Consider the following 57033-nt stretch of genomic DNA (forward strand, 5'->3'; position numbering starts at 1 on the left):
GCCGCGCTTCACGCCGAGCGAGCGCATGACGGCGGCCATCCGGTTGATTTCGGCGTACAGATCGGCATACGTGTAGTGCCGCTCGATGCCGGTTTCGGTCGATACGTAAACGAGCGCGTTCTGCTGCGCGCGTTCGGCCAGATGCCGGTCGACCGCGTTATGGCAGAGGTTCGTGCGACCGCCGACGAACCAGCGCGCGAACGGCGGCTTCGAGCGGTCGAGCACGGTGCCGAATGTCGTGTGCCAGTGAATGCGCCGGGCTTCTTCGCGCCAGAAGGCTTCGGGGTGGTCGATCGAGCGGCGGTGGAAATCGCGGTAGCGGGTCATCGGCGGCGATCCTCGTGCGGCGGGAATGGACGGGGTTGGATGAAACGGAATCGCAAATTGCGCGCCCGGTGCGGCGCTGGTTATGCGCACAAGCATAACCACGGGCGGGAGGGGGGGCAAGCGGGTTCGCCGTAAGGGCGAAGGGCAACAGAAGAAAGTCGTTGTTCGTCATTTTCATCCGTCGCCCATTTGTTGTTTCTGCACCGCCAGGTAAGGTAGAGGCGATCAACGTGACAGGTCGTTTTCCCCCAGGATGGTGAGGCTTGCATGTTCAATCGATACGCTTATGAGCGTGGTAGAGCGGGCGTTCCAGCCTGCGCGACCTGAAGGAGGGGGCTACGCCGTCGCCAGATTGCTACATTCCATTAACGGTCAGGTACTGACATGCGCAAGTCCAGCATCGCCCGTTTTCTCGCTGGCGTAGTTCTGCTTGCCCTTGTCGTTGCGGTTGCTGCGTTTAACGTGATTAACCTGGACGAAGCGTATGGAAGCGGCGAGCCCTATTATTCGCGCACGACGAACATGGACAAGTGGAGCGATCCTTTGCCGGTGCTGGCTGTTGTCGACGGTGTTGCGGTTATCGTCATTGCGGTGGGTTTTTTGCTGTGGAGGCGGATGCGGGGCTAAGGCGAGGGTGGTGTTCTTTGCGGTGTTGGCCTTTCCTTGCTGACTTATCGGTCTATTGGCGTTGCCCCTGTGCGGGGCGGCACCTACTTTCTTTGCTGCTGCAAAGAAAGTAGGCAAAGAAGACAGCTAAAACCGCAAACTCTTAAGCGGGTCCCCTGGCTTGGAAGGGGTAGTGGTGCATCTGGAATCCGTGCCCCCGCACATTCCGCCGTTCGTGACAAAGCCGTCATCCCTCCCACTCCGCACTACGTGCGTCGCGGACGGGTCTGCCAGGGAAACCAACGGCTTTGCCCGCGCAGCGGGGGCCCTCGGCTGTGCCTCGGCGATGCGCCGAAACAACCAGTGGTTTTTGAACGGGGTTTCGGCGCGCGTAGCGCCGCCGGAAGAATGACCGCCTTGTCACTAGCGCGGAATGTGCGGGAGCACGGATTCCAGATGCACCACTACCTCATGCAGACCGAGGAACCCGCTTAGGAGTTGGCGGTTTGAGCTGTCTTCTTTGCCTACTTTCTTTGCAGCAGCAAAGAAAGTAGGTGCCGCCCCGCACAGGGGCAACGCTAATAGACCGATAAGTCAGCAAGGAAAGGCCAACAAGGCCAGAACAACGAAAAAAGCCCCGCCCCGCACAGGGGCAACGCTAATAGACCGACAAGACAACAAGGAAAGGCCAACAAAGCCAGAACAACGAAAAAAGCCCCGCCCCGCACAGGGGGCAACGCTAATAAACCGACAAGCCAGCAAGGAAAGGCCAACACCACACGATAAGGAAAAAGCCCCAACCCCGCGGCACGCGCTCACCCTTTAACCCGCTTCCCCTCAACATCCGGCAACAAAACAGTCAGCACCCCAATCAACGGCAAAAACGAACAAACCTTATAAACAAACGCAAGACTGGTAGCATCAGCGAGTTCCCCAAGCACGGCGGCGCCCACCCCCCCAAGCCCAAAGGCAAATCCAAAGAACAACCCAGCCACCATCCCAACCTTCCCAGGGATCAACTCCTGCGCATAAACAAGAATCGCCGAGAACGCCGAGGCGAGCACCACCCCAATAACAACCGTCAGCACACCAGTCCAGAACAGATTCGCATACGGCAACAGCAGCGTAAAAGGCGCGACGCCAAGAATCGACACCCAGATCACGTACTTGCGCCCGATCCTGTCGCCGATCGGCCCGCCGATCACCGTACCCGCCGCGACCGCCGCGAGGAACACGAACAGATGGATCTGCGCGGCCTGCACCGACAGATGGAACCTGTCGATCAGATAGAACGTGAAATAGCTATTGATGCTGGCGAGATAGAAGTACTTGGAGAACACCAGCAACACCAGCACGCTCATCGCCAGGATGATCTTGTTACGCGGCAGCGTCACATGCGCGCCCTGGCCGCGCGCCTTCCTGACCGACGGATGACGCTTGTACCAGCGGCCGATCTGCGTGAGCACGACGATCGCGACGAGCGCCGCCGCCGAGAACCACGCGATGCTGCGTTGCCCGTGCGGGATCACGATCAGCGCGGCGAGCAGCGGCCCGAGCGACGAACCCGCATTGCCGCCGACCTGGAACAACGACTGCGCGAGCCCGTGACGGCCACCCGAGGCCATCCGCGCGACTCGCGACGACTCCGGATGGAACACCGACGATCCGCAGCCGACCAGCGCCGCAGCGACCAGCAGCACGCCGAAGTTCGGCGCGACCGACATCAGCAGCAGCCCGGTCAGCGTGAAGCCCATGCCGACCGGCAGCGAGTACGGCTTCGGATGTTTGTCGGTATAGCTGCCGACAAGCGGCTGCAGCAGCGACGCGGTGACCTGGTAGGTCAGCGTGATCAGACCGATCTGCCCGAACGACAACGAGAAGTTGTCCTTGAACATCGGGTAGATGGCGAGGATCAGCGACTGGATCATGTCGTTGAGCAGGTGCGAAAAGCTGATCGCACCGAGCACGGAATACACCGTGCGCTGGACCTTGGCGGCCGCCGGCGCAGCGGCGGCCGGGGACGCGCTCGCCCCCGTGGCGGATGCGCCGGCAAGGGCGCTTTTATCGAGGCTCGTTTCCATACGCTAGAAAAAAAGATCGGGAAAACGGTGGAATGAAAGATCGGCACCGAAAACCGGTGCGGGCAGCACGCCTCGTAGGCGCGTTCCGCGAAGCACTGCGGCGTTTCGTCGCGGCAACCGGCGTTTTGAATATTTAGCCGAAGTTTAATGTGGCCGGAGCGAATTGTAAGGACAAGTTTTGTCGCGAATCGGACAGGGGGGCGGATGACTTTTCATTCGGCGGTGAAAGGACGAATCGTCAGCTCTTTGCCTGAAGAAACTTTTTTTGGCGAGTTTTTGGCCACGGTATAAAGCGCTCGCGATTGCGCGGCTCACGAAGCAGCGCGTCGAACATGGAACCGGGAACGGCAAGCGGCGCACGACCCGCCCCGGCCTGCACAAGCGAAATTCAAGATCGCGGGGCGCGCTGCCGTAGACCCGGAGAGATAAGTGGTGATGCCGGAACCGACTGTCCGGCGCGTCGACATGTGGGGACGGGGATGATGAAAGCAGTGGCACGCAGCGCAGCGGCAACGAAGTTCAACGGCCTGTCGGTCAAGGCGACGCTGCGGATCGCGTTTGCGATTCTGCTCGCCGGCACGCTGCTGATCGGCGTGTTTTCGCTGCTGCAGATCGGCCGGCTGAACGCGTCCGCGCAATCGATCTACGACCAGGGTCACGTCGCGAGCCGCGCCGCCGAGGAAGCGCGCGGCCACATGCTGCGCGCGAGCCGCGCGCAAAAGATGCTGCTGACCGCGACCACCGCGAAGGAGCGCGACGAACTCGGGGCCGACATCGAGCGCGGCCTCGCGGGTCTCAACGAGCAGCTGGGCACGCTCCAGCAGTACGTCGATAAGTCGGACGCGAAGGCGGTCGGCGCGCAGAAGGCGTTCACCGCGGCGGTCGCGGCATGGAGCGGTCACCTGCGCGACTTCGTCACGCTCGTGAAAGCGCAGCCGCTCGATCTGTCGCAGATGAACTGGCAGGTCGGCACGCAGGACGTGTCGCTGCTCGTCGAAACCGGCAAGCTCGAAAAGCTCGTCGACGAACTCGTCGCGCAGCGCGGCACCGCCGCGAAGGCGACGATCGACGCGTCCGGTTTCATCTATCACTCGTCGTTCGTGATGATCGCGGCGATGACGCTCTCACTGATCGTGCTCGCGGTCGGCATCGCCGCGTGGGTCGTGCGGCGGCTCACCGCGCAGCTCGGCGGCGAGCCCGCGTACGCGAAGGAGATCGCGCGCCGCATCGCCGCGGGCGATCTGTCGAATCGCATCGCGCTCGGCGGCAAGGACCGTGCGAGCATGCTGTTCGCGCTGTCCGACATGCAAAGCGGACTCGCGACTACGGTTGCCGACATCGCGTCGAGCGCCGATGCGATCGCGACCGCGTCCGCGCAGATTTCGATGGGCAACCTCGATCTGTCGCAGCGTACCGAGCAGCAGGCGCTTGCGCTCGAGCGCACCGCGAGCAGCATGGAGCAACTGACCTCGATGGTGCGTCAGAACGCCGACAACGCAAAGCAGGCGAGCACGCTCGCGAACAACGCGTCGGCGATCGCCGAGCAGGGCGGCGCGGTCGTGAGCCGCGTGGTCGCGACGATGAACGACATCAACGACAGCGCGCGCAGCATCGGCGACATCATCGGCGTGATCGAGGGGATCGCGTTTCAGACCAACATCCTCGCGTTGAACGCGGCCGTCGAGGCGGCGCGCGCGGGCGAGGAGGGGCGCGGCTTTTCGGTCGTCGCGGCGGAAGTGCGCAATCTCGCGCAGCGCAGCGCGGCGGCCGCGAAGGAGATCAAGGGCTTGATCCAGACTTCGGTCGAGCGCGTCGGCAACGGCTCGACGCTCGCCGCTGACGCCGGTCAGACGATGGACGAAGTCGTCAAGGCCGTGAAGCGCGTGACCGACATCATGGGCGAGATTTCGGCGGCGTCGTCCGAGCAGAGCGCCGGTATCGAGGCGATCAGTCTCGCGGTCACGCAGATGGACTCGGGCACGCAGCAGAACGCCGCGCTGGTGGAGGAGGCCACCGCCGCGGCCCGCTCGCTCGACGATCAGGCGCGCGGGCTGAAGGCGATGGTGGGGCAGTTCAGGCTATAAAAGGCGGCGCGGGCGTCAGCTCGCGTTGGCCGCCGAGGAGCCGGAGCCCGTCCCCGGCCGCACCACCACCGTGCAGGTCGTGCCCGCCGCCAGCATCACGTCGGGCGGCACCGAGTCGATCCGCACGCGCACCGGCACGCGCTGCGCGAGGCGCACCCAGTTGAAGGTCGGATTCACGTCCGCGAGCAGCTCGTGGCTTTGCGGATTGTCGCGGTCGTAGATGCCGCGCGAGATGCTCTCCACGTGGCCTTGCAGCGTGCCGCCGCTCATCAGCCGCACTTCGGCCTGATCGCCGACGCGCACGTGCGGCAGCTTGGTTTCCTCGAAGTAGCCATACACCCAGAACGAGTGACTGTCGACGATCGCGAGCTTCGCGGCGCCGGCGCTCGCATAGTCGCCGCGGAACACGGACAGGTTCGTCACGTAGCCGTCGACCGGCGACACGACGCGCGTGCGCTCGAGGTTCAGCTTCGCGGCGTCGAGCGCGGCGAGCGCCTGCTGATAGGCGGCATCGGCGGCGGACGCGGTATGCGTCGCGTTTTCGCGGCTTTCCTTCGACACCACCTGCGAATCCATGTCGGCACGCCGTTGCGCGTCGTCGCGCTTCATCTGCAATTCGGCCTTGCGCGCGGCAACGGCGGCCTGCGCCTGCTCGACCGCGATCTGGTAATGCGACGGATCGATCTGCATCAGCAGGTCGCCCTTCTTCACGAACTGGTTGTCCTTGACCGGCAGATCGACGATCGCGCCCGACACGTCCGGCGCGACGTTGACGATCTCGGCGCGCACGCGGCCGTCGCGGGTCCACGGTTCGTCCATGTAATGGACCCACAGCACGCGGCCAATCACGATCGCGACGATGAAAATGACGGCTGTCGCGATGAAGCCCACAAGATTTCGGATGGTCATGTTTCGACTCTGATCAACGATAAACGGCGAGGCCGAGAAGGCCGCACACGGACACGAGCAAGCTGGCCCGGAACAGGGAGGGGTGCCACACCACGCGATAGAGGCCCGTATAGGCGATCACGCGATCGACGAGCCAGGTCAGCGCGGCGCCCGCGATGAACAGCAGCACAATGGCCGGCACATAGGCATCGAGCACGGCGATATCACGCGGCATGAGGAACTCCTTCTTCTTCTGATGCGTCCGCGCGCGCGCCGATCGCCGAGGCAAGCGGCGACTGCGGATCGAGCAGCGCGGTACGGATGAAATGCAGTTGACTGAGGATGCGCAACAGCTGATGGCGTTCTTCACGCGATGGCGTGAAGCCGGCCATCAGCTGCTGCACTTGCGCGATCGCATCGGCGGTCGCCGCGAGCGCGCGCGCGAAGTGCTGCTGCCGCGGCCGCTCGAACAGCGCCGCGAGCGCATCGCGCAGCGCGCGCAGCGCGACGCGCCACGGTGCCGCTTGGTGGTAGCGCGGCTCGTTGGGCAGCGTCGCGATTTCGCGGCGCAGGTCGATCACCGCGTTGCCGACCTCCAACACCGAAAACAGCCAGCGCAGCGTGTCGCGCTTCGTTTCGGGCTCGTTCTGCGACAGCGCGTTGATCTGGAACATCAGATCGCGTGCGCCGCTTTCGAAGCGCGAGCGCACGCGTGCCAGACCCGCGCGGCCGGCCAGCACCACCTGGCGGCGCAGGTCGACGAGCAGGCGGTTGCGCAGCCACGGCGTCGACGGCGGCAGCAGCACCGCGAACGCGATCGACGACACCAGCATCGACAGCACCAGCGCGAGCGCGTCGTTCATGAACGCGCTCGGGTCGTAGTGAATCACGTTGTCGGGGCCGGCGAGGAAGCAGAAGAAGATGCAGTAGCCGACGCCGTAGCCCGCGAGCGTCGCACGCGTGGTCATCAACACGCCGAGCAGCAGGAACGGCGTGAGCGCGACGCACAGCATCACGAAGCCGTCGATGTGCGGATACACGCCGAACACCGCGATCATGCCCATCAGCGTCGCGAGCACCGTGCCGCCGGCCATCTTGAACGCGGTGCGCTTCGGATCCGGCGACGCCGACGCGAGCGCGCACACGGCCGCTGCGACCAGCGTCAACGTCGAGCCGCTCGGCCACGCGGTGGCGATCCAGAACGCCCCGAGCACCATCATCACGATGGCCGCGCGCAGGCCCGCGACGCCGGCCGCGATCGCGTTGGTTTTCGGCTCGTAGCGCTCGATCCAGCGTTCGCGCGCGTGCTTGTCGACGGCGAGCGACGCGTAGGTCGCCGCGTACGCATGCAGGTCGTCGATGAAGCGGTACAGCAGCTCGGCGCCCGTGTCGAAATCGAGCAACGGCGCGTCGGGGTGCGTTTCGAGCTCGTCGCGCGTCGCGCGCACGCGTTTGGGCAACTCGCTCCTGTAGGTGTCGAGCTGGGCCGCGGCGTGCGCGGCGTCGGCCGCGCTCAGCACCGGCTCGCCCGACTTCGCGAGCAACGGCGCGATCTCCTTGAAGTACGGTTCGAGCGCGGCGATCGCGATCGCCGCGCCGTGCGTGCCGCTGTCGCGCAGACGGTTCATCAGCTGATGCAGCGCGTGAAAGCGCGTCGACGCGGTCATGAACTCGCTGTTCAGACGCGCGAGGCGCCCGCCGCGCATCCGCGAATCGGGGCCTTCGAACACGGCGATGCTGCGCGCGGCCTCGAAGCCGACGATGTCGGCGACGAAGCGCGCATTGGTCGCCTCGATCTGGGCGCGGTCGTTGCGCCCGGCAAGCGACGCCGACACGTACTCGACGAACGCCGAGAAGCGCGCACGCACGGTGCTGCGCATCTGCAGGCCGGCGAACTGCGGAAACACGAGGCCGCTGACCGCGCCCGCGCAGATGATCCCGATCACCACTTCCGCGACCCGCGTGAGCGCGCTCAGGAACGCGCCGTCCGGATGCTGCGAAGCGGGGATGCCGATCAGCGCGGCCGTGTAGCCCGCCAGCACGAAGCCGTACGAACGGAAGTTGCGATTGCGCGCGGCGCCGGCGGTGCAGATGCCGACCCAGATCGCGGTCGTGACGAGGAACAGCTCCGGCTGCTGCGCAAACAGTCCGATCAGCGCGAGCATCACGACGAGACCGACCAGCGTGCCGCAGATCCGATAGAAGCTCTTCGCGAACACTGCGCCGCTTTGCGGCTGCATCACGATGAACACGGTGGTCATCGCGGTGCGCGGCTGCGGCAGATCGAGCTTCATCGCGATGCCGAGCGCGAGGAAGCACGCGGCGAGCGACTTGAACAGATAGATCCATACGAGGCCGTCGGTGCGCGCCCAGTGGGCGGCGGCTTCGTAGAGCGCGGCGAACGAGGCGGGGCGCGCGCTCGACGGGGAGGGCGAGGAGGACATGGCCTTCCTTACTCGGACGCGCGCGTGTTCGGGGCGCGCGAGGCGGTGGTGGCGGTGATGGCTGCGTTGGTCTTGGCGTTGGCATCCGCTGTTGCCGTGTCGCTACTCGCCGCGCCGCTCTTGCTCTCGCCGCTGCCCTTGCCATGCGCCGGCAACGTTTCGTTATCCCGCGGACCGTTGGCCGGATCGTCGAGACCGCCGCCGAGCGCCGTCATCAACGACGCATGCGCGCCGAGCCGCTCGGCCTGCACTTTGGCGACACCTTCCTGCGCGCGCAGCAACTGGTTTTGCGCGACCAGCACGTTCAGATAGTCGGTCAAGCCGCGCCGGTAGCCTTCGCGCGACAGCTCGTAGTTCCTGCGCGCGGCGGCGACCGAGCGGTCGGCGTCGTCGGCCTGGGTGGTCAGCGAACGGATGCGGATCACCTGGTCGGAGATGTCCTTCAGCGCGCCCACGATCGACTGGTTGTAGCGCTCGATGGCCTCGTCGTAGCCCGCCGACGCCGCGCCGAGCTGCGAGCGCAGCCGGCCGCCGTCGAAGATCGGCAGCGTCAGCGCGGGACCCACGCTCCAGCTATGCGACGGACTCTTCAGGAACTGGAACAGCGGCCCCATCGCCGCATAGCCGCCGATCGACGCGAGCAGGTTGATGTCCGGATAGAACCCGGCCTTGGCGACGTCGATGCCGCGCGCCTGCGCGGCGACCGTCCAGCGTGCCGCGACCACGTCCGGCCGGTGGCCGATCAGATCCGCGGGCAGCGCGGCCGGCAGACCAGCGGGCGCGGCGAGCGACAGCGCCGGGCGCTGGATCGCGTCGCCGGCGCCCGGACCCTTGCCCGCGAGCGCGGCCAACTGATTGCGGCCGAGCGCGATCTTCTCCTCGATCGCGTCGATCTGGCGCTCGTACTCGGGCATCGGCGTCTCGGCCTGGCTCACTTCGAGCTGCGTGCCGATGCCGCCCTTCAGGCGCCGGTTCGCGAGGTCGACGATCTGCTGCTGTTGCTGCAGCGTGGCCTTCGCGATGTCGAGCAACGCGTAGTTCAGCGACATCTCGATATAGGTGCGCACGACGTTCGCCTGCAGTTCGAGCTGCGCGGCGCGCGCGTCGGCGGCGCTGGCGTGCGCGAGGTCGAGCGCGCGCTCGGCGGCGTTCTTGTCCTTGCCCCAGAAATCGAGGTGATAGGCGAGGCCGAGCGTGCCGGTGTTGTTCCACGACTGCTCGCCGGCGAGCGGCCCCGGACCGTAGAACACGTTGTCGGCCCACTGCTGGCGCTGGATCGACAGGCTGCCGTTGACTTGCGGCGCGAGCGCCGCGCGCGCGACGCCGGCCATCGACGCCGCCTCACGCACGCGCGCCTGGGCGACCGCGAGACTGGGATTGCCGGCTTGCGCGTCCGCGATCCACCGGTCCAGCTGCGGATCGTCATAGGCGCGCCACCAGTCGGCGGCGGGCCACTGCGCATCGGCGTTGGCGGCGCGGATTGCGTTGCCCGCATCGAGCGACGCAGGATTGATCGTGTGCGTTTGCGGCGCGACGCCTCCGGTACTTGCGCATCCGGCGATTGTTAATAGGATCGTAAGAACCGCGGCCGCGGCGATCCCTTTGGGTACCGGAGACTGCACGGTTTCCTCCAAATTTGACTATAGAAGCTTGTGCGCAATTATATTTTTTGATCGATTGCGGAATAACCGGTAAGGATGCAAGGCATTTTTACCAGACATGAGACAATCGCCATTGCTGATCGTGTAACAATCGCTGCCGATTTCTGAGGATAGGTATGGACACGCTTCAAAACATGCGCGTTTTCGTCCGCGTCGTCGAAGCGGGCAGCTTCACGGGCGCCGCGCAGCATCTGAATACGACGACGGCCTACGCGTCGCGCGCGGTTTCCGATCTGGAAGCGCATCTGCGCACGCGGCTTTTGAACCGGACCACGCGCCGCATCGCGCTGACCGAAGCTGGCGAGCGCTATCTGCAGCGCTGCGAGCAGATTCTCGCGTACGTGGATCAGGCGGAGGCCGAGGCGAGCGACGCGCACGCGCGTCCGTCCGGCAAGCTGAAGGTTCACGCGATGACGAGCTTCGGCCAGCACTACGTGGTGCCGGCCGTAGGCCGTTACCAGCAGCGCTACCCGGACGTGCATATCGAATTGACGCTCGCGCAGCGCATGCCCGATCTGCTCGACGAAGGCTTCGACGTGTCGCTGACGCTCGCGACCGGCCTGCCGGATTCGGGGCTCGTGTCGCAGCGCCTTGGCAGCGCGTTCAGCATTGCGTGCGCGTCGCCGGCGTACCTCGAACGGCGCGGCGTGCCGCAAACGCCTGCGGACCTCGCGCAGCACGCCTGCCTGCAGATGGTGACGCCGGTGAATCCGCCGGACAAATGGACCTTCGACGGCCCGAACGGCGAGGAAGTCGTCTCGCTCGGCGCGGCGACGTTTCAGGTGAACGTGGCCGAGGCGATGGTCGTGGCCGTCGCCCAGGGCATGGGCGTAGCGCTGATTCCGATCTACTCGGCGATCAGCCGTTTGCGCAGCGGCGAACTGGTGTGGCTGATGCCCGGGTACACGTCGCAGCAGATGAATCTGTATGCGCTGTATCCGTCGCGGCAGTATCTCGATGCGAAGATCCGCACGTGGGTCGAATTCCTGCGCGACGAGTTGCCTTCGACGCTGGCGGCGGATCAGGAGGAGTTGCGGCAGTTCGCGCGGACCTGACCGATCTGCTCGTCATGCATTGACGTTCGAGCGGCACGCGGAGTGCGGCACGCGGAGTGGGCACGCGGCGTGACAGCCTGTTACACATGCGCCGCGCCGCAACATTTCTTTACTTCTGCCGCGCAGCCGATTTGTTAACGTGTCGTTCACGCGTCGCCGCTCTGGCCGGACGCGCTGGATTCGCCGCCGTTCGGCGCCTCGCAACCACTGAAGGACGACACATCCATGGATACGCACCTGATGATCGGCTTGGCCGTCATGTTTGGACTGATCGGCGTCGCCGCCTCGCGCGATCTGCTGCGCCGCATGCGCGAACAGCAGCCGCAGCTCGTGCCGGTCGAGGTCGAGTCACAGGATGCGCCGCGGCGCGAGCGGTGAGCGGCGGCGGGTTGATCTGATGCAAGAGGCCCGCTAACCCGCTAGATCTCGACGACCTTGTCCCACGCAAACAGCGGATTTTCCCACTGGCGCGTGCGCCGGTCGAAATAGCCGCGCGGATTGCACACGACGCGCGTGCCGTCCACCACGTAGTCGAACGACGTATGCGTGTGGCCATGTATCCACAACGCGACAGGCGCGCGCACGAGCTCGGGCAGATGGTTGACGAAGCCCGCCGACACGCGGTCTTCGGCAAAACGCCCGGCCAGGCTCCGCCGATGCGGCGCGTGATGCGTGACCACGATCGTTTGGCCGGCGAACGGTTTGGCAAGCTCGCTTTCGAGCCACACGCGCGCATGCTGGTGCAGCGCGAGCGAATCGGCGGGCGTGAAGTCGCGCGCGGCGTCGCTCGGGTCGTGCGGCCAGTTCATCTGGATCAGCCCGCGATAGTCGAGCATGACCCGGCGCGCGGCGACGATCGATTCCTCGATTGCATCCGGCGTCGCGCCGTACAGCGCGAAGTCGGTCCACAACGTCGTGCCGAGCACGCGCCAGCGGCCCTGGCTGTCGACCAGCGCGGCGTTGTTCAGCAGATGCACGTTGTCGACCTGCGCGGCCGCGTCGAGCATCGCGCTCTCCAGCGCGCCGAATTCACCGTCGTAGTACTCGTGATTGCCCGGCACGTAGACGACCGGCACCGCGTCGTCGAACGCCTGCGCTGCCCAGCGCGGGCCGGCCGCATGATTGTGGATGTCGCCCGCCAGCACCACGAGATCCGCCTGCGCATGCGGGATCAGTTCAGGCTCGTCGTTTTCCAGATGCAGATCGGACAGCACGCGAATCTTCACGGACGCGACTCCTGCAAAACGCCTGCGCGCCGGATCGCGCAGGCTTCAGATATTAGCGTAGCACCTTGCCCGGATTCATCAGGTTCAGCGGATCGAGCGCCTGCTTGATCGCGCGCATCATCCGCACCTCGACGTCCTGCTTGTAGCGGGCGGCTTCGTCGATCTTCAACTGGCCGAGTCCGTGTTCCGCGCTGATGCTGCCGCGATGCGCATCGACGCTGTCGTAGACGATCCGGTTGATCGGGCTCTGGTACTGCCGCAGAAACGCCTTCGCATCGACGCCCTCGGGCGCCTGCACGTTGTAGTGCAGATTGCCGTCGCCGAGATGGCCGAACGTGACCATGCGCGCGCCCGGCGCGGCTTGCGCGATTGCCGCATCGGTCGCTTCGATGAAGTGGCCGATGCGTGAAATCGGCACCGCGATGTCGTGCTTGATGTTCAGGCCCTCCTCGGCCTGGGCGAGCGGAATGTGCTCGCGCAGATTCCAGAACGCGCGAGACTGCGCGAGGTTTTCCGCCACCACGGCGTCTTCCACGAGACCTTGTTCGAGCGCGGTTTCCATCAGCCCCTCAAACAGCGTGCGCGCGTGCACTTCGCTTTCGCTGTCCGACAGTTCGAGCAGCACGACCTGCGCATGCGGTTCGGCGAACGGGTAACGCATCTGCTCGAAGTGCCGGCCGACGAGGCGCAGGCAGAAATCCGACATCAGTTCGAAGCCGGTCAGGAGCGGCCCGGCGACGCGTTGCGTGAGCGCGAGAAAATCGAGCGCCGCATGCGGCGACGCGAGCGCGGCGAGCGCGGTGACGCGCGCGGCCGGCTGCGGATGCAGCTTGAGCACCGCCGCGGTGATCAGGCCCAGCGTGCCTTCCGCGCCGATGAACAGGTCGCGCAGATCGTAGCCGGTGTTGTCCTTGCGCAGCCCGCGCAGGCCGTCCCACAGTTCGCCTTGCGGCGTCACCACTTCGAGGCCGAGGCATAGCTCGCGCGAGTTGCCATAGCGCAGCACGCCGGTGCCGCCCGCATTGGTCGACAGATTGCCGCCGATCGTGCAGCTGCCTTCGGCGGCGAGGCTCAGCGCAAACAGACGTCCGGCCGCTTCGGCGTGCTTCTGCACGTCGGCGAGGATCACGCCGGCTTCGACCGTGATCGTGTTGTTGTGCGGATCGATGTCGCGCACGCGATTCAGGCGGCGCAGGCTGATGACCGCCTGCGCGCCGCTCGCGTCGGGTGTCGCGCCGCCCGCGAGGCCGGTGTTGCCGCCCTGCGGCACCAGCGCGACGCGATGTTCGACCGCGAGCCTGACGAGCGCGGCGGCTTGCGCGGACGTGGCCGGGCACAGCACCGCGCAGGCCGCGCCGGTGTAGCGGCGGCGCCAGTCGGTCAGAAAGGGAGCGGTGTCGTGCGGATCGGTCAGTACGTGAGTCGCGCCGATGGCGTCGCGGCAGGCGGCGAGAAAAGCGGTGTGGGTCATGTGGATCGGTTGACGGTGTTGGGGCTTGGGCCTCAGGCGGGCGGGATCGGTTCGCTGGCGGCTTGCTTTGCGGCCTGCTTCGCGGCTCGTTTCGCCGCGCGCTTGAACGGTCCGACATACGCGAGTGCGCAGGTGAAGAAGATCATGGCGAGCGCCGCTTGAAGCCAGCCGAGCCGCGCGCTCAAGCCATGATCGCTCCAGCCACGCACGACGCCTTCGGCGAAATACAGCAGGATCAGCATCGACGCCCATTGCATCGTGTAAAGCCGACGTCGCCACACGCCCGGCAACGCGCAGAGTAGCGGCAACGCTTTCAGCACGAGCAGCGAGCCGCCAGAGCGCAACGGCGCGAGCCACCATTCCCATGCGACGGCAAGCACGATCATCGAGACCAGTGTGAAAGCGGCGACGAGCGCGGCGGCAGCTTTGGGTTGCACGGGCACGACGGTCGTAGATGCCGAGGCGTTGGCCGCGAGGCTTGCGGGCGCCGCGTTCGCGTGGCCCCCGGAATTCGTGGCCGCGAGTTCAGCGCCACCCGCGTCACGACGGGCGTCGTCGCGTTCGGTGGGTTGCGGATCCGGTTCGTTCACGGCTTTACGCTCACGGCCTTTCGGACATCGACGCCGCCGTGCGTCCAACGCGCGCACCAAGCGCAATCGCCAGCGTCCGTTCGTCGGCGGAGATGCCATGGCCGGTCGTGCCCGCGCGCGCGTAATGCGAGGCGCCGTACGGCGTGCCGCCGGTCTGCGTGGTAGACAGCGCGCTCTCCGTGTATGGAATGCCGACGATCAGCATGCCGTGATGGAGCAGCGGCAGCATCATCGACAGCAGCGTGGATTCCTGGCCGCCGTGCAGGCTGCCGGTCGACGTGAACACGCAGGCCGGCTTGCCCGACAGTGCACCGGATAGCCACTGCGGCGTGGTGCCGTCGAGAAAGTATTTGAGCGCGGCCGCCATGTTGCCGAAGCGGGTCGGCGAACCGAGCGCGAGGCCCGCGCATTCTTCGAGGTCGCGCAGCTCGACGTACGGTGGTCCTTCGGTGGGAATGTCCGGCTCGCTCGCCTCGCAAACCGTGGAAACCGCCGGCACGGTGCGCACGCGCGCCTGCATGCCGGGGACGCTGTCGACGCCGTGCGCGATCGCCAGCGCGAGCTCGCGGGTGGCGCCGTGACGGCTGTAATAAAGCACGAGAATGTCTTTCATAGGCCTCATCATTGAACGGGTATTATAGGGGTTCGGTCAGTTGCACAGGCCGCTCATAGCCGTTCGGCCAGCAGCTTCGGCCAAACGCCGCGCGGAGTTCCCGCAGTCCCGGTCTGACGGTTCAGCAAGCAAGGAGGCAGGTTTGTTGGTTAGGATGCGTTTCGATCTCGACACGCTCAAACGGCTCGCGCAATTCGCGGCGCAACGCATCGGCGAGGACCGGATTCCGCAGGTCGCGGGCAGCCTGACGTTCACGACGATGCTCGCGCTCGTGCCGCTCGCCACCGTCGCGTTTGCGCTGTTCACCGCGTTTCCGATCTTCAGCTCGTTCCAGGCGTCGCTGCAGTTTTTTCTTGCCGACCACCTGATGCCCGCGCAACTGAACGATCAGATCTTCAAGTATCTGAACCAGTTCGCATCGAAGGCCAAAGGGCTGACCACGATCGGCATGATCATCCTGTTCGTCACCGCGGTGATGACGATGATGACCGTCGAGTCCGCGTTCAATGTGATCTGGCGCGTGCGCAAGGCGCGGCCCGTCGCGCAGCGCATTCTCGTGTACTGGGCGATCATCACGCTCGGTCCGATCCTGATCGGCGTGAGCCTGTCCATCTCGTCGTATGTGTTCACGCAATCGATGTCGTTTAGCGCCGCGCAGCGCATCACACCGCTGATCGAATGGGCGCTCGCGAGCGCCTCGCTGCCGTTCACGATGCTCGCGTTCACGATCCTTTACGTTTATCTGCCGAACTGCCGTGTCGAATGGCGCGACGCGGTGGTCGGCGGCGTGATCGCCGCGGTCGCGTTCGAGCTCGCCAAGCGCGGCTTCGGCTACTACGTGCGCCGTATTCCGACCTATACGGCGGTGTACGGCGCGTTCGCCGCGGTGCCGCTGTTCCTGTTGTGGATGTACCTGTGCTGGTTCATCACGCTGACCGGCGCGATGATCGCATCGGCGTTGCCGGCGATTCGCATCGGTCAGTTTCACCGCCCTGTGTTCGATGGCAGCAATCTGTTCGATTCGCTCGAATTGCTCGCGCGGCTGTGCGAGGCGCGTGAGGGCGGCAGACGCGGCTACACGATGCCCGAGCTTGCCCGGATGCTTCGCCGCGACAAGGATACGACGCTGATGCTGTTGCAGCGTCTCGAGGAGATCGAGTGGATCGCGCGGCTGGAGGAGGACCATACCGGCCCGCACTTCGTGCTCCTCGCGAACCCGGCGCAGGTGACCGTGCAGCGGCTGTACGACCTGTTCGTGATCGACCGCGCGGAGCTTACGTATCAGCTCGAACTCGACTCCACACGCGTGGACGGCGGCATGCTGCTCGCCGCGCTCGACAACGACCAGCTGAAGGTGACGCTCGCCGCGTTGCTCGCCTCGCGCGCGGCGGCACGGGCGGCACGACCCGGCGATGGCGAGCGCGCGGCGGCTTCGATGCCGCACCAGGCAGCGTGATAGGGCGGCCAGACTTCGAGCCGCCCCGATAAAACTACAACGAAATCTTCCCCACGCAGACGTCCTTGAACATCACCCAGTCGCCCATCAGGCTGTAAAACGGATGACGGAAGGTGGCAGGCCGGTTCTTTTCGAAGAAGAAATGGCCGACCCACGCGAAGCCGTAGCCGCACACCACGGCCGCCGGCAACCATAGCCAGTCGCCGGTGGCGAGCGCCATCGCGAGGCAGCCAATGACGCCGAGCGAGCCGACGAAATGCAGCCGCCGCGACACGAGATTGCGATGCTCGCTCAGGTAGTACGGATAAAACTCCGCGAAGTTCGCGAAGTGATCGGTATGTGCTGTATGAGCCATGACGGCCTCCGGAGGCTGAGAAAGACAGCTTCAATCATTCTCCGGCGATCGCCTGCCTGGCGCAACCTGGCCATTCGGCAGATGGCGCGGCGGGTTCGGCGTGGGTATCGTGGTCGTTCGGTAGTGATTCGGTGGCGATTCGCAACGGCATTCCCGACGGCCGCCCGCGGAGCACCGAGGCGCGCGGCGAGCGGCCATCGCGCGCCCCATCAGCGCGCTTCGTGCGGCGGCCGCGAAGCGAAGCCGTACAGCGCATCGAGCGTCGCGTCGGGTTGCTCGGTCATCAACGCGTGGCCCGCATCGAGCGTGACGGTGTCGACTGGCGTGCCCGCCTGCGCGAGCGCATCGGCAAGTGCTTTCGCCGCGCGCGGCGGCGTCATCGCATCGCGCCGGCCAACGATCAGGCGCGTGGCGCAACGCACCTGCGCCGCACGAGCGTGGCCGTCCGCATAGGTATGGCAGGCGGTGAAGTCGGTGTGGAACAGATGCGGCTCGCCGCTGGCGGACACGTGCTCCATCAGCCGCTGGTTCATGCCGTGCAGCCAGAAACCGGGGCCGGGGCACGAGGGCTTCGCGGCGAGCGTCGAATGCGACCACTGGTTGACCATGCCGATTGCCTCGGGCTCGCGATTGAGCGCGGCGTCGAGCAGCGCGTCGGAGACCGTCATCGGCAGCGCGGTGGCGAGCAGCGCAAGATGCGTTGCGCGCTGCGGATAGCGGCCGGCGAAGTCGAGCGCGATCAGCGAGCCCATGCTGTGACCGGCGACGAACGCACGCGTGACGCCCACGGCGTCGAGCAGCGCAGCGAGCCAGTCGGCCAGCGCGGCGATGCTGGCGAGCGCGGGGCCGGCGCTGCGTCGGTGGCCCGGCAGATCGACCGCGAGCACGCCGAAGCCGTGATGCGCGAAGTAGCGGCTTTGCAGCGCCCACACGCTGTGATCGTGCTCGGCACCGTGGATGAACACGGCGGTTGGCAGGCTCGCGTCGAAGGGTTTGCCGCCGTTGTAGGCGTAGGCCGGTTTGCCTTGAACGGTGACGATCATGCGGACTCCGGGCGGGCGGGGGTGCTCGTGGCGGCGGGCGCGGCAGTGGCGGTCTGTTGCGAGGCGCTGCTCGGCGTTGCGGTACGACCGCCGCTCGCCGGTTGCGCGGTTTTTTGCGCGGCCTTCAGCGCGCGCTTGAGATCGTCGATCAGGTCATCCGGATCTTCGAGCCCGATCGACAGACGGATCGTGCCTTCGGTGATACCGGCCGCGGCGAGCGCGGCGGCATCCATGCGGAAGTGCGTCGTCGATGCCGGGTGAATCACCAGCGAGCGCGCGTCGCCGACGTTCGCGAGGTGCGAGAAGAGCGTGAGCGCTTCGATGAAGGCGCGCCCGGCCGCGCGGTCGCCGCGCAGGTTGAAGCTGAACACGGCGCCCGCGCCGCGCGGTAGCAGCCGCCTGGCGAGCGCGTGGTCGGGATGCGTCGGCAACTCGGGATAGGCGACCGATTCGACCGCCGCATGACCGGCGAGAAACTCGACCACGCGCCGTGTGTTGACGACGTGACGCTCCATGCGCAACGGCAGTGTCTCGATGCCTTGCAGCAGCTGCCACGCGGCCTGCGGATGCAGGCACGCGCCGAAGTCGCGCAAGCCTTCCCGACGCGCGCGCAGCAGGAACGGCGCGACGGTGCTTTCCTCGGCGAATACCATGCCGTGGAAACCGTCGTACGGCTCGGTGAATTCGGGAAAGCGGCCGGAAGCCTCGAAGTCGAACGTGCCGCCGTCGACCAGCACCCCGCCGATCGTCGTGCCGTGGCCGCCGAGAAACTTGGTCGCCGAGTGGTAGACGAGGTCGGCGCCGTGCTCGAAGGGGCGCAGCAGGTAGGGCGTCGTGAAGGTCGAGTCGACCAGCAACGGCAGGCGGTGCGCGTGCGCGATCTGTGCGAGTGCGGCGATGTCGAGCACGTCGAGGCCCGGATTGCCGAGCGTTTCGCCGAATAGCAGGCGCGTGTTGGGGCGCAGCGCGGCGCGCCACGCGTCGAGGTCGCCGGGCTTGACGAAGGTCGTCTCGATACCGAAGCGTCGCAGCGTGTAATGCAGCAGATTGTGCGAGCCGCCGTACAGCGCGCTCGACGCGACGATGTGCGAACCCGCGCCCATCAGCGTCGCGATCGCCAGATGCAGCGCGGCCTGGCCGCTCGCGGTGCCGATCGCGCCGGCGCCGTTTTCGAGCGCGGCGACGCGCTCCTCGAACACGGCGACGGTCGGATTCGAGATGCGCGAGTAGACGTGGCCGGCGCGCTCCATGTTGAACAGCGCGGCGGCATGATCCGAGTCGCGGAACGAAAACGACGTGGTCTGGTAGATCGGCGTCGCGCGCGCGCCGGTGGCAGGGTCGGGGGCTGCGCCGGCGTGCAGCGCAAGCGTATCGAAACGGTTGGCGGACATCGTGGGCGGCGGGCCGCGAGCGGCCTCGCGAAAGATCGGGGTGGGCGGCCATCCTACCATTGGCGCGCGCCGCTTCAAGCGCGGTTTTCCCGCGGGTTCCTGCGGCTCGTGCCGGGAGCGGGGCATGCTCGCAATCTGGAAGTCAGACGAATTCGAGTCTCCGAAGCCCGCCGCGCCTTGGCTGGCGGGCCGCTTTCCTTTTATGGGCCTTTCCGATAGGATCGAAAAAACATTTCATGCACTGCAAGATTGGCGGTATCAGGAGATAGATCATGCGAGTCAGCGACATTCTTAAAGTCAAGGGCAATACCCTTTTTACGGTCACGCCGGATACCACGCTGCATGACGCCGTCAATACCATGGCCGAGCACGACATCGGCTCGCTCGTCGTGATGGAGTACGGCGACCTCGTCGGCATGCTGACGTTTCGCGAAATCATTCTGACCTTGAGCGAGAACGGCGGCAGCGTCGGCACCTCGACGATCCGCAAGGTGATGGACGACCATCCGCTCACCTGCACGCCCGAAACCGACGTCAACGAAGTGCGCCGCATGATGCTCGAGCATCACGTGCGCTATCTGCCCGTCATGGAAAGCCGCACGCTGATGGGCGTCATCTCGTTTTACGACGTCGCGAAGGCGGTGGTCGAGGAGCAGGGGTTCGAGAACCGCATGCTGAAGGCCTATATCCGCGACTGGCCGGAAGAGCAGGAAGGACAGGACCAGCAGCCGGCGCGTTGATGCGCGTGGCTCGAAGGTCGCGCTCCGGCCGTCGCCGCGAGCGCGAATCCGCCGACAGGGCGCGCGCGCAAGCGGGCGCTTTTTTTGTGTCTGGAGCTGGTGCGGACGGATTGCGGGAGCCGCGTGCGCGAGTCGCGGCGATCCGCTTGCCGGCCGTGCCGCCCGCGTCATCGCCATTTTTCCGCGCCGTTCTCCTGACTTCATGAACGATCGTCCGTTGCCCGCTGCCCGCCGCGCCGCTCGCGCGCACGAAGCGCACGAATCCCAGTTCCGCCTGCTCGGCCAGCGCCGCTTCGCGCCGTTCTTCTGGACACAGTTTCTCGGCGCGATGAACGACAACGTGTTCAAGATCGGCTTCACGTCGCTCGTCACGTATCAGGCGGCGCGGTTTTCGGGCGTCGACCCGAAAACCGCGGCGTTCCTGATCTCCGCGATTTTCATTCTGCCTTTCGTGCTGTTTTCGGCCACTTCCGGCCAGATCGCGGACAAGTACGACAAAGCGTTGCTCACGCGCCTCGTCAAGACTTTCGAGATCGCGGTGATGCTGGTCGGCGGCGCGGGGTTCTGGCTGCATGGCGCGGCGTTGCTGTACCTGTGCACGTTCCTGATGGGCGTGCATTCGACGGTATTCGGGCCGGTCAAGTACTCGTATCTGCCGCAGCATCTGTCGCAGGCGGAGCTGGTCGGCGGCAATGGCATGGTCGAGATGGGCACCTTCGTCGCGATCCTGATCGGCACGATCGTCGGCGGCGCGGGCGCGGGGTTCGCCGAGCATGGCGCGGCGGTGCTCGCTTGCGCGTGTATCGCGATCGCGCTGATCGGGCGCGCCGTGTCGGGCTTCGTGCCGGCTACGCCCGCGCCGCAGCCCGGGTTGCGCATCAACTGGAACCCGGTCAGCGAAACGTGGCGCAATCTGAAGCTCGCGCACGAAAACCGCACGGTGTTTCTTGGTCTGCTCGGCATTTCGTGGCTGTGGTTCGTCGGCGCGACGTTCCTCGCGTCGTTCTTCAACTTCGCGAAGGACGTGCTGTCCGCCGATCCCGACGTCGTGACCGTGCTGCTCGCCACGTTTTCGATCGGCATCGGCATCGGCTCGCTGTTGTGCGAACGGCTCTCGAAGCGGCGGATCGAAGTCGGCCTCGTGCCGCTCGGCTCGATCGGCATGAGCGTGTTCGCGATCGATCTTTTTTTCGCGAGCCACGCGCTGCCGCCGGCGGGGCATCTGCTCAGCGTTGGCGAATTTCTCGCGCGGCTAGCGCATTGGCGCGTGCTCGCCGATCTGTTCCTGCTCGCGATGTTCGGCGGCTTTTACAGCGTGCCGCTGTATGCGCTGATCCAGAGTCGTAGTCAGCCGAGCCATCGCGCGCGCATCATCGCCGCGAACAACATCCTCAACTCGCTGTTCATGATCGTGTCGGCGCTGATGGCGATGGGCCTGACCGCCGCGGGCTTCAGTATTCCGGCGATCTTCCTCGTCACCGCGCTTCTGAATGTGGTCGTCGCGGGCTACATCTATTCGGTCGTGCCCGAGTTCCTGCTGCGCTTCATCGCGTGGCTGCTCGTGCATACGTTCTACCGGATCCGGCTCGTGCACGCGGAGCGGATTCCGGAGCAGGGCGCGGCGGTGCTCGTGTGCAACCACGTCAGTTTCGTCGATGCGATCGTCATCATGGCCGAAAGCCCGCGGCCGATCCGCTTCGTGATGGACCACCGGATCTTCCGCTCGCCGTTCGTCGGCTGGCTGTTCCGGCACGCGAAGGCGATTCCGATCGCGTCCGCGCATCAGGACGCGGCGCTGCTCGCGCGTGCGTACGACCTGTGCGCGCAGGCGCTCGCGGACGGCGAACTCGTCTGTATCTTTCCCGAAGGGAAGCTGACGCGTACCGGCGAGCTGAATCCGTTTCGCCACGGCGTCGCCGAGATCGTCAGGCGGACGCCGGCGCCCGTCATTCCGATGGCGCTGCGCGGGCTGTGGGGCAGCGTGTTTTCGCGCGCGGTGGACGCAACCTGGCCGCGGCCGATCAGCAAAGGTGTGATGAGCCGGCTCAGCCTCGCCGTCGGCGAGCCGATCGACCCGGCGCTCGCGACGCCGGAGGCGCTGCAGCGGATCGTGACCGAGCTGCGCGGCGCCCGCAAGTAGCCGTGGGCCGGTGCGCGGACGCCGAGATGGCGGGCTCGCCCACCATCACCCGCTTTCGGCCGAGTGCGCCCTGGCCGATCGGCCATCGCCGTCGCCAGGCCCGGCTTAGAGACGAGCGGGCTGGCATAATAGCGTTCTCCCCGTATTTCTTTGGACGACGCTCATGTCCGGCAACACGCTCGGTACGCTTTTCACTGTCACGACCTTCGGCGAATCGCACGGCCCCGCTATCGGCTGCGTGATCGACGGCTGCCCGCCGGGCATGGCGCTCAACGAAGCCGACATCCAGTTCGAACTCGATCGCCGCAAGCCGGGCACGTCGCGCCACGTGACGCAGCGCCAGGAAGAAGACAAGGTCGAGATCCTCTCGGGCGTGTTCGAAGGTCAAACCACCGGCGCGCCAATTGCGCTGCTGATCCGCAATACCGACCAGCGCAGCAAGGACTACGGCAACATCGCGGAAACGTTCCGCCCCGGCCACGCCGACTACACGTACTGGCAAAAGTACGGCATTCGCGATTACCGCGGTGGCGGCCGCTCGTCGGCACGGCTGACGGCGCCGGCGGTCGCGGCGGGCGCGGTCGCGAAGAAGTGGCTGCGCAAGAAGTTCGGCACCGAAATTCGCGGCTATATGGCCGCGCTCGGCGAGATCGACGTGCCGTTCGTCGATTGGGCGCAGGTGCGCGAAAACCCGTTTTTCGTGCCGAATGCAGAGATCGTTCCGCAGCTCGAGGCGTATATGGACGCGCTGCGCAAGGACGGTGATTCAATCGGCGCGCGCATCAACGTGGTTGCCTCCGGTGTGCCGGTCGGCCTCGGCGAGCCGCTGTTCGACCGCCTCGACGCCGACATCGCGCACGCGATGATGGGCATCAACGCGGTGAAGGGCGTCGAGATCGGCGCGGGCTTCGCGAGCGTCGCGCAACGCGGCTCGGTGCATGGCGACGAGCTGACGCCGGAAGGTTTCGTCGGCAATCACGCGGGCGGCGTGCTCGGCGGTATTTCGACGGGGCAGGACATCACGGTGTCGATCGCGATCAAGCCGACGTCGAGCATTCGCACGCCGCGCCGTTCGATCGACAAGGCGGGGAACCCCGCGATCGTCGAGACCTTCGGGCGGCACGACCCCTGCGTCGGCATTCGTGCGACGCCGATCGCCGAGTCGATGCTTGCGCTCGTGCTGATCGATCACGCGCTGCGCCATCGCGCGCAATGCGGCGATGTGGCCGTGAGCACGCCGAAGATCGCGGCGAGCGCGCCGTAACCCTGACGCGGTCCCGCGATTGGCGGCGAACGAGCCGCCATAAAAAAGAATAGGGAAGGGGGACCAACGAAACGCGCAAGAATGCGCGCAGACGAAAGCGCGAGCGCGCTATCGGAATTTGCCTGCGCGACGCTGCCGGTTATCGCGCAGCGCCGCAAAGGCAGACGGCACATCCATCACATATTCGGATAGTTCGGACCGCCACCGCCTTCCGGCGTGACCCACACGATATTCTGCGTCGGGTCCTTGATATCGCAGGTCTTGCAGTGCACGCAGTTCTGCGCATTGATGACGAGCCGCTCGCTGCCATCGTCGTTCTTCACGAACTCGTACACTGCGGCCGGGCAATAACGCGCCTCCGGTCCCGCGTAGGTCTGCCAGTTCACGTTGACCGGCACGGTCGGATCCTTCAGCGTCAGGTGCGCCGGCTGATTTTCCTCGTGATTCGTGTTCGAGATGAACACCGAGGAGAGCCGGTCGAACGTCAGCTTGCCGTCCGGCTTCGGATACGTGATCGGCTTGCACTGCGAAGCCGGCTTCAGCATCTCGTGATCGGAATGCTGATGATGCAGCGTCCACGGCACGTTGCCGCCGAGCAGCTTCTGCTCGAGACCGACCATCAGCGTGCCGAGGTAGAGACCCTTGCTCATCCACTGCTTGAAATTACGCGCGCGATACAGCTCGGTGTAGAGCCACGACGTCTTGAACGCTTCCGGGTAGGCGCTCAGTTCGTCCGACTGACGGCCGGCCTGCACGGCGTCGAACGCGGCATCGGCGGCGAGCATGCCGGTCTTGATCGCGGCGTGCGAACCCTTGATGCGCGACGCGTTGAGAAACCCCGCGTCGTCGCCGACCAGCGCACCGCCCGGGAACACCAGCTTCGGCAACGACATCAGGCCGCCCGCGGTGATCGCGCGCGCGCCGTAGGACACGCGCTTGCCGCCTTCGAGAATCGCGCGGATCGCCGGATGCGTCTTGTAGCGCTGGAATTCCTCGAACGGCGACAGATACGGATTCGAATAGCCGAGGCCGACCACGAAGCCGACCACGACCTGGTTGTTGTCCATGTGGTAGAGGAACGAGCCGCCGTACGTGTCGTTTTCGAGCGGCCAGCCGGCCGTGTGCATCACCAGACCCGGCTTGTGCCTGGCGGGATCGATCTCCCACAGCTCCTTGATACCGATGCCGTACACCTGTGGATCGACGCCATCGCGCAGCTTGAACTTCTCGTTCAGCTGGCGGCCGAGGTGGCCGCGCGCGCCTTCGCAGAACAGCGTGTACTTCGCGTGCAGCTCCATGCCGAGCTGGAAGTTTTCGGTCGGTTCGCCGTCCTTGCCGATGCCGAGGTTGCCGGTCGCGACGCCCTTGACCGAGCCGTCGTCGTTGTACAGCACTTCGGCCGCCGGAAAGCCCGGGAATATCTCGACGCCGAGCGCCTCGGCCTGCTGACCCAGCCAGCGCGTCACGTTCGCGAGGCTGATCACGTAGTTGCCGTGGTTCTTGAAATTGTCCGGCAGCGCCCAGGTCGGCACGCTCTTCGCGCCCGTCGCCGACAGGAACAGGAAGCGGTCTTCGGTCACGTCGACCGTCAGCGGCGCGCCTTTTTCCTTCCAGTCCGGGATCAGCTCGGTCAGCGCGCGCGGGTCCATCACCGCGCCCGACAGAATATGGGCCCCGATCTCTGAGCCTTTTTCGAGTACGCACACGCCAATGTCAGCGCCTCGTTCGGCGGCGCGCTGCTTCAGGCGAATGGCCGCCGACAGGCCCGCAGGGCCGCCGCCGACGATGACGACGTCATACTCCATCGACTCGCGCGGGCCGTACTGCTCAATGAGACTTGCGGGGGTCATTGATGCTCCTCTTACCGTTAGAATGCTTTTTTCGGGTTCGTATTGTGGGCGATCGATTCCCGCGCCGCAACCCGAAATCCGCAGATTAGCACGACCGTACTATTTCATGATACGGTATAGACCCTTAGTCGGGTCCTACCGAACCCGTCAACCGCAGTTGTCACCACAACCGAACAAGGAAAGACAATGGGCCGTTCGATCAATCTGGAAGGCAAGGTCGCGCTGATTACGGGCGCCTCGAGCGGGCTGGGCAAGCGCTTCGCGCAGGTGCTGTCGCAGGCGGGCGCGAAGGTCGTGCTGGCGAGCCGACGTACCGAGCGGCTCAAGGAGCTGCGCGCGGAAATCGAGGCGTCCGGCGGCGCCGCGCACGTCGTATCGCTCGACGTGACCGACTATCAGAGCATCAAGTCGGCGGTCGCGCATGCGGAGACCGAGGCCGGCACCATCGATATCCTCGTCAACAACTCGGGCGTGTCGACCACGCAGAAGCTGTCCGAGGTCACGCCGGCGGACTTCGAATACGTGTTCGACACGAATACGCGCGGCGCGTTTTTCGTGGCGCAGGAAGTCGCCAAGCGCATGATCATGCGCGGCAACAACGCGCAGAAGCCGTCGTACCGGATCATCAACATCGCGTCGATGGCGGGCTTGCGCGTGCTGCCGCAAATCGGCCTGTATTCGATGAGCAAGGCCGCGGTCGTCCACATGACGAAGGCGATGGCGCTCGAGTGGGGCAAGCATGGCATCAATGTGAACGCGATCTGCCCCGGGTATATCGACACCGAGATCAACCATCACCACTGGTCGACCGATCAGGGCCAGAAACTCGTGGCGATGCTGCCGCGTCATCGGGTCGGCAAGCCGGAGGATCTCGATGGGCTGCTCCTGCTGCTCGCGGCGGATGAATCGCAGTTCATCAACGGCTCGGTGATCGTCGCCGACGACGGCTTCGGACTCGCGTGAGCGGGTCGTCCAAAGTTTCAAAAGTCAGGCAGAAAAAGGAAGAACGGAAGTACAGAATGAGCGATTTTCACGCAGTTTTCGAAATGACGATGCCGATCCGCTGGGGCGACATGGACGCCTTCGGTCACGTCAACAACACGGTTTATTTCCGCTACATGGAGCAGGTGCGGATTTCCTGGTTCGAGCACATGGACTTTGTCGGCCAGCGCGCGCACGGGCAGGGGCCGGTGATCGTCAATGCGTCGATGGAGTTTCTGAAGCAACTGCACTATCCGGGCGACGTGATCGGCCGGATGTCGGTGGCGACACCGGGGCGCAGCAGCTTCGATACGGCTTTCGAGCTCCTGCGCGCCGATGAGCCGGATACGCTCTATGCGCGAGGCGCCGCGCGATGCGTGTGGATCGACTACGCGGCGGGCAAGTCGGTGCCGGTGCCTGACGTACTGCGCCCGGCCATCGAGAGCGCGGCGCTCGTCAAGGCGGCCTGAGCGCGCGGCTTGACAGCGCTGTCGCGCGCTTCAAACGCCCTCTCTCAATCCCCGAGCAGCCGCTGCAACAGCTCGGTCGCATTGCCCGTATCGTATTTGCGCATGAGCCGCGCGCGGTAGACGTCGACCGTGCGCGGGCTGATGTCGAGCACGCGGCCGATCTGCTTGCTGGTCTTGCCCGTCACCAGTTGCGCGGCGATTTCGCGCTCGCGTGGCGTCAGCTCCACCGCGACCCGCCGGGTTGCGCTCAAATCCTCGAAGGTCCAGACACCCGCCGCGTGCGGGTCGGTGCGCTGCTGCGCGCGGCCCGTCACGTGACACCAGAACAGCTCGCCGTTCGCGCGCTTCATGATCCGGTCGTCCGCGTAGCTGCCTTGCGCGGTCATGATCGGCGGAATGCGCGCGCCGATCCGCTCGAACTCGTCCGCCGATGGATACAACACCTGGAACGACTGACCGATCAGCGCGTCGCGCGCGTAGCCGAATATCGACGCTAGCTCGTCGTTGCAGTCTTCGATGGTCCGCTCGCGGGACAGCACGAGTCCGATCGGCGCGAGGTGAAACGCAGTGCGGTAATCCAGGGCGGGCATGGGCGGGAGGCAAGTACTTATGTATTTTTGCGTATTGTGCCGCATGGCGGGCCCAGCGTACTCTTTCGGGCAGATGACAACGCGGCTCAAGCCGCGGATGACTAGAATGACGTAGCGGTATCGTGAGGCGACGTGAAGTTCGCCCGTTGCGATATCAGCCGCAATGATCCGGCGGCCTGCGTACACGTTTCGGGTTTCCATAGAGGAAGGGACATACAGATGAACAAGGTCTATCCAGGCGCCGCCGAGGCGCTGAAGGACATCGTCAAGGACGGGCAGACGTTCGCCGTCGGCGGCTTCGGGTTGTGCGGCATTCCTGAGGCGCTGATCGCAGCGCTGCGCGATTCGAAGGTGCAGGGCATCACGTGCATCAGCAACAACGCGGGCGTCGACGGTTTCGGCCTCGGCCTGCTGCTCGAGACGCGTCAGATCAAGAAGATGATCTCGTCGTACGTCGGCGAAAACAAGGAGTTCGAACGCCAGTACCTGGCCGGCGAACTCGAGCTCGAATTCACGCCGCAAGGCACGCTCGCCGAGAAGCTGCGCGCGGGCGGCTCGGGCATCCCGGCGTTTTTCACGAACACCGGCTACGGCACGCAGATCGCCGAGGGCAAGGAAACCCGCCAGTTCGGCGAGAACCACTACGTGCTCGAACATTCGCTGACCGCCGATGTCGCGCTCGTCAAGGCATGGAAGGCCGACAAGGCCGGCAACCTGATCTATCGCCGCACCGCGCGCAACTTCAATCCGATGTGCGCGATGGCGGGCCGCATCACCGTCGCGGAAGTCGAAGAGATCGTCGAAGTGGGCGAACTCGATCCGGACGCGATCCATACGCCTGGCATCTTCGTGCAGCGCATCGTGCTGAATGCGCATCCGGAAAAACGCATCGAACAACGCGTCGTCCGCGCGAAAGGAGACTGATCATGGCATGGACTCGTGACGAAATGGCCGCGCGCGCGGCGAAGGAACTGCAGGACGGCTTTTACGTGAACCTCGGCATCGGCTTGCCGACGCTGGTCGCGAACCACGTGCCGGCGGGCGTCGAAGTGTGGCTGCAGTCGGAGAACGGTCTGCTCGGTATCGGCCCGTCGCCGACCGAAGACGAAGTCGACGCCGACCTGATCAACGCCGGCAAGCAAACGGTGACGACGCTGCCCGGTTCGTCGATTTTCTCTTCGGCGGATTCGTTCGCGATGATTCGCGGCGGCCACATCAATCTCGCGATTCTCGGTGCGATGCAGATCAGCAGGAAGGGCGATCTCGCGAACTGGATGATCCCGGGCAAGATGATCAAGGGCATGGGCGGCGCGATGGACCTGGTCGCCGGCGTCAAGCGCGTGGTCGTGCTGATGGAGCACGTCGCGAAGGGCGATCAGCACAAGATCCTCGAAGAATGCACGCTGCCGCTGACGGGCGTGGGTGTGGTCGACGAGATCATCACCGATCTCGGCGTGATCGAAGTGACCGAAAACGGCTTGAAAGTGACCGAACTCGCGCCGGGTGTGAGCGTCGACGAAATCAAGGCGAAAACCGGCGCGCCGCTCGATGTGAGCGCGGTGAGCTGACGCGGGTTGAAACGTCGCTGCGCCCGTCGGCGCGACCGCGCGGCGGCAACGGTGTGTTCCGGACGGGCGAGACGTGAGTCTCGCCCGTTCTGTTTTTGGCGCGCGGCGGCGGATGCGCCGGACGGTTGGATCGACCTTCCTAAGCCTTCTGGCCGATGCTTGCCGCGCGACGAAGCGGTTTACAATCGTTCGCAGCCCAATCCGCAGCGTCTTTGCAAGGACACCAGATGACCGCAACGACTTCCGCTTCCACCACCGGGCGGCCCGCGCCGCGTCAACGTTACGTGCGGTGCGCGAGCGCTGCCGGCCTGCATCGCGTCGCCTATACCGAGTGGGGCGACCCGGACAATCCGCGCGTGTTGCTGTGCGTGCACGGACTCACGCGATCGGGGCGCGATTTCGACCGCCTCGCCGCCAACTTCGCGGACACCTATCGCGTGGTGTGCCCGGACGTGGTTGGCCGGGGCTTGTCGTCGTGGCTCGCGAACCCCAACTTATACGCGGTGCCGCAGTACGTCGCCGACATGGTCACACTGATCGCGCGGCTCGACGTCGACACCGTCGACTGGTTCGGCACCTCGATGGGCGGCCTGATCGGCATGGGGCTCGCCGGCCTGCCGGACACGCCGATCCGCAAGCTGCTGCTGAACGACGTCGGGCCGCATCTGGAGCCGGTCGCGGTCACGCGCATCGGCGATTACCTTGGCAAGCCCGCACGCTTCGAAACGCTGCAGCAGGGCGTTGACTATGCCGCGCAGCTCGCGCAGAGCTTCGGACCGCTGACTCCGGACGAATGGCGCGAAATCAATACGCCGTTGCTGCGCGAAGAGGACGGCGCATGGGTGCTGCGCTATGACCCGCGCATCGCGCAGCCGTTCGCGGCGGTCACCGAGGAAGCGGCGAAGCTCGGCGAGGCGGCGCTGTGGCATTCGCTCGCGTCGTTCCAGGGGCCGGTGCTGGTGGTGCGCGGCGAGCAGTCGGATTTGCTGTCGCGTGAAACGGTCGCGAAGATGGTGTCGACCGCGCGTGCCGCATCGAGCGTGGAGATCGCCGGCGTCGGGCATGCGCCGGCGTTCCTGGCGGCGGACCAGATCGCGCTCGCGAGGGAGTTCTTCATCGGTTAGGCCGCGAACGCGTCATAATATTGAATTCCGCATGACGATTTCATCGGCAGTGTCGTGTGGGACGTAGTTCGATTAACCCCTCAGCTCAGGACTTTTCATGGCAGTCATTCGTTATCACGTCGGCAAGCGTCTCTCGGAAATGGCCGTGCACAACGGCACCGTGTACCTCGCGGGTCAGATCGCCGAAGACGACGATCAGGATATCGCCGGCCAGACGCGCGAAGTGCTCGGCCACATCGACCGTCTGCTCGCCGAAGCGAACAGCGACAAGTCGCTGTTGCTGTCGGTGCAGATCTATATCTCGGACATGGCGCATTTCGCCGGCATGAACGCCGTGTGGGACGAGTGGGTCGCGCAGGGCGACACGCCGCCGCGCGCGACCGTCGAGGCAAAGCTCGCGAATCCGAAGTGCCTCGTCGAAATCGTCGTGATCGCGGCGCAGCGCAACTGAGTCGCGGCCGTCCGGCAGCACCGTGGTTGATTTTCCGTTGAATCGTCTGGCCCGGCGGGCCGTCGCACCATGAACACCGATACCGTTCCGAGCGCGCCTCATCCCCATCGTTCCTTCGACGAAGCGATGGCGTTCGTGCGCGAACATGCGGGCGAGGTGCGGCTGTCGTCGGGCGAATTTCTCGCGGATCACGCGGCGGGCACCGCGTCGATCATGCGCAAGCTCAACGTCGATCCGCCGGCGGTGCTGGCCGCTGCGCTGTTTGCGCTGACACCGCATCTGCGCGATCCGGAGCGCGTGATCGCCGACGACTTCGGCGAAGAAGTCGCCCAACTGGTCGGCGACGTACGCAAGCTGCTGCGGCTCGGCACGGTCAGTTTGCGCGCGGCGCAAAACGCGATGCCCGAGGCCGGGCGTGACGCGCAGGCTGCGCGCCGCGTGCAGGTCGAGGCGCTGCGCAAAATGCTGCTCGCGTTCGCGCAGGACATTCGCGTCGTGCTGATCCGCCTCGCGTCGCGGCTGCAAACGCTGCGTTACTACGCGGCCGCGAAGCTCACGCCGTCGCCCGACGTCGCACGCGAAACGCTCGATATCTACGCGCCGCTCGCGAACCGCCTCGGTATCTGGCAATTGAAGTGGGAGCTCGAGGACCTCGCGTTCCGTTTCGAGGAGCCGGACACCTACAAGCGCATCGCGAAACTGCTCGACGAGAAGCGCGTCGAGCGCGAGAGCTATGTCGCGCAGGCGATCGAACGCCTGCAGCAGGAGCTGGCCGCCGCGCATATCCGCGCGGAAGTGAGCGGTCGGCCGAAGCATATCTACAGCATCTGGCGCAAGATGCGCGGCAAGGAGCTGGACTTCGCCGAGTTGTACGACGTGCGCGCGTTTCGCGTGATCGTACCGGACATCAAGGACTGCTACACCGTGCTCGGCATCGTGCACAACCTGTGGCAGCCGGTGCCGAAGGAGTTCGACGATTACATCTCCCGGCCGAAGCCGAACGGCTACAAGTCGCTGCACACCGTCGTGATCGGCGACGACGGCCGCGCGTTCGAAGTGCAGATCCGCACGCAGGAAATGCATCGCTTCGCCGAATACGGCGTGGCCGCGCACTGGCGCTACAAGGAAGCGGGTGCGCGCGGCTATGGCGGCACGTTCACCGCGAGCGAGAAATACGACGAGAAGATCGCCTGGCTGAGACAGCTGCTCGCGTGGAAGGACGAAGTCTCCGAGGGCGAGCATGGCGAAGCGGGCTCGGCACAGCCGTGGGAGCAGTTGCGCCAGGCCACGCTCGACGACGATCACATCTACGTGCTGACGCCGCAGGCGCGCGTGATTCCGTTGCCGCACGGCGCGACGCCGATCGACTTCGCATTTCACCTGCACAGCGAGCTTGGGCATCGTTGCCGCGGCGCGCGCGTCGACGGTGCGATGGTGCCGCTCAACACGCCGCTGCAGAACGGCCAGACGGTCGAGATCGTGGCGGTGAAGGAGGGCGGTCCGTCGCGCGACTGGCTTAATCCGCAACTTGGCTATCTGCAAAGCCCGCGCGCGCGGCAGAAGGTGCGCGCATGGTTCAACGCGGTGGAGTTACAGGAGCACATCGCGAACGGTCGCGCGATGGTTGAAAAAACCCTGCAGCGCGAAGGCAAGACCTCGGTCAATCTCGATCAACTGGCCGCGCGGCTCGGTTTCAAGACCACCGACGACCTGTTCTCCGTGGTCGGCAAGGAGGAGTTCAGTCTGAGGCTCGTCGAGCAGGCGTTGCAGGATGCGCCGCCGCCCGAGCCCGAGGTCGATGCGCCGGAGAAGTTCGAGAAACGCAGCAGCGGCGCGAGCGTCGCGCGCGGCGCATCCACGGGGGTGCTGGTGGTCGGCGTCGATGCGTTGCTCACCCAGCTCGCGCGCTGCTGCCGGCCGGCGCCGCCCGACGACATCTGCGGATTCGTTACGCGAGGCAAGGGCATGTCGGTTCATCGCAGCGACTGCGCGACGTTCCGCCGGATGGCGGAGCGCGCGCCGGAGCGCGTGCTTCAGACGGCGTGGTCGGCGGACGTGATGAGCGGCCGCGGCCATTCCGTCTACCCGGTCGACCTCAGCATCGAGGCGACGGACCGGCAAGGTCTGCTGCGCGATATCTCCGAAGTATTCGCGCGGGAAAAGATGAACGTGATCGGCGTAAAGACGCAATCGCGCCGCAATGCCGCGTTCATGCAATTTACCGTCGAGGTGTCGAGCTCCGCGCAGATTCAGCGCGCGTGCACGCTGCTGGGCGAGATCACGGGTGTCGTGCGCGCGACGCGCAAGAACTGAGGCGCGGGCGGTTGGAAAAAGCCCCGCTAGTGGCGCGACGGATTAAAGTCGCCGCATAAAAGTACTTGCCAGGCTGCGCTATACCCCATATAATCTCGTTTCTTCAGGCTCGTAGCTCAGCTGGTTAGAGCACCACCTTGACATGGTGGGGGTCGTTGGTTCGAGTCCAATCGAGCCTACCAACGAAAATGAAATTCCGGCCTCGCTGGGGTTTCGCAAACTGCAGTAAGCGCTTTGAGCGCAAAAAGGCGAATACGGTTATGACACCGCGAACGTTGACCGAAACCACTTCGGAACGACGCTAGTCGAGGACCACTTTCGCCAGTGAAGTTTGCATAAAATGTGAATGCGGCCCCTCGAAAGCGGGGCCGCATTTTTTTTATCTTTTTGACCCTGGTTGTATGTGCCGCCGCCGGTCGGCACCACGGAGAACGCAATGGTTTCGATACGTTTGCCTGACGGTTCTGTTCGACAGTACGAGCATCCGGTGACCGTCGCCGAAGTGGCCGCCTCGATCGGCCCCGGTCTCGCGAAAGCCGCGCTCGGCGGCAAGATCGACGGGGAGCTGGTCGATACGTCCATGCTGATCGATCACGACGTGGCGCTCGCCATCGTCACGGAGAAGGACGCAGACGGTCTCGATATCATCCGCCACTCGACGGCGCACCTGCTCGCGTACGCGGTGAAGGATCTGTACCCGGAAGCGCAGGTCACGATCGGCCCGGTCATCGACAACGGTTTCTATTACGACTTCTCCTATAACCGTCCTTTCACGCCGGAAGATCTCGAAAAGATCGAAAAGCGCATGCAGGAACTCTCGAAGAGGGACGAGCCGGTGTCGCGTCGCGTGGTGTCCCGCGACGAAGCGGTCGAGTACTTCAAGAGCATCGGTGAAAAGTACAAGGCCGAGATCATCGAATCGATCCCCGCTAGCGACGAAATAAAACTGTACTCGCATGGCGGCTTCACGGACCTGTGCCGCGGCCCCCACGTGCCGTCCACCGGCAAGCTGAAGGTCTTCAAGCTGATGAAAGTCGCGGGCGCGTACTGGCGTGGCGACTCGAAGAACGAGCAACTGCAGCGCATTTACGGCACGGCCTGGACGAAGAAGGAAGACCAGGAAGCGTATCTCCACATGCTCGAAGAAGCCGAGAAGCGCGACCATCGCAAGCTTGGTAAGCAGCTCGACCTGTTCCACATGCAGGACGAGTCGCCGGGCATGGTGTTCTGGCATCCGCGCGGCTGGACGCTGTGGCAGCAAGTCGAGCAGTACATGCGCCGTCGCGTGAACGACGCCGGCTACCTGGAAATCAAGACGCCAATGATCATGGACCGCTCGCTGTGGGAAGCGTCGGGCCACTGGCAGAACTATCGTGAAAACATGTTCACGACGGAATCGGAAAAGCGCGACTACGCGATCAAGCCGATGAACTGCCCCGGTCACGTGCAGGTGTTCAATCACGGTTTGCGCTCGTATCGCGATCTGCCGCTGCGTTACGCGGAGTTCGGTTCGTGTCATCGCAACGAATCGTCGGGCGCGCTGCATGGACTGATGCGTGTGCGCGGCTTCGTGCAGGACGACGCGCATATTTTCTGTACCGAAGATCAGTTCATCAGCGAATCGATCGCGTTCAACACGCTGGCAATGAGCGTCTACCGCGACTTCGGCTTTGATAACGTCGAGATCAAGCTGTCACTGCGCCCGGATGCGCGCGCCGGCACCGACGAAACTTGGGATCGCGCGGAACAGGGACTGCGCGAGGCGCTGACGGCCTGCGGCGTCACGTGGGAAGAGTTGCCCGGCGAGGGTGCATTCTACGGCCCGAAGGTCGAGTATCACATCAAGGACGCGCTCGGCCGCTCGTGGCAGTGCGGTACGCTGCAGCTCGACATGGTGTTGCCGGAGCGGCTGGGTGCCGAATACGTTGCCGAAGACAACAGTCGCCGTCGCCCGATCATGCTGCACCGGGCGATCGTCGGATCGATGGAGCGTTTCCTCGGGATTCTGATCGAGCACCATGCTGGTGCGATGCCCGCTTGGCTCGCGCCGATACAGGTCGTTGTGGTGAATATTGCGGAAAGTCAGGCCGAATACGCGCGGGCGCTAGCCCAATCGTTGCAAAAACAAGGGGTTAGAGTCGAGGCCGATTTGCGCAACGAGAAGATTAGCTATAAAATACGCGAGCACACGCTGGAAAAGGTCCCCTACCTGTTGGTGGTCGGCGACAAGGAGCGTGAAGCGCAAACGGTAGCCGTGCGTGCCCGTGGTGGTGTCGATATGGGTGTAATGCCTGTTGACGCCTTCATTGAGCGTCTGCGCCAGGACGTGCAGTCGTTCAACTGAGCCACTTGGTACCCGGCTCGTTTTTTTTAATTTTTAGAGGAAACGTAACATCGCTACTGATAAGTCTGCGCACCGCATCAACGGTGAAATTACAGCACCCGAGGTGCGACTGGTCGGCGTCGAGAACGAACCGCTCGGCATCGTGAAACTCGCTGATGCGTTCCGCATGTCGGAACAGCAGGACGTAGATCTGGTCGAAATCGCTCCGCAAGCGGTTCCGCCGGTTTGCCGCTTGATGGACTACGGCAAGTTCAAGTACCAGGAAGCGAAGAAGCAACACGAGGCCAAGCTCAAGCAGAAGGTCATCCAGGTCAAGGAAGTCAAATTCCGCCCAGGTACCGACGACGGTGATTACAACGTCAAGCTGCGCAACCTCGTCCGCTTCCTCGAAGACGGCGACAAGACGAAAATCACGTTGCGTTTCCGGGGCCGCGAAATGGCTCACCAGGAAATCGGCATGCGCATGCTCGAACGCCTGCGCACCGACCTCGACGAAGTCGGTCAGGTCGAGCAGATGCCGAAAATGGAAGGGCGCCAGATGATCATGGTGCTCGCTCCGAAGAAAAAGAAGTAAGCGCGAAGCAGTTGGCCGGAGCGACGGCGTGCCATGTGGCGCGCGCTCCGGCGGCGCAAGGTTGTTTGATGCTGTGCTGGGTGTCCGGCTTGGTGTCGGAAGGTTTCGGAATGTCGCGCATGCAAGTGCGCAGTGGTTCCCGAAAAGCGGCCGCTGGCGGTATCGGCGGTCTGCATACCAAGTGGAATGGGTTTCGAAGGGCGGGAAATGGCCATCTGGCCGACCGCACACCCATGTCCATCTAATAATGGAGTTGTCATGCCGAAGATGAAGACCAAGAAGAGCGCTGCAAAGCGCTTCGTGGTGCGTCCGGGCGGTACCGTCAAGCGCGGTCAGGCCTTCAAGCGTCACATTCTTACCAAGAAGACCACCAAGAACAAACGCCATCTGCGCGGCTCCACGGCAGTTCATGATTCCGATCTGAACTCCGTTCGCGCAATGCTGCCGTTCGCTTAACCCTTAACCGACACTCATAGGAGCGAAACATGCCTCGAGTAAAACGTGGGGTTACCGCACGGGCCCGTCACAAGAAGATCATCAAGCTGGCCAAGGGTTACCGCGGCCGTCGCAATAACGTCTATCGCATCGCCAAGCAGGCGGTCATGCGCGCAGGCCAATACGCCTACCGCGACCGCCGCAACAAGAAGCGTGTGTTCCGCGCACTATGGATCACGCGTATCAACGCGGCGGTGCGTCAGCACGACATGACGTACAGCGTGTTCATCAACGGCCTGAAGAAGGCGTCGATCGAACTGGACCGTAAGGTGCTGGCCGACATGGCTGTGTTCGACAAGGCTGCTTTTGCTGCGATCGTTCAGCAGGTGAAAGCCGCCGTTGCAGCCTGATTGCGCTTCTGGCAATTAAAACTGCGTGGTTCGTTGCAGCGAACATCCGGTAGTCTCGGTGACGCTGCAACAAAAACGGGGCTCCTCACCGAGCCCCGTTTTTGTTGGTAGAACCAGTTTTGTTTCGATAGAACACTGACGTTGAAATGATGGGATCAATGGATCTGGACCAGATTGTCGCCGACGCGCAAAAAGCCTTCGCAGAAGCCCCCGACGTCACCACCCTCGAGAACGAGAAAGCGCGCTTTCTCGGTAAGGCGGGTGCGCTGACCGAGCTGTTGAAGGGCCTTGGCAAACTCGATCCCGAAACGCGCAAGACCGAAGGCGCACGGATCAACCTCGTCAAGCAACAGGTCGATGCCGCGCTGACGGCACGTCGTCAGGCGCTCGCCGACGCACTTCTGAACCAGCGTCTCGCTGCTGAAGCGATCGACGTCACGCTGCCGGGCCGCGGCGCCAATGCAGGTAGCCTGCACCCGGTGATGCGCACCTGGGAGCGCGTCGAACAGATTTTCCGTACGATCGGATTCGACGTGGCCGACGGCCCCGAGATCGAAACCGACTGGTACAACTTCACCTCGCTGAACAGCCCGGAAAACCATCCGGCGCGTTCGATGCAGGACACCTTCTACGTCGACGGCAAGGATGCCGACGGCCGCCCGCTGCTGCTGCGCACGCATACGAGCCCGATGCAGGTGCGCTACGCGCGCACCAACACGCCGCCGATCAAGGTGATCGTGCCGGGCCGCACGTATCGCGTGGATAGCGACGCGACGCATTCGCCGATGTTCAACCAGGTCGAAGGCCTGTGGATTGACGAGAACATCAGCTTCGCGGACCTGAAGGGCGTCTATACCGACTTCCTGAAGAAATTCTTCGAGCGCGACGACATTCTCGTGCGCTTCCGTCCGTCGTATTTCCCGTTTACCGAACCGTCGGCCGAGATCGACATGCAGTTCGAAACGGGCAAGAACGCGGGCAAGTGGCTCGAAATTTCGGGCTCCGGCCAGGTGCATCCGACTGTGATCCGCAACATGGGTCTCGACCCGGAGCGCTACATCGGCTTCGCTTTCGGCAGTGGCCTCGAGCGTCTCACGATGCTGCGTTACGGCGTGCAGGACCTGCGCCTGTTTTTCGAAAACGACCTGCGATTCCTGCGTCAATTCGCGTGACCCGGCACGAGCGAGCGCGACGAAGCATAAATCGCGGCAGCGCACCTGGTGCGCGCCGCGAGCGTCCCCGGCAGAGCTCGCTGAACCGGCGCAAGACCACCGGGCTTTACGAAGCATCTGCCGGACGTGGACCTAACCTGATCACAACGTACACAGAACCATGCAATTTCCGGAATCCTGGCTCAGAACTTTTGTCGATCCGCAACTGACCACCGACGAGCTGTCGCACGCGTTGACGATGGCGGGTCTCGAAGTCGAAGACCTGCGGACGGCCGCGCCGCCGACCTCGAAGATCGTCGTCGGCCAGGTGCTGGAAGTCGTCAAGCACCCGGATGCGGACAAGCTCAACGTGTGTCAGGTCGACGCTGGCACCGGCGCGACGCTCAACATCGTGTGCGGCGCGCCGAATGTTGCGCCCGGCATCAAGGTGCCGGTCGCGCTGGTCGGCGCGCAACTGCCGCCGGCCGAAGAGGGCGGCGCACCGTTCGCGATCAAGCTGTCGAAGCTGCGCGGCGTGGAAAGCCAGGGCATGCTGTGCTCGGCGCGCGAGCTGAAGCTCTCCGAAGATCACAGCGGTCTGATGATCCTGCCGGAAGACACGCCGATCGGCCAGGACATCCGCGACACGCTCAATCTCGACGACACCGTTTTTGAAATCAAGCTGACGCCGAACAAGGCCGACTGTCTGTCGGTATTCGGCGTCGCGCGAGAAACGTCGGCGATTACCGGAGCGCCGCTGCGTCCGCTCGAAATCAAGCCGGCTCCGGTCGCGCTCAACGAAACGCTGTCCGTGAAAATCTCCGCGCCCGATCTGTGCGGCCGTTTCTCGGGCCGCGTGATCCGCGGCGTCAATGCGCGCGCGAAGTCGCCGCAATGGATGATCGAGCGTCTCGAGCGCTCCGGCCAGCGCAGCATTTCCGCGCTCGTCGACATCTCGAACTATGTGATGCTCGAGCTGGGGCGTCCGTCGCACGTGTTCGATCTCGACAAGATCCACGGCGGCATGGACGTACGCTGGGGCCGCAAGGGCGAAACGCTGAAGCTGCTGAACGGGAACACGGTCGAGCTCGACGAAACGGTCGGTGTGATCGCCGACGAGCAGCATATCGAAAGCCTCGCGGGCATCATGGGCGGCGACAGCACCGCGGTCACGCTCGACACCACCCACATCTATCTCGAGGCCGCGTTCTGGTGGCCCGACAGCATTCGTGGTCGCTCGCGCAAGTACAACTTTTCGACCGATGCAGGCCATCGCTTCGAGCGCGGCGTCGACTACGCGACGACCGTCGATCATATCGAGCGCATCACGCAGCTGATCCTCGACATCTGCGGCGGCGAAGCGGGTCCGGTCGACGATCAGATCGTCAACGTGCCGAAGCGCGCGCCCGTGAAGATGCGCGTTTCGCGCGCGAACCGCATCATCGGCGTCGCGATCGGTGTCGATGAAATCGCGCAGATCTTCACGCGCCTCGGCCTCTCGTTCGAGCGTGACGGCGATACGTTCTCGGTGATGCCGCCGTCGTACCGCTTCGATATCGAAATCGAAGAGGACCTGATCGAAGAGGTCGCGCGTATCCACGGCTTCGAAAAGATTCCGGCGCGCCCGCCGGTCGCGACCAGCGAAATGCGCGCGACCAACGAGACGCAACGCTCCATCCACGCGATCCGTCATGCGCTCGCCGCGCGCGACTACGCGGAAACGGTGAACTTCAGCTTCGTCGACGCCGAGTGGGAGCGGGACTTCGCAGGCAACAGCAACCCCGTGCGTCTGATCAACCCGATCGCGAGCCAGCTGTCGGTGATGCGCACGACGTTGTTCGGCAGCCTGATTCATGTGTTGCGCACGAATCTGAACCGTCGCGCGGCGGACCGCGTGCGCGTGTTTGAAGCAGGTCGCGTATTCCTGCACGATCCGTCGATCAAGGCCGGCGAGCTGACCGTCGAAGGTTTCGCGCAGCCGAAGATGATCGGCGCGCTCGCCTATGGGCCCGCGCTCGACGAGCAGTGGGGCGCACCGACGCGTGCCGTCGACTTCTTCGACGTGAAGGGCGACCTCGAAGCGCTGGTCGCACCGGCGCTCGCGCGGTTCGTACAGGCCGAGCATCCGGCGCTGCATCCGGGACGCAGCGCGCGGATCGAATTGAATGGTCGCGCAGTGGGCTGGATTGGCGAATTGCATCCGCGCTGGATGCAAAAATATGATTTGCCGCATGCGCCGATTCTGTTTGAAATCGAAGCGGAAGCATTAATGCAACGGGTATTGCCGATTCCGTCGGAAGTTTCAAAATTCCCGCCGGTACGACGTGATATCGCGGTGGTCGTCGATCAGAAAATCGAGGTTCAGGCGCTGCTCGACGAGCTTCAGAAGGCCCAGTCCGAACCGGGCTGCAAGGCTGTCCAGAAGGTTGCACTTTTCGACGAATTTCGTCCAAAATCAAACACTTCCGGTGGTCTGGCCGCGCACGAGAAAAGCCTTGCGTTCCGGGTGACCTTGCAAGATACTGGCGGAACCCTTCAGGATGAAACGGTCGATCTGGCTATTCAAACTCTGGTGGAACGTCTAGCTCGAGTATATGGCGCACGGTTGCGCGGATAACCCGCATTTAACAATTGCACGGCTGTTTCCGCATCCATTGTTTTACGCTTGGCGCGCCATTTGATAGATATGAATGAAATGAACTCGAGTGATTTCGAAGCCCTTCTTACGGCGCAACGCAGCGCCATGATTCGAGATATTCCGACATCATCCGCCGTCGTTTCCAATGAAACGCCGACACTCACCAAGGCGGAACTTGCCGAGTTGCTGTTCGACAATGTCGGGCTCAACAAGCGGGAAGCGAAGGACATGGTCGAGGCGTTCTTCGAGGTGATCCGCGATGCGCTCGAGAGCGGCGACAGCGTGAAGCTGTCGGGCTTCGGCAACTTCCAGTTGCGCGACAAGCCGCAGCGTCCCGGCAGAAATCCGAAGACGGGCGAGGCGATTCCGATTGCGGCACGTCGCGTGGTGACGTTTCATGCAAGTCAAAAACTGAAGGCGCTCGTCGAAAACGGCGCCGAAGCGAGCTTCTCGCGCGCTGATTGACTGGCGCGCTTTCGGGCAACCCATCACGGCTAACTGACGATGACAGCGACGATCGAAAAAGTCGTCTTGCCTCCGATTCCGGCGAAGCGGTACTTCACGATTGGTGAGGTCAGCGAACTTTGTGGGGTAAAGCCTCACGTGCTGCGTTACTGGGAGCAGGAGTTCACCCAGTTGAGGCCGGTCAAGCGGCGCGGCAATCGTCGGTATTATCAGCATCACGAGGTGCTGCTGATCCGGCGGATTCGAGAGTTGCTGTACGAGCAGGGTTTTACGATCAACGGGGCGCGCAACCGGCTCGATTCGCATGGCGGCGGTGGGCCGGATGCGGTGCTCGAAGAGGGTGAGGCTACCGCCGGAGTCGCGGGTCAGGTGCAGGCATCGGCGGCAACGGTTGCGGTCGATGTCGAGAAGTTACGCCAGGAACTGCAGAACGTAATCGATCTGCTGGGCCACTAGTTCATGGACTTGTTCGCTTTGTTCGTGTCGAGCGGTTCTAATCGAATGAAGTGTCTGTTATAATTTTCTTCTGTTCGGGGCGTAGCGCAGCCTGGTAGCGTACCTGCATGGGGTGCAGGTGGTCGGAGGTTCAAATCCTCTCGCCCCGACCAAAAAGATCAAAAGGACTTACGGTGAAAGCCGTAAGTCCTTTTTTCTTGTCCGTCGCGCGGGGCAGCGTTTCCCGCTGTCAACGCTTCGCCCAAGCTCATCTGCATCCCGAAGCCTCGATTGCTTTGCTTATGCGCTCGGTTTCGGCTGTCTTGCACATCGCGACCGCCGTGGGCAGCATCGACCCGCCGCCCCATTCTCGAGAAGCCGATTTTTTGCAGTTGGCGTCACGGCGCGTTTTCCACGCGGTGAGCCTCTTCTCGATCGCCGCTTTGCAACTCGCCGACACCGCGGCCTTGCCCTTGACGACCTGCTCCAGCTTCTGCTCCGCGACGATCTGATCGCGCCACCCGCACAGATTCATGCTCATCTGATTCGCGTCGCAATGCGACAGGGCCGCGTCGACCTCACTGGCGGGCAGTCCACTGCGGGTTGCGCCCTCGAGCATCCGCAATGCAGTCCATCCGGCATCGGTCAACTTTTTTGATTCGTTTGGCAGGCTCAGCTCCTCAAGAATAGGCGAGTGCAATCTGGCAGACTTGTCACCGGCACGCGTTCGCATTCGCAAGCGCACACGAATCACCGCCCTTGAGCCCCCAACGCCACAAACCGCTCCAGATGATGATCCTCATCCCCAAGCTGATGATCGATCATCACGAGCCGCTTCGCGTAATGCGCGAGCGGCAGTTCCCACGTCATACCGATCCCGCCGTGCAACTGGATGCATTCCTCCGCGACTCGCGTGCCGATCCGGCCGATGCTGTACTTCGCCGCCGACACCGCGCGCTCGCGCGCGTTTCGTTCGCCGTCGAGCGCCGCCGCCGCGTTGATCACCGCCGAGCGCGCCTGCTCGATTTCGAGCAGCAAATCGGCCATGCGATGCTGCAACGCCTGGAAGCTGCCGATCGGCACGCCGAACTGCTTGCGCGTGCGCAGATAGTCGAGCGTGTAGTCTTTCGCGACGTCCATTGCGCCGACCGCTTCCGCGCACAGCGCGAGCACGCCGCAACTCACCGCATATTCGAGCGTCGCAAAGCCGTGATCCACTGAGCCGAGCACGGTGTCGTCGCGGAGCGTGACGTCGTCGAACGTCACTTCGGCCGCGCGTCCTCCGTCGATCTTGCGGTAGCCGCGCACGCTCACACCCGTCGCGTCCCTCGGCACCAGAAATAGCGTGATGCCGGCTTCGGCTTCGGCTTCGGCTTCGGCATCGTCCTCGCCGCTCGTGCGTGCCGAGACGAGGAACACCTGAGCATGCTCGCCATGCTGAACGACGGCCTTTGCGCCATGCAACGTCCACACGCCGCTGTTGCCATTTACGCTGCGGCGCGCGCGCGTCGTCGCGACCCGGGCAAGCTCGTAATGACTGTCCGGTTCACCATGCGCGAGCGCAACGATCCGCGAGCCGTCGATCAACGAACCCAGCGCCGCATTCTGCACGTCGCCGCCGCTGCGAGCGATCGCCCGGCCGACGACCAGCGTATCGAGAAACGGTTCGACGACGAGCCCGCGGCCGATACTCTCGAACACCACGGAAATATCGAACCCGCCGCCGCCAAAACCGCCGCTCGCTTCGTCGAACAGTGCGCCGATCACGCCAAGCTCCGCGAAGCGTGCCCATAATTCGGTGCTGAAGCCTTGCGTCGAGCGTGCGATTTCATCGCGCGTCGCGAAGCCGTACTGCTCGCTGATAAACCGATTCAGCGTATCCGCCAGCATGCGGCGCTCTTCGGTGTGCTGGAAATTCATGACGTGCGCCTCTTACAGTCCGAGGATCATTTTGGAAATGATGTTCTTCTGGATTTCGTTCGAGCCGCCGAAGATCGACAGCTTGCGATTATTGAAGTACTGCGACGCGGCACTCGCGGCTTCGTCGGGGCCGACCGGCACGCCGTCGAAGCCTTCGTGCAGCGCTTCCTCGACGAATGGCTGCGCATAAGCGCCCATCGCACGCCGCGTCAGCGACGAGATCTCCTGACGGATCTCCGTGCCGCGAATCTTCAGCATCGAACTCTCGGCACCGGGCACGCCGCCGCCCGCCACGGCCGCGATCACCCGAAGATTGGTCGTCTTCATGTTCTCGAGATCGATCTCGACGCGCGCCATGCGTGCCGCGAACGCCGGATCCTCGGCGAGCGGCCGGCCGTTGCGCAGCTGTGTCGCGGCGATCTTGCGCAGACGGTTGAAGGCGGCGACGGAAAAGCCGACGCCGGCGATATTGGTGCGCTCGTACGTAAGCAGATATTTCGCGTAGGTCCAGCCCTTGTTTTCTTCGCCGACGAGATTTCCGACCGGCACGCGCACGTCGGTGAAGAACACTTCATTGACCTCGTGCTCGCCGTCGAGCGTGATGATCGGCCGGACTTCGACGCCCGGCGTGTTCATGTCGATCAGCAGAAAGCTGATGCCTTCCTGTTTGCGCACGTCGGTCGCGGTGCGCACGAGGCAGAAGATCATGTTCGCGTAATGACCGAGTGTGGTCCACGTCTTCTGGCCATTGACGAGGTAGTGCTCGCCCTGCGCGTCCTTGCCGCGCACTGCCGTCGTCTTGACCGAAGCGAGATCGGAGCCCGCGCCCGGCTCCGAATAGCCCTGGCACCACCAGTCGGAACCATCGAGAATGCGCGGCAGCCAGTGACGCTTCTGCGCCTCGCTGCCGTACTTGATCAGCACCGGCCCGAGCATGTTGACGCCGAACGGCACGACGCGTGGCGCGCCGGCGAGTGCGCATTCGTTTTCGAAGATGAATTTCTGCACTGCGCTCCAACCCGGGCCGCCGTACTCTTTCGGCCAGTGATTCGCGAGCCAGCCTTGCGCGTTCAGAATCGCGTGCCACTCGGCCATGTCGCCGCGCGTCAGACGTCGCCCGCCGTGCACCTTGCCGGCGAGACGTCGCGGGAGCTTGTCGCGCAGAAACGCCTGCACGCCGGCGCGAAACGCTTCTTCCTCGGAGGTGAAGTTCAGATCCATCGCAGTCGTTCCGTCAGTGTTCGTGGTGGTTCAGGCCGTCGTGTTCAGGCTCGCGAAATCCGCGCCGCGCTCGACCAGATCGACGAGCAGCGGCGACGGCCGCCAGAACAGCGGGTCTTCCTTCGCGAACTCGCGGATGTCGGCGAGAATCGTCGGCAGGCCGACGCTATCCGCGTATTTCATCGGACCGCCGCGGTAGCGCGGAAAGCCGTAGCCGTACAGCAGGGTCACGTCGACGTCGAGCGGGCGCAGCGCGATACCTTCGTGGACGACGTTCGCGCCTTCGTTGATCATCGCGGCCAGATAGCGGCGCATGATCTGCTCGTCGGTGAAGCTGCGCGGCGTGATGCCCGCGCGCGCACGCTCGGCGTCGATGATCGCCTCGACTTCGGGATCGGGCATGCCGCCGCGCGATCCTTCGGGGTACAGATAGAATCCGCGGCCGGTCTTCTGGCCGAACCAGCCGCGCTCGCACAGGCGGTCGGCGATCTGCACGTAGCGCGCGTTCGGGTCGCGCGTGGCCGCGCGGCGTTTGCGCGCCGCCCAGCCGATGTCGCCGCCCGCGAGATCGACCACCTGAAACGGGCCCATCGGCAAGCCGAACGCCCGCACCGCCGCGTCGATCTGATACGGCGATGCACCGTCTTCCATCAGCGCGTCCGCGGCGGCGCGGTACACGGCAAGCAGGCGATTGCCGATGAAGCCGTCGCACACGCCGGCGCGCACCGGCGTCTTGCGCAGCTTCTTCGCGAACTCGAACGCGGTCGCGACGACGTCGGCGCTGACCTGCTTCGGCACCACGACTTCGAGCAGCTTCATGATGTTGGCGGGCGAGAAGAAGTGCAGGCCGATTACGTCGGCGGGGCGCGAGATGCTGGCTGCGATCGCGTCGATGTCCAGATACGACGTGTTGGTCGCGAGCACCGCACCGGACTTGCAGACGCGATCGAGCTCGGCGAATACGGCCTTTTTGACGTCGAGATCTTCGAACACGGCTTCGATCACGAGGTCGGCGTGAGCAAGCGCATCGTACGACGTGCTGCCGCTCCAGCGCGCCATGGTCGCGGCTTTCTTCTCAGCCGTGAGGCGGCCCCGGGCGACCAGCCCGTCGTAGACCTTGTCGATGTGCGCGCGGCCACGCGCGAGCGCCGCTTCGTCGCGTTCGATCAGCGTGACGGGCAGCCCCGCGTCGAGCACTGCGACCGCGATGCCGGCGCCCATCGTGCCGCCGCCGATCACGCCGATCGCCTCCAGCGCGCGCGGTTTCGCGTCGCGCGTTTCGGGCGCCTTCAGCACTTCGCGCTCGGCGAAGAATGCGTGAACCAGGCCGGCGCGCTGCGGGCTGTCGAGGCATTGCAGGAACAGCTTGCGTTCGAGCTTCAAGCCCTCCTCGAAGGGCTGTTCGATCGCGGCTTCGACGGCATCGACGATTTTCAGCGGCGAGAACAGGCCGCGCGCTTTCTTCGCGGTTTCGTCACGCGCTTTCGCGACGGCGGCGCGGCTCGCGGCGCGATCGATCAATGCGGCGGCGTCGCGCGTGCGGCGTACCGGCGCGTGCGCGGCGAGCAGCTCGTGCGCGTAGGCGAGCCCTTCGGCGAGGATGTCGCCGCTGTCGCCGAGACGGTCGACGAGGCCGAGCGCGAGCGCCTCCTTCGCGCTCGCGTGACGGCCGCTCAGCATCAGGTCGAGCGCCGCCGGTGCGCCGATCAGACGCGGCGTGCGTTGCGTGCCGCCCGCGCCAGGCAGCAGACCCAGCTGCACTTCGGGCAGGCCGAGCTTCGCGCCGTCGACGGCGATCCGGTAATGCGCGGCGAGCGCCACTTCGAGCCCGCCGCCGAGCGCCGCGCCATGCAGCGCGGCAATCACGGGTTTCGTGCATGCCTCGATGCGGTTGCACACGTCCGGCAGCGAAGGCGGCACCGGCGGCTTGCCGAACTCGCGAATATCGGCACCGGCGATGAAGTTGCGCCCCGCGCCGACGATCAGCACGGCTTCGACCGCGCGGTCGGCGTCGGCGGTTTCGATCGCGGCCAGCAGGCCGCGCCGCACGTGGGCGGATAGCGCGTTGACCGGCGCGTGGTCGATCGTGACGAGCAGGATCTTGCCGTGCAATTCGCGCGTGACGACGTCGGCTGAGGAGGAAAGGGTCATCGTAGGTGTCTCCATTCGAGGATGGCGAGGCGCGCCGGATCGTCCCATTCTGGAGTGGTCAACGTTCATTGACAATCACACCGTTGATTGACAGACTGTCAAAATTATTTTGACAAAGACTGGGCGATGGACATCAACTCGCTGACCCTGCTCGTCGACATCCTCGACGCCGGCAATCTGAGCGAAGCGGCACGCCGGCTCAAGATGAGCCGCGCGAACGTCAGCTATCACCTGAATCAGCTCGAGCGTTCGGTCGGCCTGCAATTGGTGCGCCGCACCACGCGTCGCGTCGAGGCGACCGAGATCGGTCTGCGGCTCTACGAGCACGGCCGCACGATCCGCAACGCGCTGCTGGCCGCGCGCGAGTCGGTGACGACACTGGGCCAGAGCCTGCAGGGGCGCGTGCGGCTCAGCGTGCCGAGCGGCTATGGCCAGCTTGTGATGTCCGACTGGCTGATCGCGTTCAAGCGGCTGTATCCGGGTATCGTGCTCGATGTGATGTTCGAGAACCGTGTCGAGGATCTGATGCGCGACGAGATCGACATCGCGGTGCGCGTGATGTCGGAGCCGCCGCAAAACCTCGTCGCGCGGGACATGGGGCCAGTCCGGTACGTGGCCTGCGCATCCCCCGAATTCGCGCGGACACACGGCCTGCCCGCGACGCTCGACGACCTGCGCACCGCGCCGCTGATTACCGCGGCCGTGATCGGCAAGCAGTTGCGGCTCGCCGCGTATCTGCGCGACGAGCGTCATGAAGTCCTGCTCGAACCGACGATTATTTCGGAAAACTTTCTATTTTTGCGCCAGGCGGTGCTGGCCGGTCTCGGTGTCGGACTCGTGCCCGACTACGTGGTGCAGGACGATCTGAAGCTCGGCGCCGTGCTGACCGCGCTCGATGCCTGGCGGCTCAGCATCTTCGGCACGCACATGTACATGCTGTACATGCCGGATCGGCATCACACGCGCGCGGCGGCGACGTTCATCGACTTCGTGCTGGAGCAGGCGCAGGTCTCGGGCAGGGGCGGCGCGAACTGAAGCTGCGAACTCAGGCGCCGAGTCTGCGCGCGATGGCCGTCGTGACCATCGGCACGCCGACGCGCAGCAGCTTGCGCACGCCTTCGTCGCTACCGACTTTGCCCACCGCGTTGTCGATCATCGCCTGCATCACGCTCGCCGGATAAAACTCGCGAAACAGCGTGTTGGCGCCGGTTTGCTCGAACACGTGGTGCAGGAGCGACCCAACGGGGGGGCCGATGCGCTTGAACAGGCCCATCTTGACCACCCGGTTGTTCCACAGATGCAGCGTGTACGCATTGGAACAGAGCGCCGCGCACTCGTCGAAATAGCGCGGCAGGAACACCTTGTAGTAATCGTTGAAGTGCACCGGATAGAACAGGCTTTCGGGAAGACCGGCCTTCACGCCGTAGATGGCGGTCAGCAGACGCGGGCCGGTGTCGCCCCACTTCAGTGCCCGGCCTTTCATCGCCTCGACCCGTTCGATCGCCTCGTGCAAGCGCGGCTGATCCGGATCGAGCCTCAGAATCGCATTACAGATGCTCGACTGGGTTTCCCGGCCGATCAGATCGCCCTTGGCGTTGAGATCGAAATCGCGTAGCAGCAGCATGTCGGTATCGACCCAGATCTCATCGGTCTTCGTGAACATCACGAAGCGGAAATAGTCGGTGAAATGCTGCATCGACGGCACGCCGTGAATCGGGAAGTCGTTCAGCGAGTCGCGCGGCAGTATCGTGGTCGCGTCCTTCGCGATCACGCCGGGCGGCAGAGTGTCGATCGGCTCGTAGCTATAGAGCGCGACCTCGCTGCCGTACAGCGTGAACGAATTCAGACAGGCGATCTCGTAGGGAGAAAGTTCCGGGCCATGCCAGAACGATGCAAACCTTGCCTTGCGCATATGTCATCCGGTAGCGATCGTGCGGCGCAACATGCGCGCCGAACCTGTGTAACGATCCTAGACGGGCACGGCACAGGTCAGATGTAAAGGGCTTGAATCGCACAGGAGTTGTCGCAAAACGTTGAGTTCAGCGCCACGAGTCGGCGATTATGAGCGGGACTATGTCGTATCTGGCGAATTCAGTTGCGCACGGCAACGCATCAACCGAGTGCGCAAGGTCGTGGGCTAAACTGCGGAACACCGGCCATGCGCGCAGAGGCAGCAAGCGACGGACCATGCATCACGCCATGCAGCGACAACGACGATATCCAGGAGACCCGATGAACCTCGACGGCGAGACTTACGATTCGCTCACGGCCAGATTCGCGTGGCGTATTCCACCGCGCTACAACATCGGCGTCGACACATGCGACAAGTGGGCCGATGGCTCGGGGCGTCTCGCGCTGATCTACGAAGACGCCGACGGCCGCGCGACCCGTTATACGTTCGACGAACTGAAAGCCCTGTCCGACCGCTTCGCCAATGCGCTGCTCGCGGCGGGCGCGCGGCGCGGCGAGCGCATCGGCATCTTTCTGTCGCAATCGATCGAAACGGCCATCGCGCATCTCGCGGCCTACAAGGCCGGCATGGTCGCGGTGCCGCTGTTCGCGCTGTTCGGCGTGGACGCGATCGAGCATCGGCTCGGCGACAGCGGCGCGCTCGCGCTGATCACCGATCACGCCGGCGTGCAAAAGATCGCCGAAATTCGCGGCGCGCTGCCCGGGTTGCGACACGTGTTCAGTGTCGATATCGAGCAGGATGACGAAGCATCGGACGCGCCCGTGCGGTCGTTCTGGCAGGCGTTGAATGGCGCTTGCGCCGAGTTCACGCCGGCCGACACCGCCGCGGACGATCCGGCGATCATCATCTATACGTCGGGCACGACCGGAAAACCGAAGGGCGCGTTGCACGGGCATCGCGTATTGCTCGGGCACCTGCCCGGCGTGGAGATGTCGCAGCAGGGCTTTCCCGCGCGCGCGACGCTGATGTGGACGCCCGCGGACTGGGCGTGGATCGGCGGTCTGTTCGACGTGCTGCTGCCATCGTGGCATCACGGTGTCGCGGTGCTGGCGCGCCGTTTTGCGAAATTCGACGGCCACGCCGCGTTCGATCTGCTCGCGCGTCACGCGGTCTCCCATGCGTTTCTACCGCCGACCACGCTGAAGATGATGCGCGGCGTCGAGCGGCCCGCCCATCTGCGTCTCGCGTTGCAATCGGTCGCGAGCGGCGGCGAATCGCTGGGCGAGGAACTGATCGGCTGGGGGCGCGACGCACTCGGCGTGACGATCAACGAGTTCTACGGGCAGACCGAGTGCAACGTCGTGGTGTCGTCGTGCGCGGCGCTGTTCGAGCCGCGCTTCGGCGCGATCGGGCGCGCGGTGCCGGGGCACCATGTCGCGATCGTCGATGCCGCCGGCAACGAGCTGCCGCCCGGCGCGATCGGCGATATCGCGGTGGCCGCGCCCGATCCGGTGATGTTTCTCGGCTACTGGCGGAACGTTGCGGCCACCAACGACAAATTCCGCGGCAGGTTTCTGCTGACCGGCGATCTCGGCACGCGCGACGCGGACGGCTTCATTCGCTTCGTCGGCCGTGGCGACGACGTGATCACGAGCGCCGGTTACCGGATTGGGCCGGCGTCGATCGAGGATTCGCTGCTGCGTCATCCGGCCGTCGCGATGGCGGCCGTGGTCGGCGCCCCCGATCGTGAGCGCACCGAAATCGTGATGGCGTTCGTCGTGCTGAAAGCGGGTTTCGTCGGCGACGATGCACTCGTGCGCGAGATCCAGCAGCACGTGAAGACGCGTCTGGCCGCGCACGAATATCCGCGCGAGATTCGCTTCGTCGAAAGCCTGCCGATGACGGCCACCGGCAAGGTGATCCGCAAGACGCTGCGCGAGGCGGTGACGCACGGTCCGGACGCGATCTCACCGGCGAAAAACTGAGTCTGCTACGATGACCAACCCACGATGGGAATCACAGCGGAGAGATTGGATGCGCCCCGAGAGTGCAATGCGTTTCGACCAGGAGTTCGCGCCGCGCATTGCCGAGGCGATCGCCGCGTGTATCGCAAAGACCGTGCACACCGACGTGTTGCCGCATGGCGAACAGGGTCAGCCCACCCGCGTGCGGATTCACGCCACGCCGCTCGATGAGCTCGGTCATTACCCGCATCCGTTGAATCTGTATCTGACCTGGGACAGCGACGAAATAGAAAGGCTGATGGGCGAGCAGGGCGCGACGCGTTTCGCCAGATATCTGGCCGCGCTGCCGCGCAAGCTCAATGCGTGGACCCAGGCGCGCGAACTCGATTTCTCCACGCACACGCAGGGTGAGCCGGTTACGTTGATCGGCGGGCTCGATTTCGAATCGTAGACGCTCGCGCGCGATTGCGGGTTTGCGTTCGAGAGCTGGATAAAGAACGGCCGCTGTGCTCGAAGAGCCAGCGGCCGTTGCTTTTGCAGCGTTGGGTTACAGCGACGCTCAGCCGCCCAGCGCCGGATCGCTCATGCTGTTGTTTGCCGTCTCGACATGACCGGCGATGCGGCGCGCGAACGTCGGGTCCGTATCGACGGTGATCGCGAGATCGTACCAGCCGTATGCGTTGCGCAGATCGAGGTACAGATTGTCGGTGTCGCCGCCGCGTACCGAACGCTTGATCACATGGCTCGCGTCGTACGCGTTGACGATCGTGAACTGGCAACGCGCGCTGCCGACGTTCTCGAGCCGCAGTTGCAGATTGCCGTTCGCGACATCGTAGCCTTCGGCGACGGCCGGCCGTGCGGTGTCCGAACCATTCCACCAGTTCCGTGCGACCACCTTGCCCGCGAAGCGGCGCAGGAAGCCGTTCGGCCCGTGCACGCTGAAGTCGTAGCTGCCGTCGGCGTTGAGCAGCAGCGCGTCCTGCAGATGCTTGCCCGCTTCGACGGTATAGCTGCGCGGCGCGTCGGCGCTATTGGCCGCGTACACGAGGAACACCACGCCCGCGCGGCCCGTGTTGACGAAGCGCATCGTCAGCTTGCCGTTCGAGCCTTCGTCGACGCGCACGAACAGTTCGTACGGCAACGCGCGCGCCGGGCGCACGCCCGCTTCCTGCTTCGGCACCGTCTGCACCGTCGGCGGTTGCGGCACGTAGTCCGGGTGACGGTTCTGGTCGGCCGGCACGTAGCCGCTCGTGCCCGGCAGCGAGGGCACCGACGCGTTCGGATTCGCGAAGTTGAACGCGGAGGTCAGATCGCCGCACACCGCGCGACGCCACGGCGTGATGTTCGATTCGCCGAGATTGTGCTGCTGGCCGAAGCGCTTTTCGATGAAGCGGATCACCGACGTATGGTCGAACACTTCCGAGCACACGTAGCCGCCTTTGGACCACGGCGAAACCACCAGCATCGGCACGCGCGGTCCGAGCCCGTACGGCCCGGCGACGTTCTTCGCATCGCCGGCATAGATTTCGTGCGTGATGTCGACGGTCGACAAACCGTTCGCGCTCGACGCGGCCGCGAACGGTGCGGCGATGTGATCGAAGAAGCCGTCGTTTTCGTCGTAGTTGATCAGCAGCACGGTCTTGCTCCACACGTCCGGGTTCGACGTGAGGATCTGCAGCACCTGATCGATGTACCACGCGCCGTAGTTGGTCGGCCAGTTCGGATGCTCGCTGTACGCTTCGGGCGCGACGATCCACGACACCTGCGGCAGCGTGCCGTTCTGCACGTCGCGCTTGAGAATGTCGAAGTAGCCGTCGCCGTTGGCCGCGTTGGTGCCGGTCCGCGCGTTGTCGTACAGCGGGTTGCCCGGCTGCGCGTTGCGGTACTGATTGAAATACAGCAGCGAGTTGTCACCGTAGTTGCCGATGTACGCGTTCTGCGTCCAGCCCCACGAGCCGTTCGCGTCGAGCCCGGTGCCGATGTCCTGATAGATCTTCCACGAGATGCCCGCGTTCTGCAGCACTTCGGGGTAGGTCGACCAGCCGTAGCCGAGTTCCGAATTGTCGATTACCGGACCGCCGCCGCTGCTGTCGTTGCCGACCCAGCCGCTCCACATGTAGTAGCGATTCGGATCGGTCGGGCCCATCAGCGAGCAGTGGTAGGCGTCGCAGATCGTGAATGCGTCGGCGAGCTGATAGTGGAACGGGATGTCGTCGCGCGTCAGGTAGGCCATCGTGGTCGCGCCTTTCGACGGTACCCACTGATCGTTGCGGCCGCCGTTCCATGCGGCGTGCGTGGAGCCCCAGTCGTGCGCGAGATCCTGCAGGAATTGCAGGCCGAGGTTCGGCGCGCCCGGACGGAACGGCAGTACGTAGCTGGCACCGCTGGCATCGGCGGTTTGCGGCTGATACCACACCGGCTGGCCGTTCGCGAGGTTGATCGCGCGCGTGTCGCCGAAGCCGCGCACGCCTTTGAGCGTGCCGAAGTAGTGGTCGAACGAACGGTTCTCCTGCATCAGCACGACGATGTGCTCGACGTCGCGGAGCGTGCCGGTCCGGTTGTTGGCCGGAATCGCGAGCGCATTGCGGATGCCCGGCGGCAGCATGCTCAACGCGGTGAAGGAACCGGCGGCTTGCGCGGCCGAGCGCAGAAAATCACGACGATTGTTTGAGGTCATGGGTGGGGCGGTGGTGGCTTTGATCTTCGGTGGAGGAAAAAGGCACGGGGACGACAAATTGCGGTACTGAAACGGCGATGCTGCGTCGGACGCGCGAAGGCGGGCTAGCCGCCGCGCGCGGCGCGATTCTCAATCGACGGTATGGATGACGGGGCTGGCCAGCGGCGGCGAGGTGGCGGACAGCGCCGTGCCGGCTTCGGATGCGGGTGCCGCCGGTGTCTGGATCGTCAGCGTCGGCGGCGCGGAGTCGGCCGGCGGCGGGGCGATCGATGGGTCGCCGGGGTTAGCGGCGGAATGGTCGGTTGAACTGATCGTATTCGTGCCGGCGGGCGGGGCGTCGTCGCTGCACGCTCCCGCTAGCGCGCACAGCGCGATCACCGCGATGGCGCCCGTCAAACGTTTGCGACGCGGCGCACGAATCGGCTTCGACACGAAGGGCATGGCACTGTCTCCGGGCGGGGAAGGGATGCCTCGCAATCGATGTGCCGAGGTCAGCGATGCAGCAGCATAATCGCCGATCCGTGTAATTTTTATGAAGTATCGGTAACAGACGGGCGCCGCTTATCGTTGTGCGCGCACGAACGCCGCGATGGCGTCGTTGAGTGCGGCGGGCGCGTCGCGATGCGGCGAGTGTCCGCATGCGTCGAGCTTCACGAGTTGGGCGTGCGGCACGCGCGCGGCGATCGTGTCGATCTGCGCCATCGTGCCGTAGTTGTCGTCGTGGCCCTGGATCGCGAGTAGTGGTCGACGGATCGGCGCGAGCGCCTCGACGATCGACCACCGCCTGAACGCAGGGTCTAGCCAGATATCGTTCCAGCCGTAGAACGCGGAATTGACGTCCGCGTGATAGCGGGCGAGCTTCGCGCGAAGATCGGTGGTTTCGTACAGCTGCTTCGTTTGGGCGATGCTTTGCACCGAGATGTCTTCGACGAATACGTGCGGCGCGATCACGACCGCGCCCGCGAGCGCATCGGGGTATAGCGCCGCATACAGCAGCGCGATCGAGCCGCCGTCGCTATGGCCGATCACCCACATGCGTTGGCGTCGGCGCAGGTCGATATCGAGCGCGTCGAGCAGGGTGGGGAGGATGTCGCGCGCCTGTGCGGTCATGAAATCGACCGGCCATTTGTCGTCAGGCGCACGCGCTGTCGAGAGTCCGTAGCCTGGCCGCGAATAGACGAGCCCGCGCATGCCGAGTCGCGCGCACAACGTCTGCGGCCAGTCGCGCCACATTGCGATCGAGCCGAGACCTTCGTGCAGGAATACCGCCATCGGAGAATCGTCCTGCTGAGCATTCGCCTGCTCGTTGACCCAGCGGTACTCGATGCGCAGCGGTCCATGCGACGCGCTCGGCGGCAGTTCGGCAAAGCGGCTGGCGGCACTCGTGGAGGAAGTGGCAGGGGCGGTACCTCGGTTCTGCATCAATGAATCACCTATGACTGTTCGCGTAGCTTGAAGCGTTGAATCTTGCCGGTGGCGGTCTTCGGCAGATCGTCGGTGAACACGATATCGCGCGGGTACTTGTGCGGCGCGAGCCGTTCCTTGACGAAGGTCTTCAGTTCCTCAGCGAGCAGGTCGGACGGCATGAAGTCGCGCTTGAGCACGACGAACGCGCGCGTCTTCACGAGCCCGCCATGATCGACGCCGACCACCGCCGCTTCGAGCACCGCCGGATGCGCGACGAGCACCATCTCGACCTCGACCGGCGACACATATTGGCCGCTCACTTTCAGCATGTCGTCGCTGCGGCCCGCGTAGACATAGCAGCCGTTCGCGAGACGCCGATATTTGTCGCCGCTTCTGATCCATTCGCCGAGAAACGTCGCGCGCGTTTTCTCGCGATTGCTCCAGTACATCAGCGCCGCGCTCGGCCCCTTGATGAACAGATCGCCGACTTCGCCATCGGGCACCGGCCGCCCGGCTTCGTCGCGCAACTCGACTTCGTAGCCCGGCACGGGGCGCCCGGTCGTGCCGTATTCGACTTCGCCCGCGCGATTCGACAGGAAGATGTGCAGCATTTCCGTCGAGCCGATGCCATCGAGAATCTCGGCGCCGAAGTGCGCGGTGAAGCGTTCGCCGACGTCGCGTGGCAACGCCTCGCCGGCCGACGCGCACACGCGGATCGCGACGTCGGCGCGCGCGGGCAGGTTGGGCGACACCAGCATGTTCGCGTACAAGGTCGGCACGCCGTAGAACACGGTCGGGCGATGCCGGACGAGGCGCGCGAAAATCGCCTCGGCGGTCGGGCGCTCGGCCATCAGGATCGCGGTCGCGCCGACCGACAGCGGAAACGTCAGCGCGTTGCCGAGCCCATATGCAAAGAACAGTTTCGCCGCCGAAAACACCACGTCGCTCTCGACGATGCCGAGCACCGGCTTCGCATACAGCTCGGCGGTCCAGTACAGATTCGCGTGCGTATGGACGGTGCCTTTCGGCTTGCCGGTCGAGCCCGACGAATAGAGCCAGAACGCGATGTCGTCCGCGTTGCTTGCACAGCCTTTGCCGGCGGGTAGCGCGGTGTCGACCAGCGTTTCGAAGCGGGGCGCCGCGAGCGGCGCTTCGGTGCAGGCGTGAGGCTGCGAGACGATCGGTTGGCAGCCGTCGTCGTCGATGCTGCTCAGCGCCTCCGTCACGTTAGGTAGCAACGGTTCCGATACGATCACCGCTCGCGCGTGGCTGTGCGTCAGCATGTGCGTATAGTCGGCGGCGCTCAGCAAGGTGTTCGCGACGACCGGCACGATGCCGGCGTAAAGCGCCCCGAGAAATGCGACCGGCAGCGATACGGTGTCGAGCATCACGAGCAGCACGCGTTCCTCGGGATGCACGCCGAGCGCACGCAGTGCGCTGGCGCAGCGCCGCGCGCGCTGTTCGAGTTCGCCGTAGGTCATCGCGCCGTAGTCGTCGATATAGGCGACTTTGCTCGCGCGCGCTTCGTTCAACTGGAACAGATGCCTCGCGAAGTTGAACAGCGGGGGCGGCGGCGCAACCGGCTCGCGTGCGCTCGTTTCCAGCAGGGCTTCCATATGTCTCCTCCATCCGTGGACACGGTCCGGCTCTTGTGTGATCGTGATCTGCTCGCGGCTCACGCGCGCGTGAATTCGATCGCCCCTTGCGGCAGCAGATACAGCACCAGCGCCCGGCCGTTCGCGACGCTCGGACGATGCGCCGAGCCGGGGCCGTACACGCACCAGCCGGCCGGATGGCCGTCGAACGTCGCGCCGTCGGTGAGGGGCATGATCAGATCGATCTCGCCGTGCGGATGGACGTGGTGCGGACCGGCAATGTCCTGCATATCGACGACGTCGACGGAAAAGCCGTGCGTGTCGGGCAGCGCCTTGAAGATGCGGCCGTAGCGGATGCCGCCGGCCTCGCGGTTGCACAGCCAGCCTTCGGCGGCGCCGCTGCGGCATGCGTTCGCGAGTTCGTGAAAGGTGGGGCTGTCGGCGGGCCAGGTGTCGTTCAGCCAGTCCGCGAGCGCGGCGTCGAGCGGCTGCCCGGCGAGTTGCCCAGTGACGCCTGCGATCAGGCGCTGGAATTCCTGTGGGGACATGCGAGCCTCCAGAAGCGCGCTCACGCAGGCCGGCCGCCGGGTCGCCGGCCGCCGGATCGCCGGCCGCCGGAACTTGGGTGCATGCGTATTGCGGCGCCGTCTCCGTGACGCGGCCGGAATGCCAAGGCGGCGCGCGACTGTGTTTGTGATTGGATCAGCTTTTGGCGAAAATTAAACCGTTCACCTGGTGCTTGTCAAGCACTATAGTACATGTATCGTAGTCACGAGGTCGCAAAACATGAATCAAAAGTACCCTCCCGCACCGTTGGACGAAACCGACGACGACGCGGCCCGCGCCGAACGCACCGAGCGCGCGGGTGAACGCACGGCCGAACGTGGCGGCGAGCGCGAAGAACGCGATCCGTTCCTGACCGCGATGGGCGAGCGTGTGCGTTTGCTGCGCG

General features: G+C 64.6%; 52 protein-coding genes and 2 tRNA genes (2 of these 54 running past the window's edge). 29 read left to right on the top strand and 25 right to left on the bottom strand.

What is annotated here, in order from left to right; all coding sequences use genetic code 11:
• Nucleotides 1–327, bottom strand: partial view of a propionate--CoA ligase gene (locus F6X37_RS07760; protein WP_187610879.1) — the start only. It extends 1578 nt beyond the left edge of the window; 327 of the gene's 1905 nt are visible here — the first part of the coding sequence; the start codon lies at nt 325–327; its stop codon lies beyond the left edge, outside the window.
• Between the two features lie 384 nt (nt 328–711).
• Here F6X37_RS07760 and F6X37_RS07765 point away from each other — a divergent pair, with 384 nt between their 5' ends.
• A complete protein-coding gene (locus F6X37_RS07765; protein ID WP_184063607.1) occupies nt 712–954 on the top strand; it encodes a hypothetical protein in 243 nt (80 codons plus the stop codon).
• A 794-nt stretch (nt 955–1748) separates the two neighbouring features.
• Here the strand turns inward: F6X37_RS07765 and F6X37_RS07770 are convergent.
• Nucleotides 1749–3014, bottom strand: coding sequence for an MFS transporter (locus tag F6X37_RS07770; protein ID WP_187610880.1), 1266 nt, complete (start codon nt 3012–3014; stop codon nt 1749–1751).
• Between the two features lie 482 nt (nt 3015–3496).
• On the opposite strand from F6X37_RS07770, the gene F6X37_RS07775 reads away from it, so the two are divergent.
• Nucleotides 3497–5098 carry a methyl-accepting chemotaxis protein gene (locus F6X37_RS07775; RefSeq protein ID WP_187610948.1) on the top strand — a complete coding sequence of 534 codons (1602 nt, stop codon included), beginning with the start codon at nt 3497–3499 and terminating at the stop codon, nt 5096–5098.
• Nucleotides 5099–5113: 15 nt separating this feature from the next.
• Here F6X37_RS07775 and F6X37_RS07780 read toward each other — a convergent pair whose 3' ends face one another.
• From F6X37_RS07780 to F6X37_RS07795, 4 genes are read right to left on the bottom strand one after another with little or no spacing between them, the layout of a single operon-like run.
• Nucleotides 5114–6007, bottom strand: coding sequence for an HlyD family secretion protein (locus tag F6X37_RS07780; RefSeq protein WP_187610881.1), 894 nt, complete (start codon nt 6005–6007; stop codon nt 5114–5116).
• A gap of 13 nt (nt 6008–6020) precedes the next feature.
• The gene (locus tag F6X37_RS07785) at nt 6021–6221 is read right to left on the bottom strand and encodes a DUF1656 domain-containing protein (protein ID WP_018421177.1); all 201 of its coding nucleotides are present in this window, start codon (nt 6219–6221) and stop codon (nt 6021–6023) included.
• Entirely contained in the window at nt 6211–8430 is a 2220-nt protein-coding gene (locus tag F6X37_RS07790; protein WP_187610882.1) for an FUSC family protein, read from the bottom strand. Before F6X37_RS07790 ends, F6X37_RS07785 begins: the two co-directional genes overlap by 11 nt.
• 8 nt (nt 8431–8438) lie before the next feature.
• Entirely contained in the window at nt 8439–10052 is a 1614-nt protein-coding gene (locus tag F6X37_RS07795; RefSeq protein ID WP_187610883.1) for an efflux transporter outer membrane subunit, read from the bottom strand.
• A 155-nt stretch (nt 10053–10207) separates the two neighbouring features.
• On the opposite strand from F6X37_RS07795, the gene F6X37_RS07800 reads away from it, so the two are divergent.
• Both F6X37_RS07800 and F6X37_RS07805 read left to right on the top strand, forming a co-directional pair.
• Entirely contained in the window at nt 10208–11146 is a 939-nt protein-coding gene (locus F6X37_RS07800; protein WP_187610884.1) for a LysR family transcriptional regulator, read from the top strand.
• Nucleotides 11147–11371: 225 nt separating this feature from the next.
• Entirely contained in the window at nt 11372–11524 is a 153-nt protein-coding gene (locus F6X37_RS07805; RefSeq protein WP_167544144.1) for a hypothetical protein, read from the top strand.
• 41 nt (nt 11525–11565) lie between these two features.
• Here F6X37_RS07805 and F6X37_RS07810 read toward each other — a convergent pair whose 3' ends face one another.
• From F6X37_RS07810 to wrbA, 4 genes are read right to left on the bottom strand one after another with little or no spacing between them, the layout of a single operon-like run.
• Nucleotides 11566–12372, bottom strand: a complete 807-nt coding sequence (locus tag F6X37_RS07810) for a metallophosphoesterase (protein ID WP_187610885.1) — start codon at nt 12370–12372, stop codon at nt 11566–11568.
• A gap of 52 nt (nt 12373–12424) precedes the next feature.
• Nucleotides 12425–13843: an FAD-binding oxidoreductase gene (locus tag F6X37_RS07815; protein WP_187610886.1), complete on the bottom strand. Its 1419-nt coding sequence runs from the start codon at nt 13841–13843 to the stop codon at nt 12425–12427.
• Nucleotides 13844–13875: 32 nt separating this feature from the next.
• Nucleotides 13876–14433: a DUF2069 domain-containing protein gene (locus F6X37_RS36730; protein WP_187610887.1), complete on the bottom strand. Its 558-nt coding sequence runs from the start codon at nt 14431–14433 to the stop codon at nt 13876–13878.
• Between the two features lie 10 nt (nt 14434–14443).
• Nucleotides 14444–15046 (bottom strand): NAD(P)H:quinone oxidoreductase, encoded by a 603-nt coding sequence (gene wrbA, locus F6X37_RS07825; protein WP_090801006.1) that lies wholly within the window; start codon nt 15044–15046, stop codon nt 14444–14446.
• Between the two features lie 142 nt (nt 15047–15188).
• Between wrbA and F6X37_RS07830 the strand changes: the two genes are divergently transcribed.
• Nucleotides 15189–16502, top strand: coding sequence for a YihY family inner membrane protein (locus F6X37_RS07830; RefSeq protein ID WP_262419834.1), 1314 nt, complete (start codon nt 15189–15191; stop codon nt 16500–16502).
• Between the two features lie 34 nt (nt 16503–16536).
• Here the strand turns inward: F6X37_RS07830 and F6X37_RS07835 are convergent, their stop codons facing one another.
• The 3 genes from F6X37_RS07835 to F6X37_RS07845 form a co-directional block, all read right to left on the bottom strand.
• Nucleotides 16537–16857, bottom strand: coding sequence for an Mpo1-like protein (locus F6X37_RS07835; RefSeq protein WP_187610888.1), 321 nt, complete (start codon nt 16855–16857; stop codon nt 16537–16539).
• A 209-nt stretch (nt 16858–17066) separates the two neighbouring features.
• Nucleotides 17067–17900: an alpha/beta fold hydrolase gene (locus F6X37_RS07840; RefSeq protein WP_187610889.1), complete on the bottom strand. Its 834-nt coding sequence runs from the start codon at nt 17898–17900 to the stop codon at nt 17067–17069.
• Nucleotides 17897–19291 (bottom strand): O-acetylhomoserine aminocarboxypropyltransferase, encoded by a 1395-nt coding sequence (locus F6X37_RS07845; protein WP_187610890.1) that lies wholly within the window; start codon nt 19289–19291, stop codon nt 17897–17899. The genes F6X37_RS07840 and F6X37_RS07845 overlap by 4 nt, the downstream gene beginning before the upstream one ends.
• Before the next feature lie 272 nt (nt 19292–19563).
• On the opposite strand from F6X37_RS07845, the gene F6X37_RS07850 reads away from it, so the two are divergent.
• The 3 genes from F6X37_RS07850 to aroC all read left to right on the top strand — a co-directional run bounded on the left by F6X37_RS07850 (nt 19564) and on the right by aroC (nt 23435).
• The gene (locus tag F6X37_RS07850; RefSeq protein ID WP_018421164.1) at nt 19564–20031 is read left to right on the top strand and encodes a CBS domain-containing protein; all 468 of its coding nucleotides are present in this window, start codon (nt 19564–19566) and stop codon (nt 20029–20031) included.
• Nucleotides 20032–20233: 202 nt separating this feature from the next.
• Complete coding sequence (locus F6X37_RS07855) at nt 20234–22171, top strand: MFS transporter (RefSeq protein ID WP_187610891.1); 1938 nt, start codon at nt 20234–20236, stop codon at nt 22169–22171.
• A 163-nt stretch (nt 22172–22334) separates the two neighbouring features.
• Nucleotides 22335–23435, top strand: a complete 1101-nt coding sequence (gene aroC, locus F6X37_RS07860) for a chorismate synthase (protein WP_187610892.1) — start codon at nt 22335–22337, stop codon at nt 23433–23435.
• Between the two features lie 176 nt (nt 23436–23611).
• Here aroC and F6X37_RS07865 read toward each other — a convergent pair whose 3' ends face one another.
• Nucleotides 23612–25285, bottom strand: coding sequence for an electron transfer flavoprotein-ubiquinone oxidoreductase (locus F6X37_RS07865; RefSeq protein ID WP_184063676.1), 1674 nt, complete (start codon nt 25283–25285; stop codon nt 23612–23614).
• 186 nt (nt 25286–25471) lie between these two features.
• Between F6X37_RS07865 and F6X37_RS07870 the strand changes: the two genes are divergently transcribed.
• Together F6X37_RS07870 and F6X37_RS07875 are read left to right on the top strand one after the other, a co-directional pair.
• Nucleotides 25472–26248 carry an SDR family oxidoreductase gene (locus F6X37_RS07870; protein WP_018421159.1) on the top strand — a complete coding sequence of 259 codons (777 nt, stop codon included), beginning with the start codon at nt 25472–25474 and terminating at the stop codon, nt 26246–26248.
• A gap of 56 nt (nt 26249–26304) precedes the next feature.
• On the top strand, nt 26305–26736 hold the full coding sequence (locus F6X37_RS07875; protein ID WP_187610893.1) for an acyl-CoA thioesterase: 432 nt from the start codon (nt 26305–26307) through the stop codon (nt 26734–26736).
• 44 nt (nt 26737–26780) lie between these two features.
• Here F6X37_RS07875 and F6X37_RS07880 read toward each other — a convergent pair whose 3' ends face one another.
• Nucleotides 26781–27326: a LuxR C-terminal-related transcriptional regulator gene (locus F6X37_RS07880; RefSeq protein ID WP_018421157.1), complete on the bottom strand. Its 546-nt coding sequence runs from the start codon at nt 27324–27326 to the stop codon at nt 26781–26783.
• Nucleotides 27327–27545: 219 nt separating this feature from the next.
• Between F6X37_RS07880 and F6X37_RS07885 the strand changes: the two genes are divergently transcribed.
• The 15 genes from F6X37_RS07885 (at nt 27546) to F6X37_RS07955 (ending at nt 41407) form a co-directional block, all read left to right on the top strand.
• Nucleotides 27546–28250: a CoA transferase subunit A gene (locus tag F6X37_RS07885; protein WP_090800989.1), complete on the top strand. Its 705-nt coding sequence runs from the start codon at nt 27546–27548 to the stop codon at nt 28248–28250.
• Between the two features lie 2 nt (nt 28251–28252).
• A complete protein-coding gene (locus F6X37_RS07890; RefSeq protein ID WP_184021841.1) occupies nt 28253–28894 on the top strand; it encodes a CoA transferase subunit B in 642 nt (213 codons plus the stop codon).
• A 227-nt stretch (nt 28895–29121) separates the two neighbouring features.
• Nucleotides 29122–30018, top strand: a complete 897-nt coding sequence (locus tag F6X37_RS07895) for an alpha/beta fold hydrolase (RefSeq protein ID WP_187610894.1) — start codon at nt 29122–29124, stop codon at nt 30016–30018.
• A gap of 97 nt (nt 30019–30115) precedes the next feature.
• On the top strand, nt 30116–30469 hold the full coding sequence (locus F6X37_RS07900; RefSeq protein WP_184021856.1) for a RidA family protein: 354 nt from the start codon (nt 30116–30118) through the stop codon (nt 30467–30469).
• Nucleotides 30470–30538: 69 nt separating this feature from the next.
• Nucleotides 30539–32782, top strand: coding sequence for a RelA/SpoT family protein (locus F6X37_RS07905; RefSeq protein ID WP_187610895.1), 2244 nt, complete (start codon nt 30539–30541; stop codon nt 32780–32782).
• A gap of 105 nt (nt 32783–32887) precedes the next feature.
• Nucleotides 32888–32964 (top strand) — tRNA-Val (locus tag F6X37_RS07910).
• Nucleotides 32965–33218: 254 nt separating this feature from the next.
• On the top strand, nt 33219–35126 hold the full coding sequence (thrS, locus tag F6X37_RS07915; RefSeq protein WP_187610896.1) for a threonine--tRNA ligase: 1908 nt from the start codon (nt 33219–33221) through the stop codon (nt 35124–35126).
• 49 nt (nt 35127–35175) lie between these two features.
• Nucleotides 35176–35700 carry a translation initiation factor IF-3 gene (gene infC, locus F6X37_RS07920; RefSeq protein ID WP_075643713.1) on the top strand — a complete coding sequence of 175 codons (525 nt, stop codon included), beginning with the start codon at nt 35176–35178 and terminating at the stop codon, nt 35698–35700.
• A 258-nt stretch (nt 35701–35958) separates the two neighbouring features.
• Nucleotides 35959–36156: a 50S ribosomal protein L35 gene (gene rpmI, locus F6X37_RS07925; RefSeq protein ID WP_006052501.1), complete on the top strand. Its 198-nt coding sequence runs from the start codon at nt 35959–35961 to the stop codon at nt 36154–36156.
• A 29-nt stretch (nt 36157–36185) separates the two neighbouring features.
• Complete coding sequence (gene rplT, locus F6X37_RS07930; protein WP_006052502.1) at nt 36186–36545, top strand: 50S ribosomal protein L20; 360 nt, start codon at nt 36186–36188, stop codon at nt 36543–36545.
• A gap of 158 nt (nt 36546–36703) precedes the next feature.
• Entirely contained in the window at nt 36704–37717 is a 1014-nt protein-coding gene (gene pheS / locus F6X37_RS07935; RefSeq protein WP_187610897.1) for a phenylalanine--tRNA ligase subunit alpha, read from the top strand.
• 160 nt (nt 37718–37877) lie between these two features.
• Complete coding sequence (gene pheT / locus F6X37_RS07940) at nt 37878–40313, top strand: phenylalanine--tRNA ligase subunit beta (RefSeq protein WP_187610898.1); 2436 nt, start codon at nt 37878–37880, stop codon at nt 40311–40313.
• A gap of 69 nt (nt 40314–40382) precedes the next feature.
• Entirely contained in the window at nt 40383–40799 is a 417-nt protein-coding gene (locus F6X37_RS07945; RefSeq protein WP_090800976.1) for an integration host factor subunit alpha, read from the top strand.
• Nucleotides 40800–40838: 39 nt separating this feature from the next.
• Entirely contained in the window at nt 40839–41255 is a 417-nt protein-coding gene (locus F6X37_RS07950) for a MerR family transcriptional regulator (RefSeq protein WP_187610899.1), read from the top strand.
• 75 nt (nt 41256–41330) lie between these two features.
• Nucleotides 41331–41407 (top strand) — tRNA-Pro (locus F6X37_RS07955).
• Nucleotides 41408–41502: 95 nt separating this feature from the next.
• Here the strand turns inward: F6X37_RS07955 and F6X37_RS07960 are convergent.
• From F6X37_RS07960 to F6X37_RS07975, 4 genes are read right to left on the bottom strand one after another with little or no spacing between them, the layout of a single operon-like run.
• Entirely contained in the window at nt 41503–41967 is a 465-nt protein-coding gene (locus tag F6X37_RS07960; protein ID WP_262419835.1) for a lysozyme inhibitor LprI family protein, read from the bottom strand.
• A gap of 17 nt (nt 41968–41984) precedes the next feature.
• A complete protein-coding gene (locus tag F6X37_RS07965; protein WP_187610900.1) occupies nt 41985–43154 on the bottom strand; it encodes an acyl-CoA dehydrogenase family protein in 1170 nt (389 codons plus the stop codon).
• A gap of 12 nt (nt 43155–43166) precedes the next feature.
• Nucleotides 43167–44375: an acyl-CoA dehydrogenase family protein gene (locus F6X37_RS07970; protein WP_187610901.1), complete on the bottom strand. Its 1209-nt coding sequence runs from the start codon at nt 44373–44375 to the stop codon at nt 43167–43169.
• Between the two features lie 30 nt (nt 44376–44405).
• On the bottom strand, nt 44406–46526 hold the full coding sequence (locus tag F6X37_RS07975) for a 3-hydroxyacyl-CoA dehydrogenase NAD-binding domain-containing protein (RefSeq protein ID WP_187610902.1): 2121 nt from the start codon (nt 46524–46526) through the stop codon (nt 44406–44408).
• A gap of 126 nt (nt 46527–46652) precedes the next feature.
• Here F6X37_RS07975 and F6X37_RS07980 point away from each other — a divergent pair, with 126 nt between their 5' ends.
• Nucleotides 46653–47561 (top strand): LysR family transcriptional regulator, encoded by a 909-nt coding sequence (locus F6X37_RS07980; protein ID WP_187610903.1) that lies wholly within the window; start codon nt 46653–46655, stop codon nt 47559–47561.
• Between the two features lie 10 nt (nt 47562–47571).
• On the opposite strand, the gene F6X37_RS07985 is transcribed toward F6X37_RS07980, so the two are convergent.
• Nucleotides 47572–48438 carry a hypothetical protein gene (locus F6X37_RS07985; RefSeq protein WP_184063706.1) on the bottom strand — a complete coding sequence of 289 codons (867 nt, stop codon included), beginning with the start codon at nt 48436–48438 and terminating at the stop codon, nt 47572–47574.
• A 320-nt stretch (nt 48439–48758) separates the two neighbouring features.
• On the opposite strand from F6X37_RS07985, the gene F6X37_RS07990 reads away from it, so the two are divergent.
• A complete protein-coding gene (locus F6X37_RS07990; RefSeq protein ID WP_187610904.1) occupies nt 48759–50423 on the top strand; it encodes an acyl-CoA synthetase in 1665 nt (554 codons plus the stop codon).
• Between the two features lie 49 nt (nt 50424–50472).
• Nucleotides 50473–50853, top strand: coding sequence for a DUF5594 family protein (locus tag F6X37_RS07995; RefSeq protein ID WP_090800962.1), 381 nt, complete (start codon nt 50473–50475; stop codon nt 50851–50853).
• A 108-nt stretch (nt 50854–50961) separates the two neighbouring features.
• On the opposite strand, the gene F6X37_RS08000 is transcribed toward F6X37_RS07995, so the two are convergent.
• The 5 genes from F6X37_RS08000 to F6X37_RS08020 all read right to left on the bottom strand — a co-directional run bounded on the left by F6X37_RS08000 (nt 50962) and on the right by F6X37_RS08020 (nt 56629).
• The gene (locus F6X37_RS08000; RefSeq protein ID WP_187610905.1) at nt 50962–53079 is read right to left on the bottom strand and encodes a phosphocholine-specific phospholipase C; all 2118 of its coding nucleotides are present in this window, start codon (nt 53077–53079) and stop codon (nt 50962–50964) included.
• 129 nt (nt 53080–53208) lie between these two features.
• Complete coding sequence (locus F6X37_RS08005; RefSeq protein WP_187610906.1) at nt 53209–53520, bottom strand: hypothetical protein; 312 nt, start codon at nt 53518–53520, stop codon at nt 53209–53211.
• 120 nt (nt 53521–53640) lie between these two features.
• A complete protein-coding gene (locus F6X37_RS08010) occupies nt 53641–54501 on the bottom strand; it encodes an alpha/beta fold hydrolase (protein ID WP_187610907.1) in 861 nt (286 codons plus the stop codon).
• An 11-nt stretch (nt 54502–54512) separates the two neighbouring features.
• Nucleotides 54513–56102, bottom strand: a complete 1590-nt coding sequence (locus tag F6X37_RS08015) for a benzoate-CoA ligase family protein (protein ID WP_187610908.1) — start codon at nt 56100–56102, stop codon at nt 54513–54515.
• Between the two features lie 59 nt (nt 56103–56161).
• Nucleotides 56162–56629, bottom strand: coding sequence for a DUF4863 family protein (locus F6X37_RS08020; RefSeq protein WP_187610909.1), 468 nt, complete (start codon nt 56627–56629; stop codon nt 56162–56164).
• 238 nt (nt 56630–56867) lie between these two features.
• Between F6X37_RS08020 and F6X37_RS08025 the strand changes: the two genes are divergently transcribed.
• On the top strand, nt 56868–57033 hold the 5' end (the start) of the coding sequence (locus tag F6X37_RS08025) for a helix-turn-helix transcriptional regulator (RefSeq protein ID WP_187610910.1). The gene runs 836 nt beyond the window's last position; 166 of the gene's 1002 nt are visible here — the first part of the coding sequence; the start codon lies at nt 56868–56870; its stop codon lies beyond the right edge, outside the window.

The sequence above is a fragment of the Paraburkholderia sp. 31.1 genome (assembly GCF_014397645.1).
GTDB lineage: Bacteria > Pseudomonadota > Gammaproteobacteria > Burkholderiales > Burkholderiaceae > Paraburkholderia > Paraburkholderia tuberum.

Coding starts and splice junctions, on each gene's coding strand:
- F6X37_RS08020 (WP_187610909.1), bottom strand. CDS start 56,629: ATGTCCCCACAGGAATTCCAGCGCCTGATCGCAGGCGTCACTGGGCAA.
- F6X37_RS07900 (WP_184021856.1), top strand. CDS start 30,116: ATGGCAGTCATTCGTTATCACGTCGGCAAGCGTCTCTCGGAAATGGCC.
- F6X37_RS07975 (WP_187610902.1), bottom strand. CDS start 46,526: ATGACCCTTTCCTCCTCAGCCGACGTCGTCACGCGCGAATTGCACGGC.
- F6X37_RS07805 (WP_167544144.1), top strand. CDS start 11,372: ATGGATACGCACCTGATGATCGGCTTGGCCGTCATGTTTGGACTGATC.
- pheT (WP_187610898.1), top strand. CDS start 37,878: ATGCAATTTCCGGAATCCTGGCTCAGAACTTTTGTCGATCCGCAACTG.
- F6X37_RS07875 (WP_187610893.1), top strand. CDS start 26,305: ATGAGCGATTTTCACGCAGTTTTCGAAATGACGATGCCGATCCGCTGG.
- F6X37_RS07895 (WP_187610894.1), top strand. CDS start 29,122: ATGACCGCAACGACTTCCGCTTCCACCACCGGGCGGCCCGCGCCGCGT.
- F6X37_RS07880 (WP_018421157.1), bottom strand. CDS start 27,326: ATGCCCGCCCTGGATTACCGCACTGCGTTTCACCTCGCGCCGATCGGA.
- F6X37_RS07770 (WP_187610880.1), bottom strand. CDS start 3,014: ATGGAAACGAGCCTCGATAAAAGCGCCCTTGCCGGCGCATCCGCCACG.
- F6X37_RS08010 (WP_187610907.1), bottom strand. CDS start 54,501: ATGCAGAACCGAGGTACCGCCCCTGCCACTTCCTCCACGAGTGCCGCC.
- F6X37_RS07835 (WP_187610888.1), bottom strand. CDS start 16,857: ATGGCTCATACAGCACATACCGATCACTTCGCGAACTTCGCGGAGTTT.
- F6X37_RS07970 (WP_187610901.1), bottom strand. CDS start 44,375: ATGGATCTGAACTTCACCTCCGAGGAAGAAGCGTTTCGCGCCGGCGTG.
- F6X37_RS08005 (WP_187610906.1), bottom strand. CDS start 53,520: ATGCCCTTCGTGTCGAAGCCGATTCGTGCGCCGCGTCGCAAACGTTTG.
- pheS (WP_187610897.1), top strand. CDS start 36,704: ATGGATCTGGACCAGATTGTCGCCGACGCGCAAAAAGCCTTCGCAGAA.
- rpmI (WP_006052501.1), top strand. CDS start 35,959: ATGCCGAAGATGAAGACCAAGAAGAGCGCTGCAAAGCGCTTCGTGGTG.
- F6X37_RS07950 (WP_187610899.1), top strand. CDS start 40,839: ATGACAGCGACGATCGAAAAAGTCGTCTTGCCTCCGATTCCGGCGAAG.
- rplT (WP_006052502.1), top strand. CDS start 36,186: ATGCCTCGAGTAAAACGTGGGGTTACCGCACGGGCCCGTCACAAGAAG.
- F6X37_RS07985 (WP_184063706.1), bottom strand. CDS start 48,438: ATGCGCAAGGCAAGGTTTGCATCGTTCTGGCATGGCCCGGAACTTTCT.
- aroC (WP_187610892.1), top strand. CDS start 22,335: ATGTCCGGCAACACGCTCGGTACGCTTTTCACTGTCACGACCTTCGGC.
- F6X37_RS07785 (WP_018421177.1), bottom strand. CDS start 6,221: ATGCCGCGTGATATCGCCGTGCTCGATGCCTATGTGCCGGCCATTGTG.
- thrS (WP_187610896.1), top strand. CDS start 33,219: ATGGTTTCGATACGTTTGCCTGACGGTTCTGTTCGACAGTACGAGCAT.
- F6X37_RS07845 (WP_187610890.1), bottom strand. CDS start 19,291: ATGTCCGCCAACCGTTTCGATACGCTTGCGCTGCACGCCGGCGCAGCC.
- F6X37_RS07965 (WP_187610900.1), bottom strand. CDS start 43,154: ATGAATTTCCAGCACACCGAAGAGCGCCGCATGCTGGCGGATACGCTG.
- F6X37_RS07890 (WP_184021841.1), top strand. CDS start 28,253: ATGGCATGGACTCGTGACGAAATGGCCGCGCGCGCGGCGAAGGAACTG.
- F6X37_RS07800 (WP_187610884.1), top strand. CDS start 10,208: ATGGACACGCTTCAAAACATGCGCGTTTTCGTCCGCGTCGTCGAAGCG.
- F6X37_RS07815 (WP_187610886.1), bottom strand. CDS start 13,843: ATGACCCACACCGCTTTTCTCGCCGCCTGCCGCGACGCCATCGGCGCG.
- F6X37_RS07995 (WP_090800962.1), top strand. CDS start 50,473: ATGCGCCCCGAGAGTGCAATGCGTTTCGACCAGGAGTTCGCGCCGCGC.
- wrbA (WP_090801006.1), bottom strand. CDS start 15,046: ATGAAAGACATTCTCGTGCTTTATTACAGCCGTCACGGCGCCACCCGC.
- F6X37_RS08015 (WP_187610908.1), bottom strand. CDS start 56,102: ATGGAAGCCCTGCTGGAAACGAGCGCACGCGAGCCGGTTGCGCCGCCG.
- F6X37_RS07765 (WP_184063607.1), top strand. CDS start 712: ATGCGCAAGTCCAGCATCGCCCGTTTTCTCGCTGGCGTAGTTCTGCTT.
- F6X37_RS07865 (WP_184063676.1), bottom strand. CDS start 25,285: ATGACCCCCGCAAGTCTCATTGAGCAGTACGGCCCGCGCGAGTCGATG.
- F6X37_RS07905 (WP_187610895.1), top strand. CDS start 30,539: ATGAACACCGATACCGTTCCGAGCGCGCCTCATCCCCATCGTTCCTTC.
- F6X37_RS07960 (WP_262419835.1), bottom strand. CDS start 41,967: ATGCGAACGCGTGCCGGTGACAAGTCTGCCAGATTGCACTCGCCTATT.
- F6X37_RS07885 (WP_090800989.1), top strand. CDS start 27,546: ATGAACAAGGTCTATCCAGGCGCCGCCGAGGCGCTGAAGGACATCGTC.
- F6X37_RS07870 (WP_018421159.1), top strand. CDS start 25,472: ATGGGCCGTTCGATCAATCTGGAAGGCAAGGTCGCGCTGATTACGGGC.
- F6X37_RS07945 (WP_090800976.1), top strand. CDS start 40,383: ATGAATGAAATGAACTCGAGTGATTTCGAAGCCCTTCTTACGGCGCAA.
- F6X37_RS07790 (WP_187610882.1), bottom strand. CDS start 8,430: ATGTCCTCCTCGCCCTCCCCGTCGAGCGCGCGCCCCGCCTCGTTCGCC.
- F6X37_RS07990 (WP_187610904.1), top strand. CDS start 48,759: ATGAACCTCGACGGCGAGACTTACGATTCGCTCACGGCCAGATTCGCG.
- F6X37_RS07850 (WP_018421164.1), top strand. CDS start 19,564: ATGCGAGTCAGCGACATTCTTAAAGTCAAGGGCAATACCCTTTTTACG.
- F6X37_RS07980 (WP_187610903.1), top strand. CDS start 46,653: ATGGACATCAACTCGCTGACCCTGCTCGTCGACATCCTCGACGCCGGC.
- F6X37_RS07840 (WP_187610889.1), bottom strand. CDS start 17,900: ATGATCGTCACCGTTCAAGGCAAACCGGCCTACGCCTACAACGGCGGC.
- F6X37_RS07780 (WP_187610881.1), bottom strand. CDS start 6,007: ATGACCATCCGAAATCTTGTGGGCTTCATCGCGACAGCCGTCATTTTC.
- F6X37_RS07775 (WP_187610948.1), top strand. CDS start 3,497: ATGAAAGCAGTGGCACGCAGCGCAGCGGCAACGAAGTTCAACGGCCTG.
- F6X37_RS07855 (WP_187610891.1), top strand. CDS start 20,234: ATGAACGATCGTCCGTTGCCCGCTGCCCGCCGCGCCGCTCGCGCGCAC.
- F6X37_RS08000 (WP_187610905.1), bottom strand. CDS start 53,079: ATGACCTCAAACAATCGTCGTGATTTTCTGCGCTCGGCCGCGCAAGCC.